At 37.6% G+C, this 57,671-nt stretch carries 47 protein-coding genes and 1 pseudogene (1 of these 48 cut by a window edge); 7 read left to right on the top strand and 41 right to left on the bottom strand.

The genetic code is table 11. The features are described 5' to 3' along the window. The 10 genes from CIB29_RS17335 to CIB29_RS17290 form a co-directional block, all read right to left on the bottom strand. On the bottom strand, positions 1–200 hold the 5' portion of the coding sequence (locus CIB29_RS17335) for a TM1266 family iron-only hydrogenase system putative regulator (RefSeq protein ID WP_094551826.1). The gene continues 46 nt to the left of window position 1, outside the view; the window shows 200 of its 246 coding nt (coding positions 1–200); its start codon is at positions 198–200; its stop codon lies off the left edge, out of view. 295 nt (positions 201–495) lie between these two features. Further along, positions 496–972: a 2-amino-4-hydroxy-6-hydroxymethyldihydropteridine diphosphokinase gene (folK, locus tag CIB29_RS17330; protein WP_094551824.1), complete on the bottom strand. Its 477-nt coding sequence runs from the start codon at positions 970–972 to the stop codon at positions 496–498. 17 nt (positions 973–989) lie between these two features. Then, a complete protein-coding gene (folB, locus tag CIB29_RS17325) occupies positions 990–1,355 on the bottom strand; it encodes a dihydroneopterin aldolase (protein WP_094551822.1) in 366 nt (121 codons plus the stop codon). Positions 1,356–1,357: 2 nt separating this feature from the next. Beyond that, the gene (gene folP / locus CIB29_RS17320; RefSeq protein WP_094551820.1) at positions 1,358–2,173 is read right to left on the bottom strand and encodes a dihydropteroate synthase; all 816 of its coding nucleotides are present in this window, start codon (positions 2,171–2,173) and stop codon (positions 1,358–1,360) included. A gap of 241 nt (positions 2,174–2,414) precedes the next feature. After that, a complete protein-coding gene (locus tag CIB29_RS17315; RefSeq protein WP_094551818.1) occupies positions 2,415–2,894 on the bottom strand; it encodes an HD domain-containing protein in 480 nt (159 codons plus the stop codon). An 11-nt stretch (positions 2,895–2,905) separates the two neighbouring features. After that, on the bottom strand, positions 2,906–3,466 hold the full coding sequence (gene folE, locus CIB29_RS17310; protein ID WP_094551816.1) for a GTP cyclohydrolase I FolE: 561 nt from the start codon (positions 3,464–3,466) through the stop codon (positions 2,906–2,908). Between the two features lie 55 nt (positions 3,467–3,521). Continuing rightward, complete coding sequence (locus CIB29_RS17305) at positions 3,522–4,268, bottom strand: 7-carboxy-7-deazaguanine synthase QueE (RefSeq protein ID WP_094551814.1); 747 nt, start codon at positions 4,266–4,268, stop codon at positions 3,522–3,524. Next, the gene (locus CIB29_RS17300) at positions 4,249–4,737 is read right to left on the bottom strand and encodes a 6-carboxytetrahydropterin synthase (RefSeq protein ID WP_094551812.1); all 489 of its coding nucleotides are present in this window, start codon (positions 4,735–4,737) and stop codon (positions 4,249–4,251) included. The genes CIB29_RS17305 and CIB29_RS17300 overlap by 20 nt, the downstream gene beginning before the upstream one ends. Continuing rightward, positions 4,715–5,416, bottom strand: coding sequence for a 7-cyano-7-deazaguanine synthase QueC (gene queC, locus CIB29_RS17295; RefSeq protein WP_094551810.1), 702 nt, complete (start codon positions 5,414–5,416; stop codon positions 4,715–4,717). Before queC ends, CIB29_RS17300 begins: the two co-directional genes overlap by 23 nt. A 244-nt stretch (positions 5,417–5,660) precedes the next feature. Next, the gene (locus CIB29_RS17290; RefSeq protein WP_094551808.1) at positions 5,661–5,960 is read right to left on the bottom strand and encodes a hypothetical protein; all 300 of its coding nucleotides are present in this window, start codon (positions 5,958–5,960) and stop codon (positions 5,661–5,663) included. Between the two features lie 249 nt (positions 5,961–6,209). On the opposite strand from CIB29_RS17290, the gene CIB29_RS18740 reads away from it, so the two are divergent. Then, positions 6,210–6,368 carry a hypothetical protein gene (locus CIB29_RS18740; protein WP_157910355.1) on the top strand — a complete coding sequence of 53 codons (159 nt, stop codon included), beginning with the start codon at positions 6,210–6,212 and terminating at the stop codon, positions 6,366–6,368. 110 nt (positions 6,369–6,478) lie between these two features. Here CIB29_RS18740 and CIB29_RS17285 read toward each other — a convergent pair whose 3' ends face one another. From CIB29_RS17285 to CIB29_RS17265, 5 genes are all read right to left on the bottom strand, one after another. After that, complete coding sequence (locus tag CIB29_RS17285; RefSeq protein ID WP_242965324.1) at positions 6,479–7,327, bottom strand: carbohydrate ABC transporter permease; 849 nt, start codon at positions 7,325–7,327, stop codon at positions 6,479–6,481. After that, complete coding sequence (locus tag CIB29_RS17280; RefSeq protein WP_094551806.1) at positions 7,327–8,211, bottom strand: carbohydrate ABC transporter permease; 885 nt, start codon at positions 8,209–8,211, stop codon at positions 7,327–7,329. Before CIB29_RS17280 ends, CIB29_RS17285 begins: the two co-directional genes overlap by 1 nt. A 107-nt stretch (positions 8,212–8,318) precedes the next feature. After that, positions 8,319–9,641, bottom strand: coding sequence for an ABC transporter substrate-binding protein (locus CIB29_RS17275; protein WP_094551804.1), 1,323 nt, complete (start codon positions 9,639–9,641; stop codon positions 8,319–8,321). Positions 9,642–9,945: 304 nt separating this feature from the next. Next, positions 9,946–11,400 (bottom strand): sucrose phosphorylase, encoded by a 1,455-nt coding sequence (gene gtfA / locus CIB29_RS17270; RefSeq protein WP_094551802.1) that lies wholly within the window; start codon positions 11,398–11,400, stop codon positions 9,946–9,948. Positions 11,401–11,561: 161 nt separating this feature from the next. Continuing rightward, positions 11,562–12,539 (bottom strand): LacI family DNA-binding transcriptional regulator, encoded by a 978-nt coding sequence (locus tag CIB29_RS17265; RefSeq protein WP_094551800.1) that lies wholly within the window; start codon positions 12,537–12,539, stop codon positions 11,562–11,564. A 157-nt stretch (positions 12,540–12,696) separates the two neighbouring features. On the opposite strand from CIB29_RS17265, the gene CIB29_RS17260 reads away from it, so the two are divergent. After that, positions 12,697–13,890 (top strand): IS4 family transposase, encoded by a 1,194-nt coding sequence (locus CIB29_RS17260; protein ID WP_094545964.1) that lies wholly within the window; start codon positions 12,697–12,699, stop codon positions 13,888–13,890. Positions 13,891–14,802: 912 nt separating this feature from the next. On the opposite strand, the gene bioA is transcribed toward CIB29_RS17260, so the two are convergent. The 17 genes from bioA to pabB form a co-directional block, all read right to left on the bottom strand. Then, positions 14,803–16,149, bottom strand: a complete 1,347-nt coding sequence (bioA, locus tag CIB29_RS17255) for an adenosylmethionine--8-amino-7-oxononanoate transaminase (RefSeq protein WP_094551798.1) — start codon at positions 16,147–16,149, stop codon at positions 14,803–14,805. Positions 16,150–16,180: 31 nt separating this feature from the next. Continuing rightward, positions 16,181–17,008, bottom strand: a complete 828-nt coding sequence (gene bioC / locus CIB29_RS17250) for a malonyl-ACP O-methyltransferase BioC (RefSeq protein ID WP_094551796.1) — start codon at positions 17,006–17,008, stop codon at positions 16,181–16,183. Next, on the bottom strand, positions 17,001–17,756 hold the full coding sequence (locus CIB29_RS17245; protein ID WP_094551794.1) for an alpha/beta fold hydrolase: 756 nt from the start codon (positions 17,754–17,756) through the stop codon (positions 17,001–17,003). The genes bioC and CIB29_RS17245 overlap by 8 nt, the downstream gene beginning before the upstream one ends. An 18-nt stretch (positions 17,757–17,774) precedes the next feature. Further along, the gene (gene bioF, locus CIB29_RS17240) at positions 17,775–18,938 is read right to left on the bottom strand and encodes an 8-amino-7-oxononanoate synthase (protein WP_094551792.1); all 1,164 of its coding nucleotides are present in this window, start codon (positions 18,936–18,938) and stop codon (positions 17,775–17,777) included. Between the two features lie 41 nt (positions 18,939–18,979). Beyond that, positions 18,980–19,705 (bottom strand): dethiobiotin synthase, encoded by a 726-nt coding sequence (gene bioD, locus CIB29_RS17235; RefSeq protein WP_094551791.1) that lies wholly within the window; start codon positions 19,703–19,705, stop codon positions 18,980–18,982. Between the two features lie 508 nt (positions 19,706–20,213). After that, complete coding sequence (locus CIB29_RS17230) at positions 20,214–26,210, bottom strand: alpha-amylase family glycosyl hydrolase (protein ID WP_094551789.1); 5,997 nt, start codon at positions 26,208–26,210, stop codon at positions 20,214–20,216. Positions 26,211–26,590: 380 nt separating this feature from the next. Beyond that, positions 26,591–29,062 carry a glycoside hydrolase family 31 protein gene (locus CIB29_RS17225; RefSeq protein ID WP_094551787.1) on the bottom strand — a complete coding sequence of 824 codons (2,472 nt, stop codon included), beginning with the start codon at positions 29,060–29,062 and terminating at the stop codon, positions 26,591–26,593. A 46-nt stretch (positions 29,063–29,108) separates the two neighbouring features. Then, the gene (locus CIB29_RS17220; RefSeq protein ID WP_094551785.1) at positions 29,109–29,624 is read right to left on the bottom strand and encodes an alpha-amylase family glycosyl hydrolase; all 516 of its coding nucleotides are present in this window, start codon (positions 29,622–29,624) and stop codon (positions 29,109–29,111) included. Positions 29,625–29,810: 186 nt separating this feature from the next. After that, a complete protein-coding gene (locus CIB29_RS17215) occupies positions 29,811–32,123 on the bottom strand; it encodes a family 65 glycosyl hydrolase domain-containing protein (RefSeq protein ID WP_157910354.1) in 2,313 nt (770 codons plus the stop codon). Between the two features lie 38 nt (positions 32,124–32,161). Beyond that, complete coding sequence (locus CIB29_RS17210) at positions 32,162–33,910, bottom strand: alpha-glycosidase (RefSeq protein WP_094551783.1); 1,749 nt, start codon at positions 33,908–33,910, stop codon at positions 32,162–32,164. A 72-nt stretch (positions 33,911–33,982) separates the two neighbouring features. Beyond that, a complete protein-coding gene (locus tag CIB29_RS17205) occupies positions 33,983–34,822 on the bottom strand; it encodes a sugar ABC transporter permease (protein ID WP_094551781.1) in 840 nt (279 codons plus the stop codon). Beyond that, a complete protein-coding gene (locus CIB29_RS17200; protein WP_242965322.1) occupies positions 34,819–36,120 on the bottom strand; it encodes a carbohydrate ABC transporter permease in 1,302 nt (433 codons plus the stop codon). Before CIB29_RS17200 ends, CIB29_RS17205 begins: the two co-directional genes overlap by 4 nt. 217 nt (positions 36,121–36,337) lie before the next feature. Next, a complete protein-coding gene (ltrA, locus tag CIB29_RS17195) occupies positions 36,338–37,744 on the bottom strand; it encodes a group II intron reverse transcriptase/maturase (protein WP_094546069.1) in 1,407 nt (468 codons plus the stop codon). 473 nt (positions 37,745–38,217) lie between these two features. Next, on the bottom strand, positions 38,218–39,540 hold the full coding sequence (locus CIB29_RS17185; protein ID WP_094551777.1) for a sugar ABC transporter substrate-binding protein: 1,323 nt from the start codon (positions 39,538–39,540) through the stop codon (positions 38,218–38,220). A 614-nt stretch (positions 39,541–40,154) separates the two neighbouring features. Beyond that, positions 40,155–41,174 carry a LacI family DNA-binding transcriptional regulator gene (locus CIB29_RS17180; protein WP_094551775.1) on the bottom strand — a complete coding sequence of 340 codons (1,020 nt, stop codon included), beginning with the start codon at positions 41,172–41,174 and terminating at the stop codon, positions 40,155–40,157. A gap of 410 nt (positions 41,175–41,584) precedes the next feature. Further along, positions 41,585–42,469 carry an aminotransferase class IV gene (locus tag CIB29_RS17175; protein WP_094551773.1) on the bottom strand — a complete coding sequence of 295 codons (885 nt, stop codon included), beginning with the start codon at positions 42,467–42,469 and terminating at the stop codon, positions 41,585–41,587. A 9-nt stretch (positions 42,470–42,478) separates the two neighbouring features. After that, complete coding sequence (gene pabB, locus CIB29_RS17170; protein ID WP_094551771.1) at positions 42,479–43,876, bottom strand: aminodeoxychorismate synthase component I; 1,398 nt, start codon at positions 43,874–43,876, stop codon at positions 42,479–42,481. A 350-nt stretch (positions 43,877–44,226) separates the two neighbouring features. Here pabB and panB point away from each other — a divergent pair, with 350 nt between their 5' ends. The 5 genes and pseudogenes from panB to CIB29_RS17145 all read left to right on the top strand — a co-directional run. Further along, a complete protein-coding gene (gene panB, locus CIB29_RS17165; RefSeq protein ID WP_094551769.1) occupies positions 44,227–45,072 on the top strand; it encodes a 3-methyl-2-oxobutanoate hydroxymethyltransferase in 846 nt (281 codons plus the stop codon). After that, complete coding sequence (gene panC / locus CIB29_RS17160; protein ID WP_094551767.1) at positions 45,072–45,917, top strand: pantoate--beta-alanine ligase; 846 nt, start codon at positions 45,072–45,074, stop codon at positions 45,915–45,917. Before panB ends, panC begins: the two co-directional genes overlap by 1 nt. A gap of 2 nt (positions 45,918–45,919) precedes the next feature. Beyond that, on the top strand, positions 45,920–46,267 hold the full coding sequence (panD, locus tag CIB29_RS17155; RefSeq protein ID WP_094551765.1) for an aspartate 1-decarboxylase: 348 nt from the start codon (positions 45,920–45,922) through the stop codon (positions 46,265–46,267). Positions 46,268–46,351: 84 nt separating this feature from the next. Beyond that, the gene (locus CIB29_RS17150; RefSeq protein ID WP_094551763.1) at positions 46,352–46,939 is read left to right on the top strand and encodes a spore germination protein; all 588 of its coding nucleotides are present in this window, start codon (positions 46,352–46,354) and stop codon (positions 46,937–46,939) included. Between the two features lie 6 nt (positions 46,940–46,945). Next, positions 46,946–47,938, top strand: a pseudogene (locus CIB29_RS17145) (Ger(x)C family spore germination protein); the annotation flags it as partial. Here CIB29_RS17145 and CIB29_RS19705 read toward each other — a convergent pair. The 9 genes from CIB29_RS19705 to CIB29_RS19065 all read right to left on the bottom strand — a co-directional run bounded on the left by CIB29_RS19705 (position 47,861) and on the right by CIB29_RS19065 (position 57,660). Further along, on the bottom strand, positions 47,861–48,355 hold the full coding sequence (locus CIB29_RS19705; RefSeq protein WP_423241316.1) for a GerAB/ArcD/ProY family transporter: 495 nt from the start codon (positions 48,353–48,355) through the stop codon (positions 47,861–47,863). The pseudogene CIB29_RS17145 and the gene CIB29_RS19705 overlap by 78 nt on opposite strands. Before the next feature lie 124 nt (positions 48,356–48,479). Beyond that, positions 48,480–49,712, bottom strand: coding sequence for a [FeFe] hydrogenase H-cluster maturation GTPase HydF (gene hydF, locus CIB29_RS17135; RefSeq protein ID WP_198543964.1), 1,233 nt, complete (start codon positions 49,710–49,712; stop codon positions 48,480–48,482). Positions 49,713–49,751: 39 nt separating this feature from the next. Then, a complete protein-coding gene (locus CIB29_RS17130) occupies positions 49,752–51,152 on the bottom strand; it encodes an aspartate ammonia-lyase (protein WP_094551757.1) in 1,401 nt (466 codons plus the stop codon). A gap of 29 nt (positions 51,153–51,181) precedes the next feature. After that, positions 51,182–52,546, bottom strand: a complete 1,365-nt coding sequence (gene hydG / locus CIB29_RS17125) for a [FeFe] hydrogenase H-cluster radical SAM maturase HydG (RefSeq protein WP_094551755.1) — start codon at positions 52,544–52,546, stop codon at positions 51,182–51,184. 391 nt (positions 52,547–52,937) lie between these two features. Further along, positions 52,938–53,720, bottom strand: a complete 783-nt coding sequence (locus CIB29_RS17120; RefSeq protein ID WP_094551753.1) for a hypothetical protein — start codon at positions 53,718–53,720, stop codon at positions 52,938–52,940. Next, positions 53,720–54,682 carry a hypothetical protein gene (locus CIB29_RS17115; RefSeq protein ID WP_198543963.1) on the bottom strand — a complete coding sequence of 321 codons (963 nt, stop codon included), beginning with the start codon at positions 54,680–54,682 and terminating at the stop codon, positions 53,720–53,722. Before CIB29_RS17115 ends, CIB29_RS17120 begins: the two co-directional genes overlap by 1 nt. A 183-nt stretch (positions 54,683–54,865) precedes the next feature. Further along, positions 54,866–56,167 carry a hypothetical protein gene (locus CIB29_RS17110; protein WP_094551749.1) on the bottom strand — a complete coding sequence of 434 codons (1,302 nt, stop codon included), beginning with the start codon at positions 56,165–56,167 and terminating at the stop codon, positions 54,866–54,868. A 242-nt stretch (positions 56,168–56,409) separates the two neighbouring features. After that, complete coding sequence (locus CIB29_RS17105) at positions 56,410–57,093, bottom strand: hypothetical protein (protein ID WP_094551747.1); 684 nt, start codon at positions 57,091–57,093, stop codon at positions 56,410–56,412. Positions 57,094–57,495: 402 nt separating this feature from the next. Beyond that, entirely contained in the window at positions 57,496–57,660 is a 165-nt protein-coding gene (locus CIB29_RS19065; RefSeq protein ID WP_198543962.1) for a hypothetical protein, read from the bottom strand. Between the last annotated feature and the right edge of the window lie 11 nt (positions 57,661–57,671).

The following is a 57,671-nucleotide window of genomic DNA, read 5'->3' as shown; positions in this document are numbered from 1 at the left end:
AGTTTTCCGGTCAGTGCTCCGATGTCATCGGTAGTCCCATCTACAATTAGAGAAATAACCGAAACGCCTCTATCTTTATAGGGTATGCCCATCCGTCCTACAACAAGATGGCCGTAACTCGATAATATGTCATTTACTTTTTTTGCTTCTTCTTCTCTGTTGCTCACTACAATTCCCACAACAGCTATTCTTGTGTCCATCTTTTTCACCTCTATTCTAACTAACCGGCACAAAAATGATGAAAGTATACTTAATTGGTCAAGGCTTCGACATGTAAACGAAACGGTTCAAAATCACTGAAAAAGTCCGGTTCAGCAGGAAGAAGGGCTGCGACTTGGGGACGGTTCGTCTGTCGAATGCGCTTTTCATGCGACTGAGGAACTGTCCCCATGTCGAAGCCCTGAGCACTCAAGCACTTTTTCAGCAGTTTCGGACGGTTCCTCACGGCTGAGTACCATCATATATCCCATGTCTTGCCGTCGGCTTATACCGGATTTATTTAGATTTCAAACGTTCATACAGCTTGCATACCGTCATTTTAAAAACCGGGTGGATGACTTCTGGAGCTATATCATTAAGCGGCTGTAATACAAATTCCCTTTGGTGCATATGCGGATGGGGAATAATAAGATTTTCATCCTGTATAATTAATTCATCATACAGCAGTATATCTATATCTATAGTACGGGGTCCCCATCGTATGGTACGCACCCGTTTTAATTTGTCCTCTATTGTTTGACATATTTTTAGAAGCTCATGTGGGGTAAGAATGGTTTCTATCTCGACAACTCCGTTTAGAAAGTCGGGTTGAGCTGTATATCCTACTGGAGCCGTATTATAAAATGAAGAAACATTCCTTATTTCTATGCCCCTGGTATGCCGCAGCATACCGACAGCTGCGTCCAGATTGGACTGCCTGTCTCCTATGTTAGACCCTATGCCTAAATAAGCTTTTATTTTATCTTTATACATATTTACCTCTCTTCTTATTAACTGCCACGCCGGCGCTCCATTTCCACTGCAACATATTTCAAGTGGCGCCCTAGAGGGGCCCACGGCTTCTTTAGTAAGACTTTAACAGACATCACAGCCGGATAGTTATCAAGTATCCGCTCAATCACCGCCATAGCAGCGGCCTCTATTAGTTCATACTTGCGGGATGTCAGCACTTTCTCTATATCAGCACATAAATTGCCATAGTTGATGGTATATGACAGTTCATCAGCACAGGCTGCCGCTTTAAGGTCAGCAGTTACTTCCACCGATATAATAAACATCTGCCCCAGGGCTTTTTCTTCGGGTGCCACGCCATGATAAGCATATACCTCCAATTCTTCAATAATTATTTTATCCATATCTATCTCACCATCTCATCAGTCATAATAGCTGCACGTTTATTCTGCAGTACGTCATGTACACGCACTATATCTACACCTTTCATAATACCTGCCACCGTAGTAGCTATGGTTCCTTCCAACCGTTCTTCCACCGGGAGGTCAAGCACCTTGCCTATAAACGATTTGCGGGATGTCCCCAAAAGCACAGGATAACCCAACCGTTTAAATTGTTCCAGATTTCGCATAACTTGTAAGTTATGCTCCCAAGTCTTTCCAAATCCTATGCCGGGATCTATGATAATATTCTCATCCTTCACGCCGGCCTTTAGTGCTATCTCAATGCTTTCGGATAACTCCCTAATCATATCCTCTATAATATTGTCGTATTCAGCATTAACTTTATTGTGCATGATGCATACTGGTACTTGGTATTGGGCTGCAACACTCCCCATTTCAAGGTCGGCCTTTAGACCCCATATATCATTAAGCATGTGTGCACCGGCCTGTATAGCCGCCTCAGCCGTCCTGGCTTTGTATGTATCCACAGATATAGGTATATCCATATCCCGGGCCAACTTCTCTATCACAGGCACAATCCTTTCCATCTCCTGCTCAGCCGATACCGGCTCAAAACCCGGCCGTGTGGACTCTCCTCCTACATCTATGATATCAGCTCCCTGGTCTACCATCTGCCGGGCACGCTCTATAGCAGCATCATGGCCAAAAAAACGGCCGCCGTCCGAAAAAGAATCGGGTGTAACATTCAATATACCCATGATATATGTACGCTGGCCCCAGCACCATGTTTTGTTACCTATGTGTAATTGCCTAGTCATACAGTTTTATCCTCCTTTGTAATATGAAAATAGTGGGGAGTGAACAGTGGGGAGTGGGGAGTAAAACCGAAACCACAGAAAAAGTCCGGTTTAGCAGGGGATGCGACTTGGGGACGGTTCGTCTGTCGAATGCGCTTTTCATGCGACTGAGGAACCGTCCCCATGTCGAAGCCTGCCGGGTGCGCCCGGCATGGACGTTAATATAAAAATAGCTAGGAACTTGGAGAAGTCCACTCTGTTATCAATAATATAACTCCGGCTGTCTTCCATCCGAAAAGCGTTTACACTGTTCTCTTGCAAGGCATTCATTGCACAGTCGAGACATTTTGTCGCTTTTATACAGTACCGAACTAAAAAATGTACTTTGATTGCCATCCTTACGGTGATCCCGTATGGCCCTCAATATAAAATCTCTTTCCTCACTGTTAAACCCGCTATCTATCAATATATCCACCGCCAGTTGGGCACTTACTTCTGCATGGTCAAGCCCTTGGGCATACTCTTTCCACCGCCCTATGTCATGCAGTAAAGCTGCAGCATAGATTATATCTTTTTTTATCATAAGCCTATTTTCCAATACCATTATATAGGCTACTCTTGCGACGTCAACCGCATGACAAAGGTCATGATGACAAAACACCCTGTCCTTTTCAGCCTCGGCATTCCGATTTAAATAATCAATATATTGAGGATTCTCAAGTATTTTGGCAATCCTTTTCACTAAAACCTCTCCTACCCCTTTATTAATGCAAAAGCCTCTGCCCGTGTTTTGGCATTACTCCTAAAGATACCTCGGACTGCCGATGTAACAGTCTTAGAGCCGGGCTTTTTTATACCTCTCATACTCATGCACAAATGCTCTGCCTCTATCACAACTGCTACACCTTGCGGTTCCAGACACTCCATCAATACATCGGCAATCTCACCCGTCAAACGTTCCTGCAACTGCGGCCTCTTGGCAATACTATCCACCACTCGGGCCAGCTTGCTCAGGCCGGTTATTTTACCTTTTGCCGGTATATATGCAACATGGGCCTTACCTATAAACGGAAGAAAATGATGCTCACACATAGAATAAAATGGAATATCTTTGACCAGTACCATTTCTTCATGGTCTTCACTGAAGCACACCTGAAGATATTCCTTTGGGTCTTCCCATAATCCGCTAAATATTTCTGCATACATTCGGGCCACGCGGTCGGGCGTATCTTTAAGTCCTTCTCTATCAGGGTCTTCTCCTATAGCTTCTATCATCATCCGCATGGCTTTTCGAATCTTTTCTTGATCTATCATTGAATCTTTCTCCTTTTAAATTTTTATATCTCTATAAATTCTTTACTTGTCCAACTTATACGCCTTTTGTATCTGCCGGCCATATGATTTTATGAATCTGCAAACTTAGCCTTACCTGCAATGAATAATTTGAAAAATATTGATGTTTTTCTTTTAGCACTTCCACCAGTTCTCTAGGCTCTATCCGGCCAAATACCGGAGAGAAATTAATGATTACTTTATTTAAGGCTAAAATATCTTTATACTTTTCTATTATTTTCACGGCGTAGTCTATATCTTGCCGATGGCTTACCACAAACTTAAGCTCATCACCTTCATATAGTTTCTCCAGATTCTGCTCAAAGAGATTATATTTAGACATCCCAGAACCGGGACACTTGATATCTAAGGCGTAATATAGTACCGGCAAACGCTCCCCTCTCAAAAAACACTCCAGCTCTTCACTGCTATACACCGGACAACTGCCGTTGGTTTCTATTCTCACTCTAAATCCTTTAGAAGCCAAATAAAGTGGTAAATATCTCTTAGGCTTTTGAAGTTCTAATGGTTCTCCTCCGGTACATATGATATCTTTACATCCTAAAGCTGCTACTCTGTCAACAATCTCATCAGGAGTCATCATTTGATTGTCTTCATTATACTCGTCATAACTGTAAGTAGTGTCACAATAACTACATCTTAGGTTGCACCCTGCCACTCTAACAAAGGTTGCAATACTCCCTGCAGAGATTCCTTCTCCAGACACACTGTTAAATATTTCAACTACCGGTATGATAGCATTTTTAAATTTGTTCACTGTCATATTTTCCCTCCTGCCTTGCCGTTGCAAAGCTTGTGGGTGTCTCCCAAACCTTAACACTTTGTATTATTATATCATGTTTATCAAATTCCCGGCTTAAGATTTTCAGGAAATTTCTTGCCATCTCTTCAGCCGTAGGCTTATATGTCACTACAGCAATTTTCCTGCCATGTTTTTTTAATAATTCTGCTATTTCATGTTCCAAAGAATCGGGGGATTGGCACCAATACATAAAAGCATGATCGAGAGGGTCGATGATCTTGTCTTTGACTATGTTTTTTAAATGATTAAAATCTATAACCATGCCCTCTTGTGAATTTCCCGGAGTAGTTATTAAATCCCCTGTCTTTCTTGTTACTTCAACTTGCATCTTATAAGTATGGCCATGTATATTTTTACACAATCCTTCATGACCTGCCAGCATATGTGCCATATCCCATGTAAATTCTTTAGTGATTGATACGTTTACCATTGCCATTCCCCTTATATTTTATAGGATCACCATATCCTGCCTCATGGAAAGCCTTTAATCTTAATACACAACTGTCACACACGCCACATGCCAAATCTTCCCCCCTGTAACACGACCAGGTAAAGCTGTAATCTACTCCAAGCTTCATCCCAAGCTGTATTTCTTCCGACTTTTTCATATGAATAAAAGGTGCGTGTATCTTTATCTTTTTTCCATGCTCCACTGCACATACCGTTCCCATATTAATAGCATGTTCCATTGCATTAATAAATTCCTGTCTGCAGTCAACATAACCTGAGTAATCAACCTGGCTTACCCCAATAAAGATATCCTGTGAACCGATTGTCTCGGCGTAAGATGCTGCATAGGAAAGGAATATCATGTTTCTTGCCGGGACATATGTTACGGGTATATCCTTTCTATTTTCATCTCCTTTGGGAATATCTATACTTCTATCTGTTAACGCAGACCCTCCCCAGGCCTCCATGTTTGTTTTAATAGTAATATGCTGTTTTACTCCCGCTTTTTCTGCCAGCTTTGCCGCACATAAAAGCTCTTTATTATGCCTTTGCCCATAATCAAAGGATATGGCGTAAACCTCATAACCCTCTGCTTTCGCTAAATATAAAGCTGTTGCTGAATCTAAACCGCCTGATAATAGGACTACAGCCTTTTTCAAATTTCACTCACCCTTTCTCCAGAATAACACCACCCTGCTACTCCATTAAACTGCGGATTCTCCAGGTAAATTACCTCATCCATTTATTATACCTGTCATCGAATTTTTGCAACAAAAAAGGGACAAACCTGTCCCTATGCATACAAATTTACTACCTTTGCCGGTAGTTGTCCCGTAGTTTTGTTTATAGACAGGATGGTTTCGAACTGTCTTATTCAGTTATTTTGTTCAGTATAGCATAAAATCATACAACTTCTACTTTTGATACATCCTTTCTCAGACTTTTTACGTCACCGCTTATCCCTGATATTTCCAGTATCATCTTGTCATGTTCTGCCTTATTCACATCAGCTTTATGCTCCAGTGCTCTCAATATTAGAGTATTTTCTTCCTGCTGTGTTTTGATTGCAACAACTTCTGTCTTGATTTCTCCGATTTCCTCTTCGACTTTTTCAAATCTTGCGTCCATTCTGTCAAGTCTTGCGTCCATTTTGTCAAACCTTGCATCCATTTTTTTTAATATTTCCAGTATTTTTTCTTCCACCGTTTACACCCCCGATGACTGAATCATATATTTATTATACCTTTAGCAATAATATAATACAACTAATTTTTCAGTTACTGAAATAATATTCTCAAATTAAATGCACCTTCTTATCCAATTTTGATTGCAACACGATCACATTTATGATATCTTTAGCCTATAGGTAAATAACCTGATGATTCCTTCTTGACTTATGTCCGGAAGATATTTTTGTTTTTGGAGGTATAGATTAGATGAAGGTTGGATTCATTGGAGATAGAGAAGCATATTATAAAACTTCAAGAATACTATAAACCATGGTTAGAAGTCTATAAAGCGATGGGTATTCAGACCGTGGAGCTGGCAAGACGAGAAAGAAGAATCAATGAGATATCTGCAACAAAAATCAAAGAGATATTAAAAGTATAATTTTCAGCCTCACCACTACAGGACATTGTGGTGAGGCTTGATGAAATGCCTTTGCATAAATAGTTGCTTTATTTATTCTGCTAATTATAATCAATCATACCCTTCAATCATTATTTGATAGAACCCTGCATTACGCCTTTTATAATGTGCTTCTGTAAGAACAGATACACCACGATTACCGGAATCATTGTCATCATCAAACCAGCCATCAATAAACCATAATCTACAGTATAGGTACCGAAAAAGTAGAAGGTTGACAAAGGCAGCGTCCTATTAATCGGATTAATTAATACAAGACTAGGCAAAAGGAAATCGTTCCATATCCATAACATATCCAGGATAACAATTGTCATTGTTGTAGGTTTTAGCAATGGAAATACTATTTTGAAAAATATCTGTAGTTTACTGCATCCGTCTATCATTGCCGCTTCTTCCAGTTCTAAAGGGATGCTTTTAAGGAATCCATGGTATATGAACACTGCTAGAGGAGCTCCAAAACCAATGTACATATAAATCAATGCCCATTTGTTGTTTAACATTCCGATAGAACCGTATATCTTTACAAGAGGAATCATAATGGCCTGAAACGGAATAATCATGGAAGCCACCATGATGAAAAACATATACGTATTTATCTTCCATTTTTTTCTAACAAATACATGCGCTGTCATGGCAGAACAAATTGCTATCAAAGCTACACTTAGGACCGTAATAATGAGTGAATTGACAAAGGCATAGGTATAGCGCATTTTTTCAAAAGCAGTAATATAGTTAGAAAATTCCAGTTTTAATGGAATTGCAATCGGGTTGGTTAGAAACTCTTTGGTCGATTTAAAAGAATTAACAACTACAAACATGAACGGAAAAAAATATAATAAAAACAAAACACTAAGCAACCCGATTTGAGCCGCACTGACTAATTTATTCTTTTTCCCCATTAATACATTAGCAGTCCGCATTATGCTTCCACCTCCAGCTTTTTGCTAAAATATACCTGTGTAATTGTTACAGCAGCCACCATCAAGAACAGGAAAAACGCTTCAGCTTGGCCGATGCCGTACTGTTGGGACAGGAATGCCTTCTCATAGACATGCATGGATACCAACTGAGTACTTTTAAACGGTCCTCCCTGTGTTAATGAAAGGTTGATATCATATACCATAAACCCTCTTTGCAGCGTTAGGAATACACATACTATAAAAGACGGGACCATTAAGGGAAGTATAATTGTTTTCAGCCTTACAAAACCATTTGCACCATCAATACTGCAGGCCTCCAAAAGTTCCTTGGGTATATTCATAAATCCTGATATATAGATTACCATCATATAGCCGGAATACTGCCACACAGTACCAATTACCAAAGCCCAGAAGGCTTTATTCGGGTTTCCCAACCAGGAAGCTTCAAAAATCTGGATGCCGTACTTTTTCCCAATATACACAAGTGCATTTGAGAATATAAATCTCCACATAAGTCCTAATACTATGCCCCCGATCAGATTAGGTACAAAAAAACCTGCTCTAAAGAAGTTTTGACCTCTAACCCCGCTGGTTAAAATGAATGCTAAAAGGAAAGCGATTACATTGATAAAAATCACAGTAAAAAAGACATATTTTAACGTCAGTAAGAATGATGTCCAGAAAACTTTATCGGCAAAAACTACCGCATAATTTTTCAAGCCTATAAAGTTAAGGGTCTTTGATACTCCATCCCAGTTGGTAAATGTCAAGTAAATACCAAACAAAAACGGAAGTATCATAACGGTAAAGAATATAAAAGTCGTTGGCCCCGCAAAAACCAAGTAGGTTTTAATATTATCTAGAATACGATTTTTTTTATTCATGACCATGCTCCTTAGATTAACATAATCCTTACAATAAATAACGGATAGGTTTAATTACGCATATCCGTTATTTATTGTCATTTATTATTATTGAGTTTTAAATTTTCTTATTTTGCTTGTTTCCAGTACTCTTCTATTTCTTTTGCCAAAGTTTCTACGTCACTTTGTCCTGCAAGATATTTCTGCATGCTGGCACCTACTTGTTTCCAGTGGTCTGCCGGCATTGCAAAATAAGTGTCAATACTATTCATTGCTTTATTTTGGGTCATATAATCCTTGATGGATTTACCCAAAGGATCCTGGATTTCCAATGTAATATTTTTGAAAGCAGGAATGAAATTTGCTTTGTTTACCAAGAAATCCTGACCGCTCTTTTCATATACTATCCAGTTTAGGAATTTCTTAGCTGCTGCCTGTTGCTCCGGTGAGTTCTGTTCTTTATCTACACCTATAAACTTAGATGTCCCTTTTATAATCTGTGAGTTACCGTAGTCATCTGCATTATCGCTGATTGGCACCGGTACAAATCCGTATTGTCCATCCGCAGTGTCAAAACTCTTGATCTGCGGCCAAGCCCAGTTGCCCATGAACCAGAATCCTACAGTGCCTTTTCCTAATAATTCGGGACCTCTTTCATAAGTGCCTGCTAATGGATCATTTTTGTCAATATTGTATTTCTTCAAAACATCAAAAGTTTCCATTAAGCCGGTAAATATCTTGTTGTTTTTCAAATCAGCTTTGCCTTCTTTTAAAGACTGCATGAATTTCTTGAGTGAATCACCGTCTTTAGCCTGATCTACGTAAGCAATTGAAAGAAAATGTGCACCCAAGGACCAATCCATAGGTGAAATGACGACAGGAGCTACACCTGAAGCCTCCACCTTTTTGAATGCGTCCTCTAGACTCTTTCTTGTCTTGATGGAAGCAGGATCAACGCCAGCCTTATCCAATACCTTCTTATTGTATATTAATGCAAAACCTTCAATTGTAGACGGAAAACCGTACAATTTACCATCGATGGTAGCTGCGTCAGCAACACCCGGAATAGTATCTTCAACCCACTTTTCAGAAGTAAAATCTACAAACTTATCTTTAAATTTAACAATATCGCCCGGGTCTAGCATAGCAAGAGACGGCGCATTCCCTGAAGCATACATGGATGTAACCTTTTCAAAAGGAGAACCTCCTGCAGGACAAGGGATAACTTCCAACACTATGCCAGGATTTTCATTGGAAAATACCTTTGCAGCTTCTTCTAATTGGGCCTGAACTTCACCTTTTGAGTTAAGTAAAGTTATTTTAACTTCTTTTCCTGCTGGTTCTGCAGATTGGTTTGTAGATTGGTTTTTATTAGCAGTTCCACAGCCAGCTAACATAGAAATTACCAGCATAAACGAAATCATTAAGGATAACAGTTTAATCTTTGACATATTTATTTATCCTCCTAACAATTTTTAGAATTCAGGTGTTGAATTTTATAAATTACACTTGATACGCTACATTAGGGTAAGGAGCATCATGTAATGTATTTAGTGTTATTTATATAGTTTGACGGCCGTCTTTTCAAACCACTATATGGTCTAACTTTATTATACAACTAATCTACATCATATGTCAACCGTTTGACATATGTTTTGTAATATTTTTTTTACTTAACAAACAATTAAATCAATATATTGCATTAATTATTTTGTACATAAATACCAAAAAATATATATTGCATATTAAATTTCATTAGCAGTCAGTTAAATTTCTATAAGTTCTATCTTGAGGATCAAAGTAGCTTATTGTATACTTGTGAGTCTTTAGATCAGCTTTCAGTATTGCCTCAAACTCGTCTTTTTTCCATGAAATCTCCAATGACTGCTCATCGTTTGTATCGAGAATCTTGTAGTCACCATTGAAAGCGGGGTAAGAGTTGCGGAACCTCATCAGGTTGAACAGCCTTTTTATAACTGGCCTCTTGAGATTTTCCTCAACCTCCTCCTTAGTATAGTAGTGACGGTTTATGTTTCTCCCCACCTTGGTCTTTTCAAGAAGCTCAATGTCATTTTCTCCGGCCAGCAGCCCAACATAATACACCTGGGGAATTCCAGGCGCAAAAAACTGGATTGCCCTTGCCAAAAGGTATGCGTCATCATTATTTCCCAAAGCTGAATAATAAGTGCAGTTAATCTGGTAGATATCAAGATTATTATAAGCTGTTGTATTGTATATCCTTTTTACGTTTGCGCCCCTTGAAAACAGGTATTCTTTTGTTTGCTCAATTTCATCATCGCTTAAAAGGTCTCTTACGTCCACCACTCCTATTCCATCATGTGTATCAAGGGTGGTAAACTGCTTCCTTGGACACTGCTTGAGCCAGTTTACAAGCCTCTTGTTAGAGCCACTGTAAAGGGTGTAAAGCAACAGCATGGGCAGAGCAAAATCGTATACCCAGTATCCTTTTTCAGCAAGCTTTAACTGTATTGAGTAATGCTCATGTATCTCGGGCAGTATTTCAACGCCATAAGGTTCTAATATTGATTTTGCATAGTCAAGCAGTTCCCAAACATCAGGTTCTATGAAGAAACAATTTGTCCCAATCTTTTTGGTCGCATATGCGAAAGCATCAAGTCTAATAATGGATGCACCTTTTTTAGCCAGATGTACCAAAGAGTCCCTTACAAACTTCCTGGTGACTTCGGCAGATAGATTCAGGTCAACCTGCTCACTATCGAAGGTACACCATATTTTTTCAGTTGTCCCATCTTCAAATTCTACTTCAATATATGGAGCCCTGGGTTTTCTCTTGTAAATAATGTCAATGTCTTCCTGAGTTGGCTCTCCATTGGGCCAGAAGTCCTTATACCGGATAAAAAAGTCGGCATAAGGTGAATTATCCTTGTTTTTTACGAAATCCTTATAGTATTTTGAACTTCGGGATATATGATTGATCATGAAATCAAACATCAAATAGAAATCTTTGCTCAAGTCTTCAATATCATGCCATGTCCCGAAACTTTCATCCACTTCTTCATACGTAAGCGGTGCAAAACCCCTGTCAGCAGATGACGGAAAAAAGGGGAGAATGTGAACACCGCTGACAACATCCTTAAAATGTGTTTTTAAAAGGCTTCCAAGTTCATTTAAATTTTTTCCCATGCTGTCAGCATAAGTAATAAGCATTATTTCATTTTTAATTGACATGTTTATTTACTCCTTTCTTTTGACGGCCGCTTTTAGAAATCATCTATTGAACTTATTTAATTATATACCCTATACATAATATATGTCAACCGATTAACATTTTAAAAAATATATCAACCGGTTAAAAAAAATATATTAACCGGTTGATATTAAGTGAAAATCTATGCTGTATACCTTTCCACCAAGGTAACAGGAAAAATATTTTCCATCAAAACTTTTTCGTCATTTATTTGCTTGATAATTAATTCTATAGCTAATTTGCCCATCTCTTCTATTGGCTGCCTTATTGTTGTGATTTGCGGAATAACTAAAGATGCTATTTTAACGTCGTCATAACCTACAATCTTTATATCGTCAGGTATATTTTTATTGAATTGGGAACAGACTTTAATGGCATATGCGGCCATTATATCACTACTTGCAAATATTCCATCTATATCCGGATGGTCTTTAAATAAATTATAAATCAGTTTTTCGTATTGATTAATATCAAATACTTTTATATCTGTTTGAACGGTTATGTGCTCTATGTTTCTGTCAACAGCCATATCAATAAAAGCTTTATATCTTTTGTTTGCTAACAGGTTTAATTTTAAATTACCGCAAATATGTGCTATTTTTTTACATCCCTTATCTATTAACAGGTTTGTTGCTAATTTACCCCCTTGATAGTTATCTGATGAAATATAAGGGATGTTGTCTGAAATACATCTATCAAATGTTACTATAGGCAAATTTAAGTTTATATACTCATCTACTTCTAAAGTATGGCTCCCCATTATTATGCCATCAACTTGATGTCTTTTCAGCATATCTATATATTCTCTTTCTTTTGTCCTGTCAAGCTGGGAATTGCATAATAATATTTTATAACCGTAATTATAGGCATAGTATTCTATATAATTAGATAATTCTCCAAAAAACGGATGTGAGACAGTAGGTATAATAAGTCCAATGATGTTGGATTTTCTTCTGTATAACGAACGGGCGATTTCATTTGGTTGATAGTCTAACTCTTCCATTGCCTTATATACCTTTTGTCTCGTAGCGTCACTTATATAACCTCTATTATTTAAAACGCGAGAAACAGTTGTTACGGTTACCCCCGCCTTTTGTGCTACATCTTTTATTGTGGCCATATCATCCCTCTTTTGTAATATTTTTCAGTATTGTTGCATAAAATTTTTTAGCAAAAATCAACGGTAATAAATACCTGTTGGTAAAATGAAAACTCCTTGTTAATATTAGTGGTAGTACCCAACCAACCACATTCTATTAACGAAGGAGTTAACAAACATGAATGATTGTACTACAGTTTTTGAAACTTTAAAAGGCTTTTTACCAATGAACTTACTGGAAAAAGCCGTTGACGAAACCGATGCAGACCACGGAACCAAGAAATTTACTGTTCTTCGGCAACTGAATACTATGATGTATGCACACTTGGTCCAGAAAGACAGCCTTAGGGATATTGTTACAGGTATTATGGCTGACCAGAAACTCCAGAAATATACTGGCACAATAAGTTTTTCACAGCTATCCCGCAAAAACAGCGACCGTGATCCGGATGTTTTTAGAAGGATATTTGAAGCTGTTCTTGCTAAACTTAAAAAGCATCACGGTATACGTATCATACCTGGTAGCTGGGGCACGCTAAAGATACTGGACGCTACTATAATAAGGCTTTGTATCTCTCTCTTTCCCTGGGCTGACTATCGGGAAACTAAAGCTGCAGTCAAGGTGCATACCCTGTACGATGTTCTTTTAGGTTACCCGGATCAGATTATAGTGACAGAGGGTATTATACATGACAAAGAGAAGATGGATTCCCTTATTACCAAACCCAACATCACATATATATTTGACCGCGGCTATTTAGACTACAAAGAGTTTGACAGGTACTGCAAGGAGGATATATTCTTTATCACAAGGCTTAAAAAGAATGCTGTAATGGAGTTAGTTAGTATAAACTCAATATCCCAGGGAGGCCCTGTACTATCTGATAAAGAAGTAATTCTCGGTGGCTTTTATACAAAGATGCAGCACTCCTTGAGAGTTGTGGAAGTAATCGACTCTTCTACAGGTGAGCCCTTTTATATAGCCACAAACCGCTTTGACCTTACAGGTGAGGAAATAGCTGAAATCTACCGTCTAAGATGGCAGATAGAGCTATTCTTTAAGTGGATAAAGCAGCATCTTAAAATCAAGAAGTTTTATGGTACCAGTTTTAATGCAGTCTTAAACCAGATTTACACGGCATTGATTCTGTTTTGCTTGTTAAAACTCATGCATATTCTGGTGGGTACCAATCATAACTTCTTGGAGATGGTAAGACTCATTGCAGGCGGACTGTGGAATACCATTGCCTACCTTAAAAAGTCTCTATCCACTGTAAAACCTCCAGGTCGCAAACGAAAGCGGTTTAATTGGAAGAGAGAGTACGTTGATTTCTACATCCAGTGTATGTTTGGTAAGGTTTCGTCATATTAAGTTTTTAAATTTAATATTGTTAGGCTTAGGTGGTCACTCCCCTTTTCTCTAACGTTAACCATAATTTTCTTATGGGTGCAGGTTATACCTGTAAATTATTACTATTGATTTTTGCTAAACTTTTATTTGCAACAATACTGAATATTTTTAATAATTAACTATAAATGAGCAAATTAGAAACCATAAAATTCCATATAGAATAATGAGCATACGTACTTTATTCTTTCTATACATATATTTACAATAGCGCTTTAATCTGGTCAAACATATATGAAGCCCGCAGGGTTCAGCATCAATTGCACCCTTTGTCACCAGTTCATGGATTAGCAAAAATGAATGCATCCTTAATAATTTTATATAAAGATATTCTACATCTTTAATTGTAATAGATGTAGAACTATTTTTCAAGTATAGCCCCAAAAACGGTTGTGTGTAAAAAATATCTGATACATATTTTACTTATTTTACTATTTGTTTTATGAAAGCTTTAGGTACGTCACTCACCTTTTTTATCCTCTGATTTACCCTCTTATGTCCCTCTGGATCACATATATTGGTGTTGAAATAATAAAAAAGACAATTATCAATCAAATTTAAAATTTTGTTGACAATTGTCTTTAATACAAATCAAAACGTCGAAGCACTGACCAGTTATATAAAATATTTAGAGTGTTTCTATATACCTTTTTATTATTACTTTTTTATCTCTGGGTAAATCTAATTTTATATCCCACATATCCCAAAAAAATAAAAAAATAAAAAAATTTCTTTGTATAGCAGTCAGTCATATACTTTGTGGCTATTTCACTTATTAATAATACTTAAATATATTAACAGGCTCCAAGCCTTTCCACTATATTCTTTCCGTATAGGTGAACTAGCACAACAGATTAAATATATAATTTTTTAGAACTATCTGCCAAAATATTGATTAATAGATTCAAAAGCTATACTCACCATGAACTCTATATCTTTCTCTTCTACAATATAAGGAGGCATGAAATAAATTACATTTCCCAAAGGGCGAAGCAATACACCTTTCTCCAGTGCTATTTTATATATATTATATCCAATTCTTTTAGTCCAATCGAACGCTTTCTTTGTTTTTTTATCTTCAACCAGCTCTAATGCTCCTACCATTCCCAATTGACGAAACTCACCTACATAAGGGTGCTTTTCTGCAAATTTTACTGCCATGTCGCCAATCAATTTAGATTTTTGTTTATTTTTTTCCAATACATTATCTTCTTCAAAAATATTAAGGGATTCACAGGCAATAGCGCAAGCTATAGGGTTTCCCGTATAGCTGTGGCTATGCATGAAAGCCTTTAACTCAGTGTATTCACAGTAAAAAGCTTTATATATTTCATCAGTAACAAGGGTAAGAGATAATGGCATATATCCGGCAGTTAATCCTTTGGATAAACACATAATATCAGGACTAATGCCCGCATATTCACAGGCAAACATTTTACCCGTCCTTCCAAACCCCACTGCAATTTCATCGGCAATAAAATGGACATGGTATTGGCTGCACATCTCTTTTAACTTTTTCAAATAAATAGGTGGATATATTTTCATACCCGCCGCCCCTTGGATAAGAGGCTCGATAATCACAGCACAGATTTCTTTGTGTTTTTGGCTTATTAATTTTTCCATGTGCTCAAAGCATTCTGCGTTGCAGTCCTGCCTGCATTTGCCATAGGGACAGCGGTAACAATCGGGCCCCGCTGCCTTATAAGTGTTGAGCATGATAGGTTTAAATATTTTACTATACAAGTCCAAGTCTCCTACCGAAAGTGCACCCAACGTTTCCCCATGATAGGCATCAGAAATGGCTGCAAATTTTGTCTTTTGGGTTTTCCCTGTTTGTTGATGGTACTGAAAACTGAGCTTGAGTGCCACTTCTATCGCCGAAGAACCATTATCTGCAAAGAAAACTTTATTAAGCCCCGCCGGAGTGATGTTTACAATCCTTTCTGCAAGTCCTATGGCCGGCTGGTGTGAAAAATTTGCAAATATTACGTGTTCTAAATTTTCCACTTGCTTTTGAACCGCCTTGTTAATCCTTTTATTACTATGCCCGAACAGGTTCACCCACCAGGAAGATACGGCATCCAGATACGCCTTTCCATTTATATCATACAGGTATGCCCCTTCTCCTCTTTCAATGATAATAGGCGGAAAGTCTTCATAGTCTTTCATCTGGGAACATGGATGCCAGATATACTGCAAATCTTTTTTTTGTAAATGATTCATACTTCATCACCTGCTAATCCTAATAATATCTTTAGTTCAAAATCTCTATACTAAAAAACAAGCAATGATATGTTGCTTTGATTTTATTTTTTTCTCGAAAGTCGGTATCATATATTCTTATCATCTCTTTTAAAAGGGATAAGCTCTTGTCATGACGCTCCTGATTGCTATTGTTGGCTCCGACTTTTTTAACCGATTCTAAAAATGCTTTTACAGAAATAAAATATTCATATTCAAAACATTCTTTTCCTGTTATCAAAAACGGTGGAAATTCTTGAGAATTCAAAGTACATTGACATAAATTGTATAGATGGTCAAAACTGTAAAACGACTGTCCCGGTAGAATATCTGTATCAAGTCCAAGATACTGTTTAGCTTTCTGATATGATTGGTGCAGCTCAGTAAAAGTCTGATTGCCAAAAGTCGAAAAGCAGATAATACCTTTTCCATTTAGCATTCCATAAAGCTTTTGGATGGTTTTATCAAGATGGTTAAACCATTGAAAAGTAGCATTAGAGACAATCAAGTCATATTTCTCACCTATTTCCATCTCCTCGATATCCCCACATAAAAATGTTACATTTTTTTGCTTAAAATTTTCTCTGGCCAGTTCTATCATTCCGGGTGCTATATCAACTGCTGTAATATGTGCCAGTGGAAAAAGGTCGGTTAATTGCTTTGTCAAGTAACCGGTCCCGCAGCCAATATCAAGAATACGGATATTTTTAGAAAATTTGCTTCTTTTGGGTTTTATAAAATCCACCAATTCATGAGCCATTTTTTTCTGGACAGCGGCGTATTTATCATAATTTACAGCATTTCTACTGAAATGTTTTCGTAATAACTGTTTGTTAATCATATAAACTCCCATCCTTTATAAATTGTTTTATGTAAACCATGCATTGGTCCGGATTTGTAAAAAAAGGCAGGTGGCCAACGTCCGGCAATACCTTCAGCGTCACGTCTGACGATGCTTTGCTTGCAATAAGTTCTGAAGCAGTCACGGGACAGATTTGATCCTTTTCTCCATGGATAAGGAGGAGTGGAGTTTTAATAAATTTAAGTTTCTCCCTGAAATCCGTTTGAATAAGATAATCCAGTCCTGTTAATAAAGACAAGGTCTCACTGTTACAAAAATTTTTATTGATGAGTTGAAGAAACCGTCCATTATCTCCTCGTTTTTTTTCGATTGACGAAAACATTGAATCATAGAAAGTCAATAATGTTTGTTCTTTATCTTTTTGAAGCTGGCACTTCATTCTTTCTACGATATACCGTGGCCACCCTGCATGATAGTCATCACTTTTATGATTGGTAAAACGACTGGTCCCTCCTATCAAAATGACATCTCTAATTTGTGCCTGATATTCACTCGCAATATCTAAAGCAACTAAAGATCCTAATGACCATCCTAATAAAGAGAAAGATAGTATTTGTTTTGTCGTAATAAGCTGTAGCACTTTCTCTTTAAAGCCGTCAATAGAATGGACTCCATCCCATTCGACAAATAATAATTGAAAATGCTTAGCCAATTCTTCCCGTATAGGCATCCAGACACAGGATGCCATCCCCCAGCCTGGAAGCATAATTAAATGTGGTTTTTCCATAAAATATCACCTGATTTTCTATATGATATCCAATTTTTGTCCTACTTCTTTTATCTTTTCCAATGAATAGCTCAAATCTTCTCTGGTATGTGTCGCCATTAAACTGACTCTTAAACGGCTGGTGCCTTCAGGTACGGTAGGCGGACGGATAGCCGGAATATATATACCTTCCTCCAACAATCTTCTGCTAAATTGGACTGCAGCATCAGCTTCGCCTATTATAATAGGTATAATTGGTGTCTTAGTTTCTCTGATTTTAAATCCTGCTAAGATAAGTTGTTCCTGAAACCACTTTGCATTTTCCAATAGTACTTTTCTTAATTCAGGTTGTTCTTTTACTATCTCCAAGGCCTTTAAGGAAACTGCAATAGTCTGCGGGGCTAATGCAGTAGAGTAAATAAAACTTTTGGCACGGTGTCTCAGGTAGTCAATAAGGCACTGTTTCCCTGCTACGTAACCACCTTCACTGGCTAAGGCTTTACTCAATGTCCCCATTTGAATATCAATCCTGTCTTTTAAGCCAAAATAATCTGCCGTCCCGGCCCCGTTAGGTCCCAAAACACCTGTGGCATGGGCGTCATCAACCATTGTAATAAGTTGGTATCTTTCAGCTATTTCCACAATATCTTCTAGTGGTGCAATATCGCCGTCCATGCTAAATACACCGTCTGTTACTATCAAACCCGGAATGCCTTGATATTTTTTTACCTTCTTAAGCAAATCTTCCATGTCACAGTGTTTATAAACAATTAATTTTGCACCGCTCAACCTGCAGCCGTCAATAATACTGGCATGATTCAATCTATCACAAAAAACAACCCAGTTTCTATCTGCTAAAGCAGCTATAGTCCCCAAATTTGCCATATATCCTGTATTAAAAACCAAACTGGCTTCGGTCTGCTTAAATTGTGCCAGTCTCTCTTCTAATTCTTTGTGTAATTTATAACTGCCTGTAGTCAGTCTGGAACCACCCGAACCAACACCATAATTTTCGATAGCACTGATAGCCGCCTTTTTTAACCGCTCATCATTACAAAGCCCCAAATAATTATTAGAAGACAATAGCAGGACACTTTTACCTTCAATAACAGTACGTGGCCCTTGGGCAGCATCCAGATATGTCAGTTCTCTGTATAATCCCCGTTCTTTGATTTTTTGCAAATCTGCCATGATGTGCTTCATATCTAATTCTCCTATTGTTGTTATTCTCTTCTATTATTTAGTTAAATTTCATCCATCAATTCTATTAGGTCTTGTGTCTTGATTCTTTTTTCAAATTCTTCTTTTAAATTGCCAAATTGTAACTTTTCTACATCTACACCATCTAACCTCGGTATAACACCAATTATAGGAACTTTGGTTAGCTTTTTTACTGTTTCAATATTATCATCCGCACATAAGCTTGATTGAGTGTAGCCGTTTATAATAATACCTTTCACTTCTATACCAATACTTTGAGCATACCTGACGGTAAGAACAGTATGATTAATTGTACCTAAGCCCGCCCGGGCTACTACTATAACAGTCATGCCCAGTTCTTGAACAAGGTGGTACAGCATATATCCTTCATCATTCAAAGGGACGCAGAGTCCTCCACTGCCTTCCGCTATTATATATTTGTATTTATTTTTTATGTATTTAAACTTTTCTTTAATGACATTGATATCAATAGGTTTTTTTTCAATTCTGGACGCCAGATGGGGTGATACGGGAGTTTTAAAGCTATAAGGTGTAATATGGCGGTATTCTTCTTCCAATCCCGATATTCCCTTGATAAATCGGGTATCTCCCGGGACAAGCTGTTCCTTTTCAACCATCGCTCCACTCAACACCGGTTTAAAATAACAGGCATTGTATCCTCCCGACCGCAATAAGTACATAAGTCCTCCGGTTATAACCGTTTTACCTACATCAGTATCTGTACCAACAATAAATATACCTTTTGCCACTTATTTACACCTCCAAATTTTCTTTAATTGATATGTATTGCATATCATTTCTTTTATAGATATAGATTACATGATAAGAAAACAATTGTCAACCAAATTTTAATTTTGGTTAACAATTGTTTTCTTATTTAATTAATCTCTTTCGCTTTTTCTTCATCATAAACTATATAAGTATTACTAAGTACTTTACATTGTCTATTTTAGTTCACAATTCACGGTTCACAGGATTTTCTTGGCTAATTTCTGTGAACTGAGAACTGTGAACCGTGAACAAAATAACAATAATGTAACATACTTAGTGTTATTTATATAAAAAATGAGAATGAGATAATCTTGATATATGGTTTGTGATTTTAACATGTTTATCTCTTGATAATCATGCCCCGATATCTAATGGGCGTGTATTAGGTTGGCTTCAGCAATTCATAATTTACTTAACATAAAAATGAGGCTGGTAAAGATGTATGCTCTTTGCCAGCCTTTAGCAACTTTACAGTTCCTCTAATATTTAAAATCGGTTTGTTTTCTCCAGCAATTCTATAATCATTTTAGCAACTGCTGCACGCTCAGCTGACCCTGACGGATTGAATTTATTTCCTCCAACCCCATTTGCCAACCCTAGTGCTTTAGCTGCTTTCAAGCTATTTACTGCATAGCCGGATACTTCATTTATATCTGCAAAAGTTGCACTACTGTAACCTTTTACAGAAGTTAAGTCTTCTCCGGTTACATATGCATAAGCTCTCATAATCATTGTAACCATTTGCTCTCTTGTTATCTCAGCATCCGGTCTGAATGTTCCATCTTCATAACCGTTGATTAATCCGGCTTTTTTCATAGTAAGCACATAGCCTGTATAGTATGCATCTCTTGATACATCAGAGAATGTGTTATTGTAGGCTGCCTCTTCAAGGCCTAAGGCTCTTCCCAGGAAAGTTGCAAATTGGGCTCTGGTTACTTTTCCTGAAGGATTAAAGTTGATTCCATCTATTCCTTTAGTTATATGTCTTGCTGCCAATACTTCGATGTAATCTTTGGCCCAGTGTGCTTGAATATCCTGGAATGTTTTATTGTATTCCATTACTACATAACTGCTAAAATGGTCGGTCTCAAATTCAACTCCCGTATCGCTGAACTTACCGCCTTTGAATTCTATGCTACCATCTTCTGCTACATAGTAAGCGCCAGCTTTTCTCTTATCTTTGATGGAAGCCAAATCGTTACTGTCCATTTTGATTTCTACTTTTGCCTTAGCATTGAACCTGTCAACTTTTTTGTCCATTCCTTTGCTGTCTATTACAGATACTTCAAAGTTATATACTGCTCCTATAGGCTTCAATGCGCTATCTTTTGCTGTTGCATTGTCTTTAATTTCTTTTGCAGCTTCAGGTTTAACCAATTCTTTTTTAATTCTAACTTCTTTCGCGCCATTCATAAATTCTGCACTAATGGCTGCTGCAGGAAGTTTCACTACTCCATCACTTGCTGCAACCTGAATACCAATGCCTTTTCCTCGAAGCTTCTTTATAAATTCTGCTGATACAAATACTTCTAAAGCTTCGTTTGAAACAGCATCCTTTACTGAAATAGTGACAGCAGCATTTTCTTTTACTTTTGCAACTGCGTTCTCATTACCTTTTGCCTTTATATTTTCTATTACATTATTAATTGCTTTTTCAAATTTTTCCAATGCTGTTTCCAGGTCTTTTTCTTCTACTTTTACTACTTTCTTACCATCTTTTGTCTCTGCTTTTACACTATCTATCTGTCCAACTTTGTTAAGAACTTTTGCAATAGCTTGAGCTGCCTTATCATTTACATCTTCTAATTTTTCAAGAACCTTAGTCAATGCTTTTTCAGCCATTTCTGAAGAAATATCCTTATCTCCGATTTGATCCAATATATCTGATGCATCATCGGAATTTAATGTGTCATCCAAATTATCTATCATTTGGTTTACATCATTATCATCTGGAGCATTGCTAAAAATATTTCCTGATGAACCACTTGATGAACTACCACCGGAACTAGATGGTAATTTACCTGCGGTTGTGGTCACAACAATTGTATAGTCTTTTGTAGCTTTTCCAATCGCTCCACTATCACCCTTAAAGATGTTTGATTTGCTCTGTTCATTCGGCTCAACATGTATGTTGATTGTATTTTTACCATAGTTCAATTTTACTTCATGACTAAACTCGTATTGTTTATTGTTTGCATTATATTCAATATTGGTTACTTGCTCACCGTTAATAATCAATACAGGATCCTTGATAACACTGCCTCTCAACATGATTGTATCTGTATTAACTATCGTCCCGTCAGGATTGTTATAAATTACTACCGGCATATCAATCCAACGGACAACTTCATCTTCAACAACCATTTTATTTCCGCCCTGGTTCTGAACAATTATATGAAGATCTGTACCCGGTGCTCCATAACCATAATAGCTGACATCTTCTGTTTCTCCTCTATGCAAAGCCAATCCTTCTCTATCCCATGAATTGTTGCGCACATATTTATAATATACCTCTGTACCGGCTTTTAGCTTTATGGTAAAGGTGTAATCAGGCGTTACAGCACCACCGCGGGTCATTTCATGAGAATTGGTATTCCATTGTGTATCCGGAAAACTCCCCGGTATGGTAATAGTATCTCCCAAAGGCGTATAATCCGGTGCATGTAATTTAAACGTTACATCAATCATTACTAAATCCGGTGTTACCGTCACCGTATTTCCTTCTGCCCTGTTAAAGGAGTCATCAAAGCTTACAACCGTATACGTGTAAGTTGTACCATTTTCAACATCGTAGTCTGTATATGTCCTTACTTCCGAATCCCATATTCTATCAAGTAACTTTCCATCTCTATAAATTTCGAAACCATATACATCCTCTACATCAACATGATATACAGCATCCTGAACGGTATAAACATCATCTGCTACAGTCCAGTTTAACGTCACTCTAGACGATTCCTGTTCCGGTTGTGCTAAAACGGCCGGTGGAGGTGGTATTAGGTCACTGGACGGTTTCACTGAAATCTGCTTTTCTTCAGTACTACGCCAGTTAGTTCCCAGGTCACTGGAAAATTCTATCTTATATGTAAATACTCCCGTCAGCATTGGAATAAAGCTTGCACCATATACATCATTGTTGCCGCGGTCACCTTTATATTCTGCTTCATACCATGTCCAATCAGCATCATTTTCATGTTTTACACATAATCGGGCAATAATGCCTTCTCCTGCACCCGTTCCGTCCGTTATACCTTCAACCCAGATTTCAGCAGTCACATCATCCAATTGATAAACTGCTCCTATAACTGTTTCATCCGGAATTAAATTATCAACATCAAGATTTCCAACCCATCCAATCTCTTTATAGGGAATAACTTGGCCTGTTTCTACTTTTTCAGATTCATTGCCGGCATCGTCTACTGCTGCTACTGCATAATAATAAATAGTTGCATTATTGGCAGTAGTATCGGTATAAGTTGCTGCAGTAATTGGGTGGTCATTCAACAATACATAATCTCCACCGCTAAAAGTCGTCCTGTATATATTGTATTTAGTACCTGGTACTGCATTCCACTCAATGGATACTGTTTTATCTCCAACATTTTTTACTGTTAAACCGGTTATCTTTTCAGGAGGTGTAAGGTCCTGCCCCTCTTTCGTAATTAAAATCCTACCTGACATTTTAGGTACAGTAATATTTACTACTCCATCCGAAGAAGTATATTCTGTTGGTTCACCGCTTAATACATCAATAAATGTTACACCATCTCTTAAGTATCCTGCAACGTTTGCATCAATGTTTTCATCTGTATCTCCACGGTTGACAACAACAATCGCTGCACTATCGCCCAATTTCCTTGCAATTGCCATTACATTACCTTTTGCATAAACAGGTATTACATCACCCGATTGTAGTACTTTATTATTTTCTCTGATTTTCCCCACTTTTTTATAGTGTGCCAACAAGTCTGCATTTTCACTTCCCCATGGATACGGTCTGCGGCAGTCAGGGTCTTTTGAACCGGTTAAACCTGCCTCATCGCCATAATAAATCGTAGGTGCACCCGGGTAACCCATCTGGAAAACAGCAGCCAACTTTAATCTCTGAATTGCCATTTCAGACGGCGAATTAGCAGTTTCTGCCGGTGCATCTCCCCCCAATATGAATAAAGCTCTTTCAGTATCGTGAGAACCAACTAAATTCATCAATGCATAAAACGCCTCTTGCGGATAATCTTCTCTTATTGCCTCCAGTTCATTCATATATTGTTCTGCATTTCCATTTTTTAAGAAATTTAATACAGCACCTCTAAAGCGATAGTTCATGACCGAGTCATACTGGTCTCCCAGAAAATATTTGGACGCATCATCCCAGATTTCTCCTAAAATTACCGGGTCAGTACCTATTTCACTTACAAAACCTGAATCTTTGAGTTCTTTTCTAAATTCTCTCCAAAATTCCGTATCTACTTCATTTGCAACATCCAATCTCCAACCAGAGGCTCCTCTCTTGAGCCAGGTCTTTGATACAGAATCATCAGCATACATAATATAATCTGCCAGTGCTTTATTGTTTAATTCACTTGCATAGTTTACTTTTGCTTCCTGCCAGCCGATTTTCTCCTCCGGCATTAATGATTTGAATTCCGGTAAGCTGTCAAATCCCCACCACGCCTGATACTTATAATATTCCTGGGATGGCACTTTATTGTTTTCGATATTAAACCAATTATGCCAACCTTCTGCACTAAATTTCTGACCTTCAGCAATCAGTTCTTGCTCTACCTGTGCCTTGGCTTGTTCCTCGGTAAGGCTTGAATGGGCATTCATTTTATCATATACTCTTGACCAATACTCGTAGGCCCCCACTGTTGGATATTTACCGTATCGGTCAAAATAAACCGAATCATCGCCAACATGGTTGAATACTCCATCAATAATGAGGTGCATACCCCGTTCTTTCAATTCCTGTGTAAATGCCTGGAATTCTTCCAGTGTGCCGAACATGGGATCTAATTCTTTATAATCGGTTGCATCATATTTATGATTGGAGGCAGCTTTTGCAATGGGATTTAAATAGATTGTATTCACTCCCATTTCTTGCAAATAATCTAATTTTTGTCTGATACCTTCAATATCTCCACCAAAAAAATCGTTACTCCAAATACCATCTCCATCATATCCGGGTTGATCATTTTTACGCGGATTATCGGGAATTTCGTTCCATTGTTTGTGTTCAATTGGTTCATATCCTCGAGCATATTGTTTTGCATTATCGTTATTCAAATTCCCGTTAAAAAATCTATCCGGGAAAATTTGATAAACAATTGCTGCCTTCATCCAATCCGGTGTTTTATAATTCGGGTCATAGACAGTTAACTGGAATTCCTTTGCCCCCTCATCAAAAGATGTACCTGTCCCGTTTAATCCGTCATCATCACCATACTCTGCACTTGCAGGACCGTCACCTGCAACAAATTTGTATCCGTAAACTCCCTTTGTTTCGGGTATAAATTTTGCTTCCCAGATATCATACTTTCCATCCTCAGTATATCCTGCCTTTTGCATTGTATAGGTTTTTAAGCTTCCTGTCGTATTGTTTGTTACATATAATTTCGCCCTGCTTAAATCACCATATTTTGTACGTAATCTTAATGCAACTTCTGTACCTGCCGTGATGGCACCAAAAGGGCTGCGATACAATGAATCCCTTGAATTATGGTATAAAGCGGATTTATCTACCAAACCATCTGTACCAATCGGATTATAATCGGTATAAATTTCATGAGTTTCACTATTATAAAAGAATGTAATTTCGGTATCGTATTTTACATTTAAAGGTATATTCGCTCCGTCTCTTTGTCCGTTTAGACCATAATTTTCTTCCCAAGTTGAGCCTAAAGTGATTTTATATTCATAATTCCCCTTGGGTATTGAAACTGTAACAGAATATACTCCATCAAAGTTATCATCATACATTATTGCATTGGCTTTGTCCGGTGCCCAATTGCTCACATCACCGATTACTTGTTGTAAATTTCCTACCACCCGCGGAAGTCTAGAGGTTTCTATGGGAGTATACCAGGTGGAATCTGCAATCTTATGAGTATTATGGTTGTAATAGAAGGTAACTTCTGTTTCTGCTTCTAGTGCCAATCCTATATTAGCGCCGTCACGCACCCCTCCTGCACCGTAATTTTCTGCCCAACTGCCCAGTGCAATCTTATATTCATAATTACCTGCCGGCAATGTACCTGTAAAACTGTAAAATCCATTGCCTAAATTCGTCATTGCGGTTGTCTCTGCAGCAGGGTCCCACTCACTTGAATGACCCAGTTCATCCTGCAAATTTCCAACAAGGACAACTTTTAATTGTGTGTCTTGGGCATAAACTGCTGTATTTTGCAGCATTCCACTAAACATACTAAATACCACTGCCAACATCAGCAGCCACGAAATTACTTTTTTGTTCTTGATGACCATACATTGTTCCTCCTTTTTAATATAATTTTATGGAAACCTTAGTTTCCTATATAATTGAATTTTGGAGACAAGTTTCATTATATTTCTCCAAAAAACACTTCAATGTTTGGAAATATTCTAAAATAAAGGAGCTTTAATCTAAATCCTAATGGCAAAAAAACTGTTACTTCAGCATTTTCATACTTTTTAGCAAGCACTAAAATTTTTTCTTTTAATTTATTTATACTAAACTATAATCTTGATAAAATTAGTTTTGAAATTTATGCAAACGAATGCGCAAATATGTAAAAAATTATACTATGGTAGATTCTCTTGAAACTTTTGCGGCATTTATCGCCTTTTTTACCCCTATACTGAAGTTATTTACCATTAATTATCATTCAATAGGCACAGGTATCATTAACTATAATAGTATCTGCTTCTGGCTTGCTATCTTTAATGATTACATAAAGCACCCTTTCTTTGCCATTAAAATACCAATAGTTCTTACCATTTAGCATCTGATTTTCTTCTACTTCCTCTAGCATTTTCTCATTGCACTTTACTTCTTCAGGTTTTTTCTCCATATCATTGAATTTTAATATATATCTTTCTCGGCCCGTATCAAAATCCGTCTTTTGGGAAGAAATTTTAAAAATAATTTGCTTTTCATTGTTTTTACATTCAAAGTAGGTTAGTGAATATTTCCCTTCTTCATATTCAAAGGTTTCTCCATCATCTTCGTATAAAGTATATCTACTTTCAGTATCTGCATAAATCTCAAAAGTTAATTCTTTTATTTCTTTTTCTCCCATGTAATTCAAAGCTGGTGCCATAGGAATAATTGCTCCACGTTTAATAAAAATCGGCAATCTATCTAGTGGTGCATATATCATAATATATTTTCCGCCGACATATTTTTCTTTTGTCCAATAATCATACCAGATTCCTTTTGGTAGATATACCACTCTAAATTTTGTATCCGGTTTACATATCGGTGCTACTAAAATAGAGTCACCAACCAGAAATTCATCATTCAGATTATATACCTCCGGGTCATCCTGATACTCTAATACCAATGGTCTCATCACCGGAATACCTGTTATAGAGGCCTCATAAAAAATACTGTACAGGTGTGGCATTAATTTATATCTTAATCTGATATATTCTTTAATAATTTTTTCATATTTTTCTCCAAAAGCCCATGGTTCCTGAGATAGTTGATTAATAGAATTATGATTTCTGAAAAAAGGTGTAAATACGCCCAACTGTATCCATCTGGTCAGCAGTTCGCCATTGCTGTTTCCCATAAAACCGCCTGCATCAGGGCCTGCAAATGGTATCCCTGAAAGCCCCATATTCATTACCATTGGCATAGTCATTGAAAGATGCTCCCAAAAGCTTCTATTATCCCCTGTCCATACGGCTGCGTACCTCTGTATACCAGAATATCCTGCACGGGTTAAAACAAACGGTCTTTTTCCCTTAAGCAGTCCTTTTAATCCTTCGTAAGTAGATCTGCTCACAAGCATCCCATAAAGATTATGAAGCTCTCTATGGGTAGCAGGTTTCCCATCATTATCATGAATTACATCCAAATCCATTGTTTTATCTTCCAGCCCACCATTTTGTTCATCTCTGAAAACAGCTGGTTCATTCATGTCATTCCATATTCCTTCTATGCCTATATCGGTAAATGCTTTGTGGTTTTTCCCCCACCATTTTCGGGTTTCTTGTTTTGTAAAATCAGGAAACGCACTTTCTCCCGGCCAAACCCTTCCTATATAAGCACTTCCATCAATCTTTTTACAGAAATAATTATTCAGCATACCTTCCACATAATATTTGTACTCTGGGTCTTTTTTTACTCCTGGATTCACAATATTTACAATATGAAAGCCCATTTCTTTTAAATCTTGAATCATTTTTTCAGGATCGGGAAAACGGTGCAAATTCCATGTAAAAACCCTGTATTCATCCATATAGTGAATATCTAAATGAATAACATCACATGGTATCTCTTTTTTTCTAAAATTATTTGCTAACTCTTTCACTTCCTCTTCCGTACTATAGCTATATTTTGACTGATGATATCCTAATGCCCATTTTGGCGGCAAAGGCATTTTTCCTGTAATATCAGTATAGCGTGAAACTACTCGTTTCATTTCCGGTCCATAGATAAAATAATAATCTAATTTCCCTGCTTCTGCTTCAAAACTATAATATTTATCCTGGCCTTCCCCCATATTAAAGTGGGTCCTTGAAGGATTATCCAGGAAAATACCATAGCTTTTTCCCTTTGCCAATCCAATAAAGAATGGTATGGATACATATAGTTCCTTTGTATGTGGATTATGCGGATCAAAAATGTCGGTATTCCACATGCTTAAACTTTCTCCTCTTTTATCTAATGTACCGGCCTTTTCACCAAATCCATAGAAACGTTCTTCTTCTCTAATCTCGCTAAAGCAGGCAATATTTTTTCCTTTCCATCCTAAAAAACATTTGTCATAACTTTTATAAATGAGGTCACCTTCATAGTCGTAAATCTCCACTCCAAAAGGAATTTTATTCACCTGCATTTTCAGCTTATTAGTATTGATGATTACTTTATCCTCAAATTCAGTTGCGTTAATTTCAACTTCTTTGTTATCCTTAAAAATAACTCCCTGTGTTGTATCCAGCGAAGGAACTTCATTTGGTTTCATTAAAATTCTAATGATATCTTCAGCTAATACTTTTATCAAAACTTCTGTTTTTCCACAACGAAATCGAAAAAGATTTTCATTTTGCACGTACTCTGCTACATTCCCTAAATAGATATAATCATTTTCAATAGCTCTGCCTCTATCCATAATAACTTCGCTGTTCATTACTTCTTCTCCCTATCTTTTCATTTATCTTTGTTATTATTCGTTACTATTTTGATAAATTTTTTGACACTGCCAGTTTTGCCTTGTTTATGTCCCTACTCAATCTATCCATAACTCGATTCTGGTCATGGTTGGTCAAAAACGGAGCATCCAGGAAATTCGGTTCAACCTTCGCAAAAATCTTGTATACCTCTTCGAGCCTTGAAGCAAATCCATTGCTGCTCACTGTAATATCTGTCCCTTGATTTACAATTCTTATGATGCCTTCACCCACATCAAAGTTAAACAAAGTATCCAGGCCCTTGTAAAATGGTGCAATAACAGATGATTTTTCCCATACTTCACCTACAAGGTATGCATTGGGATTAACTTCTTCAACCGCAGCCCCAAACTCCTTCCACCACTGCTGGTTTTTCTCTCCCAGATTTGTCCCCAACGGATTTTCAAAGGCACCGTAAATATGCAGGGCAGCATCTAGCCTGAAGCCGTCAACTCCTTTATTCAGCCAGAATTTTGCAATCTTTTTAATCTCTTCTCTTACCTTCGGATTATCATAGTTCAGGTCCGGTTTTGTACATTACATCCTGTCAAAAGCCCTGCAATCACAACCAGGCACAGCACTCTTTTAATCCATGCATACATATGTTTTACCTCCTATTGGCTATTCAACAATATTTGTGTCAAATAGCAATATGACAGTAATTAATACTTCTTCCACTTGTAATCCCATTTCACTTCTTCCTTTTAGTTATATTTTCACCGATATATCATTACCTGTTTGAGACAGATATTCTTTATCAAATACATTTATTGACACAGGCTCTCCTGAGAGTTGTTCAACTATAACTTGTTTTTTGTGAACATATATTTTTAGCTTTCTTCCTCGGAAAGTTATTTTAAAAGAGTAAGACTCCCACTGCTCCGGTACATACGGATTTAAGCAAAGTTTTCCATTTATTACATTCACTCCGGCAAACCCTTGTACAATAGCAGCCCAGGTCCCTGCCATACTGGTAAGATGGACACCATCATCGGTATCGTCATTATAGTTGTCAAGGTCCAGCCTCGCTGTTCTCAAATACAGTTCATATGCTTTTTCTTCATACCCGATTCGGCTTGCAACAATGGAATAAATACTTGGTGAAAGGGATGATTCGTGTACCGTCCTTGGTTCATAAAAATCAAAATTTCTTTTTGTACATTCTACATCAAACCGTTCCGGTAAAAAATAAATTCCCTGGATGACATCGGCCTGCTTAATAAAGCATGAGCGCAATATTCTATCCCATGACCAGTGCTTGTTAAGAGGAAGCACCTCCGGTGGTAAATCTTTTACAAGCATTTGTTCCTTATCCATATATAAATCATTCTGCTCAAATATCCCGAGTTCTTCTACATAGGGATAGTACATCTTTTCAATAATATCCTGCCACTTCGATAATTCATCTTGCTTCAACTGTAATTTTGTCATTAATTCATGATATCTCTTTTCATCATTCTTTTTTATTTCATCCAGAGATGCCAATGTATATTCAAGGTTCCATGCTGCCATGGTGTTGGTATACCAGTTGTTATTGACATTATTCTCATATTCGTTTGGACCGGTTACTCCTAAAATCATGTATTTATCTTTACGAGGATTATAATTTACTCTGTCGGCCCAGAACCTGCTGGTTTCAACCAAGACTTCTATTCCATACTGGAAGAGATATGACCTGTCTCCGGTATAATTGGTATAATTGTAAATTGCATAAGCAATGGCTGCATTTCTGTGTATCTCTTCAAATGTAATTTCCCATTCATTATGGCATTCCTGTCCATCCATAGTCACCATTGGATAGAGTGCACCCTTAAACCCTAACTTTCTTGCATTTTCCTTTGCCCTCTCTAAATGCAAATATCTATAGTACAGAAGGTTTCTTGCAACATTTTCATTGGTATACAAGTAAAACGGGAAACAAAATGCTTCGGTATCCCAGTAGGTACTTCCACCATATTTCTCGCCTGTAAAACCCTTAGGACCGATATTGAGTCTTGGGTCTTTTCCCGTATAGGTCTGATTGAGTTGAAAAATATTATATCGAATCCCCTGCTGTGCTTTGACATCCCCTTCTATTACTACATCGCTATCTTCCCATTTTCTTTCCATTACCTCGCAGTGTTCTTTGAATAGTTCTTCATACCCCTTTTGAGTGGCTGATCTAAGTTTATCCAGTGTTATTTTTTCCAAAATATCTTCCTCATAGTCCCTAGATGTACATACAGAGACAAATTTTTGAATTTCAATCCTGCAACCTTGTTCAACCGGAATTTCCAACTTATAACCTACATATTTTTCTTTTGAGGCTAATTTTTCCGACATTAATTTTTTTTCTACAGTTATCTCTTCTGGATCCAGTATCAATTTTGTATCCATAGCTGTTGAAAGTATAAACCCGGTTTTTTTAGTCTTCATGGTTAATAATGCTTCATTGCTATTTACATTTCGGTTTACTTCTTCCCAGAATTTTTCCCCATAATTGGAATCTTCATTGGATACGTCACCATCAAGGTAAGGAGTAAAAGAGAATGTCCCGCTGTAATTTAATGGTGTGGCAGCAATTGAGATACAAGCAATATTGTTTTCTGCCATACTTAAAAATCGTTTAATTACAAAAGAAGTTTCTTTACCTTCATCACCTATCCAGGTAAATGTACGGGTTAACGTCCCTTCTTTCATATCCAATACTCTTTTAAAGTCTTTTACATTACAATGGGCCAAATCAAGCTTATTTCCATCAATTTCAACATCTATTCCAATCCAATTGGTTGAATTAATGACCTTGGCAAAAAATTCCGGATACCCAATTTTCCACCAGCCTACTCTTGTCTTGTCAGGATAATAAATTCCTGCTACATAGGTTCCCTGCAGGCTATCTCCGGAATAGCCTTCTTCAAAGTTTCCTCTTAAACCCATATGTTCATTGCCAAGACTGAATATACTTTCGGAAAATCTATTTGTCTTTGGATCAAATCCTTCTTCTATAATCTTCCATTCGTCAGCTATAAATTTATCAATCAAAACAATTCCCTCCATTAAAAAATTTATAATGAACATTCTTACGCCAATATCACGGCTCCATACGCAGGTAATACAAGCGACAACTTTTTCCCCTTTATCGGATAACTCTCTCCACTAAGTTGGTCCTTCAAGTTAACTACGTTTTCAGGCAGCCAATCTACGTCTACTTCCACAGTCCTCTCTTTCAATCCATTATTTATAAGAATTGCCACAGTTTCATCTTCATGTTTACGTAAATATCCATATACATTGGTTAAAGGGTCTTTCACCCAGGTATAGAACTCCCCTTTACGGAGAGCTGTGAACTTGTTTCGAATTTGCAACAGTTTCTTATAAAACTGTAATAGTTCCTTGTTTTGCTTTTTCTCATCCCAGATCATAGTACGTCGGCAGTCAGGGTCATTTTCACCTACCATTCCTATTTCATCCCCATAGTAAATCATTGGCATTCCAATATAGGTCATCTGAAAAAGGACTGCAAGGCGAAGTTGTTCTTCTTTTTCTTCACATGTAGTAAGAAAACGTTCTGTGTCATGACTGTCAAGTAAATTAAACATTGCATAAGTTGCCTGGTCCGGGTATATCATTCGTGTTTTGGCTAAACGTGCATCAAAGGTACTAATGCCAATTGACTTTTTAGCAAAGAAATCTATTACTGCATCCCGGAATAGGTAATTCATCACTGAATCATATTCATCTCCACGAAGCCATGGACCAGCATCATGCCAGATCTCTCCTATGATTAGTGCTTCAGGGTTAGCCTGTTTCACCACCTTACGAAATGCCCTCCAGAAGTCATGGTCTATCTCATTAGATACATCAAGCCTCCAGCCGTCTATTCCGACTTCTTCTATCCAGTACCTTGCCACACCCAGCAAATATTCCCTGACTTCAGGATTCCGTGTCATTAATTTCGGCATGCTCCAGACATCTTTGGCAAAGGTTTCGTAATTGGGTTTAGGGCTCTTCTTCACCGGAAAACTATAAACATTGAACCAATCTACATATTTTGATTTTTTCCCGTTTTTAATCACATCCTGAAAAGCAAAGAAATCATATCCACAGTGATTAAAAACAGCATCCAAAATTACACGAATTCCTATTTTATGGCATTCGTTTACTAATTCCTTACATGTTTCAATATCTCCAAAATGGGGATCAATCATATAATAATCGGTAGTATCATATTTGTGGGTAGATGGAGACTGAAAAACAGGTGTCAGGTATATTGTATTGATTCCAAGCTCACTTAAATAAGGTAACTTTTCAATAATGCCTTTTAAGTCCCCCCCAAAAAAGGTATCGGCCTTTGGAGGTTCACCCCACTTATGGACTTTCTCAGGGTCGTTCTTTTTATCCCCATTATAAAAGCGTTCGGGAAATATCTGGTATACAACAGCATCTGTGACCCAATCGGGAATTGTGTAAATATCCTTATCGCAAATGTAAGGGAATTGGAAAACTCCTGCATCCTTTGCTTCAGAAGCAAACCCCTTTTCTCCATACCAGACATCAAACCCCTCTTTATCTCTTAGATAAAATTGATACCGAGGACGCCTTGTAGATATCTCAATAATTGCTTCAAAATAATCAAACAGCTCATCTGAAGCTACCTTGCGCATAGGTATCATCTCTTCAGTTCCTGCAGGCTCATAACGGTCATCATAAAGTATAAAACATTGTACTAGATCGTTAATTTTTGCTCTTATTCGTACCTTAAGCTGATTGGGACCTACCGCAAAGGCATAAGGTATGTCAGATCTATGGAAAATTGCTTCTTTTATCATTAAAATACACTCCTTAAAATAATCTACTGTTATATATCGCATTTAATACATTATATTGGGGGGTGAGCTGCATCAACTTTTTGACGCACCTTCGGTAAGACCCTGGATAATGTACTTCTGCAGGAACATAAACAGTATAGTTATCGGTATTGCAACCATAACCGCACCTGCGGCAAACATTGTAAACTCTGTATTCATCCTGCCCGTAACCATTTCATAAAGTCCGATAGCAAGCGTCTTCTTATCAGCAGAACGCAGCACAAGACGTGCCAGTATAAAATCCATCCAGGGAGCTATGAAATTCGATAATGCAATAAAGGTAAGGATAGGCATAGACAATGGCATCATCACTTTCAGAAATATGGTCATATTGCCGGCACCGTCAATCTTAGCCGCTTCGGGCAGCGAACGGGGGATACCGTCAAAATATCCCTTTACCAGCCAGGCACCTCCTGGTATGGCACCTCCTGAATAGACAAGAATCAATCCTAAATGAGTATCAAGCAAATTGAGCTGAAGAAGCAGCAGGTAAACTGCAATCATTGTCATAAATCCCGGAAATGCTTGGAGTACAAGCATGGTCATAAGTCCAAAACGGCGTCCTTTAAACCTGAACTGTGACAACGCATAAGCAGTTGCAACAACCAGAATAACAGATAAAAGCATGGTAAAAAAGGCAATTTTCAAAGTGTTCATATACCATAATCCAAACTGCTTCTTGACAAAAAGCTCGGTATAATGGGCAAGAGTGAATTTCTTGGGTATAAGTGTTGTAGAATACAATGCCGTACCAGGATTAAAGGATGACATAATAATCCAGATAATGGGATAAATAGATGTTATAGCTGTCAAAGTCAGCAGAATATAAATAAACACTCTTACAAACCTGCCTTTAAATCCTTTAGCACTCATTGTATCATATCCTCCTCTTTGAAAGACCTTGTATTTCTAAAGTTTATGACTGAGATAATTGCTATTACTATAAAGATTAAAATTGAAACTACTGATGCCATATGGAATTGGTTCTGTTCAAGAGTCAGCTTGTATAGCCATGACAAAAGTATATCAGTATGTCCGGCAAAATTATAGGTAGCATTTGTGGGATTTCCACTTGTTAACAGATAAATAAGTGTAAAGTTGTTAAAATTATATGCGAAACCCATAATAAGCAAAGGAGCTGTAGCAAACAGAACCATAGGCAAGGTTATTTTCCAGAACTGCTGCCTAGCACTGGCACCTTCGATTGATGCTGCTTCATAAAGGTCCTTTGATATGCCTGTTATAACCCCGGACATTAATGCCATATAATAGGGAAAGCCAAACCATAAATTTACCAATATACAGGTAATTTTAGCCCATGTAGGGTCTGCAAACCAGGGAATAGGATTAATACCTATTGCCTGCAGGTATTTGTTTATGGGACCGAACTGTCCATTAAACATGTTACGCATGATGAGAATAGATATAAATCCCGGTACAGCCCAGGGAAGTATATATATGGTACGCCAGAATTTTTTTAAGACTATGCCATTTGAGTTAATAAGTACAGCAAAGAACAATCCCACAAAAAATGTTGTTACCGTTGCGAGTACTGCCCATGTAACTGTCCACAATGCCACACCAAAAAAAGTACGGCTAAGAGATGGCAATTTGAATAAATTAATAAAATTTTCAAAACCTACCCAATCAACAAGAGACCTTGGCGGAAGATGATTGGGGCTAGAATAATTTGTAAAAGCTATCATTATTCCGAATATTAAAGGCAATACCGTTAAAAAGAGGGTAAAGATAGCTGCAGGTGTTAGTAAAAGATAAGGAAACCCTCTATCATATAAAACATGCAGGGAATCCCTGATATTATTCGGCTTTTTGCCCTCATCCCTTAACATGCCCACTCTGAACGCGTCTTTTACATTAATGACATAGATTACTGCAAATATAAAAAGGACCAGTAAAGAAATTATACCAAAAACCATTAAAAAAATAGAATGGTCACCTTGTATGATTTTACCATTTACCATTTTTTGAGGTGTATCTCCCAGGGTAATAAGCCCTCTTAAACTTTTTACTGTAAATGGTAACATCAATATAATGAAGAATATCTCTATCAGTGCAAAGAAAAACCCCTTAAAATACTGCTTATTATATAACTGTCCCAACCCCATGAACAGGATGGACAAGACTCCTGCTTTTTCTGAATGATTGTTCACGCTTATTCACACCCTTCTAAAAGTAGCGTTTTAATTTAATTTCTGCATATCTAATTTTTGTATTGTTAAATATTTATTCATATATACTTTTGATTAAGATAGAAGATGTATAGTTCTGTATCAGTCATATAATCGAGTAGAAGCTGAATAATTATTTTATTCAGCGTCCTCTCACACCACCGTACGTACCGTTCGGTATACGGCGGTTCATTAAGATTTAATGTACAATTAGATACCTCTTTGATAAACTCTTGTAACCTATGTCTTCGAAGTATTTATTTGTAAGAGTCATATTGAGTATTTGGCTATTGGATATTCTCCAGTAGCCTTTTCTCGTATTAGCGTATATCCAGGCTTTCTGTTTTTCTAATCCTAATTTTACTAGATTATCGTATTTTGTTTTTATCTTCTTCCATTGTTTCCATATACATGCTCTTAGTCTACGCCTTATCCATTCGTCAAGGGCTTTCATTATTCTTTTCGCATCTGCTAATCCAAAGTAGTTAACCCATCCTGTCGTTATCTGATTCAATCTACGTATTCTATATTCCATACTTATTCCCTTGTTTCGATTGGTTATTTCTCTTACTTTTTCCTTAAGCCTTTTGATGGATTTTTCATGGATTCTTATTCTTACTTCGTTTTCTTTTGTGTAAAACGAGAATCCTAAGAACTTTCTTTTCCATGGTCTATCTACAGCACTTTTTGCTTCATTGACTTTTAGTTTTAATTTGGTTTCTATGAATTTCTTTATGCTTTTCATTACTCTGTTTCCTGCTGACCTGCTTTTTACGTATATGTTGCAATCATCTGCATACCGACAGAATTTATGCCCTCTTCTTTCTAGTTCTTTGTCTAGTTCATCTAACATTATGTTTGCTAATAGCGGACTTAATGGCCCTCCTTGTGGTGTCCCTTCTTCTGTTGCTACTTTGATTCCATTTATCATTACTCCTGATTCTAAGTATCTTCGTATCAGCTTCAGTACTCTTTTGTCTCCTATCCGCTTTTCTAATTTAGTCATCAGTATGTCGTGGTTTACTCTGTCAAAGAACTTTTCTAAGTCTATATCTACTACCCATGTGCATCCTTCGTTTATATATACTTCTGCGGCTGTTACTGCATCTTTTGCACTGCGTCCTGGTCTGAATCCATAGCTATTTTCCGAGAATGTATGGTCGTATATTCCACTTAGTATTTGGGCTATTGCTTGTTGTATTAGTCTGTCTAGTACTGTAGGTATTCCTAGTAGTCTTGTTCCTCCATCTGGTTTTGGTATTTCTACTCTCAGCACTGGTTGTGGTTTATACTTTCCTTCCAGTAATTGTTGCTTTATGGTCGGCCAGTTTTCTTTGAGATACGGTAGAAGTTCATCTACTTCCATCCCATCGACTCCATGGCTTCCTTTATTTGCAACTACTCGCTTGTATGCTTCTTTCATGTTTTCTCGGTCTAGTATCATTTCAAGCAGATTACTGGTGTATCTTTGTACATTGTTTCTTCTATCTTTTGACGCCGATGATATACTATGCACTTCCGCTGTCTCTTGAAATTCCATTTCTTGATTGAGCGGATAGCCTCTTTGTTGAGTTGTCTGCAGTCTTTGCATATCTTTCGAGTTCATAAGATTTCCAAAACCTCCTAATGTTCGGTCCTTCCTTATCTATTCATGACTAGATAAGTACTATGACCTCTGCTGACTTCTCAAGGTTCAGCCATACATCACTGTATGGGTTGTCATTTCGGAGTTCACTTTAATGACTCGTCCTTGAGACCTCCCCGGGTAAGAACGATAACCTTCATCTCGTCTATCTGCCAGATTTACTGTATGGAGTTCGGGTAGTGTTGGACTTCGTTTTGTTTAGCAAACTCGTCCGCCCCAATTCAGCCTCTTATCTGGTTTTTGTTCATCAGACCGAGATTTTGCCTACCACTTCCTTCAGATTCCACCTCGCGATGGACACCCTTGCGGTTCAGCTAGTGGTTCCCACTACCAAGCCCACAGCGGACTTTCACCGCCTAGTTATCGCCCATGCCGGGCGCACTAATATAGACAATGGCGGGTCTGCCATTGTCTATATCCAAGTTGTAAAAGATTTACTTGCTTTGAGTAGCTAAGGCATCTTTTATTGATTTGACTGCATTGTCTAATATAGGTTTTGGGTCTCCGCCCTTGTTCCAGTTTTCTTCAAGTGCTGTACCCATTGGTCCCCATACTGAAGCCATTTCGGGCACGTTAGGCATTGCCTGTGCATATTGAGCCTGCTCCAGGAAGGCAGCAGCTATTGGGTCGCTTGTTATAGCTGTATCGCTCAACAAATCTTTACGAGGTGGTATTTGACCTGTTGATTTAAACCTGTCTGTAAGCATTTCCTTTGACGAAAGGAACTGAGCAAGTAATTTTGCAGCATTCGGATAATTAGTATAAGAGTTTACATAGAATGCACGGATACCTGAGAATGATGCCGGATGTTTACCATTAGGTAATAATGGCAGCGGAGCAACGCCAAAGTTAACACCTGCATCTTTGTGTCCTTTGACTGCCCACGGACCGTCAATGTTGAATGCAAGCTTACCTTCGTTAAATAATCCCTTCTTGATATCGTAGTTAATATCGGCTGTATTCAACGGCAGTATCTCTTTCAGTTTCTGGTGGAATTTAGCCCCTTCAACAGCACCTGCACTGTTTAGTCCAATATCATTTACGTCGGTACCGTTTTTACCGAATACATATCCATCATAGCCAGCTAAGAATGAATATACAAAGTAGAAATTTCCTACTTCCATCATGAAACCATACTTGCTATTTTTAACGTCGTTGAACTGTTTTGAAAATGCTATTAACTCGTCAAAAGTCTTTGGTGGTTCCTTTACAAGGTCTTTATTGTAGAAAAGTGCATATGTTTCAATTGCCATAGGATAGCCGTACCATTTGCCTTGATAGGAAGTACCCTGTACAGCAGCGTCCATATAATCTTCTGCTTTTAATACATCGTTAGGATAGATTAATCCGGATGCAACAAGCTTACCAACATGGTCATGTGGAGCTGAGAAAACATCCGCACCCAGTTTTGCAGGACCATCGGTCTGTAACTTGCCGGTAGAATCTGTGTGTCCGACAGGTTCATATGTAACTTCAACACCATATTGTTCTGTGAACTTTTTAATGGCTTCTTGCAGCCATTCACCTTCAGGACCTTCTGAATCCCATACTTTTAGTTTTGCACCAGGTTCCGGTTTAAGACCTGTTTCTTCACCAGCAGTTTTTTCTGCTGTTGCCGCAGCTTGAGTTTGTTCCGCTCTTTCCTTTGGAGCCTCAACCTCTGCCTTCTTCCCGCACCCTGTCATACCAAATGTCATTACTGTAGTTAGCACAACAACTAACATGATTGTCAATACTTTTTTCGACCTCTTGCTCATTGAGATTCCTCCTCTAATTTTTATTTATAAAAAGACTTATGCACAAGTCTTTCTATCTAAATTAAAGTGTGCATACGTTTGTCATAAAAGCTAAAATTTTTATATTATTTAGAATAAAATCAAATAATCTCTTCATACGATAATTAGCAATACTAAGAGTCTATATAAAGTCCATTTAATCTTTGTATTTGGATAATTATATAGTTCACAGTTCACAGTTCACGGTTCACGGTTCATAGTAGCAAACAATTTAATAGCTTTTACTGTGAACCGTGAACTTATTTACTTTATCTGCCATGTAAAATCATTATCAGTAAATATATAGTATCATGTATACGATATATTTAGGGTTTTATATATATTATAGAAATAATTCATTCATAAATTAAATTACAATAAATCTATGTGAAATTGCCTTGATTTGTCGAAAAACATCAAATAGGGATTGCGCAATCGCTTGCTCAAATATGCAAAAAATAAAACATTTTATTTAGGAAAACTGCGCAATCGCTTGCTCTTAATTTATTATATACCACAATTTTGTGATTTGTCAAGTACCGATTTTTTGTTATTTTTGTCTAAAAACTATCTATATAAAAATCCTTTGAATATAATTATATATGGACGGATGTAGACTCCCGTATTATTAATTTTGCGGGTATTATTGCCCTATTAATGCTCTTAAAATCACTTTTTATACTTTCAAATAATAATTCAAACGCTTTCACACCCAGTTGAAAAGCATTGATTTCCACAGAAGTTAATGGCGGAACAGAATGTTCTGACAGCGCCACATTGTTGATACCTGCTACAGCTACGTCTTCGGGTACCTTAAACCCATGTTCATTTAAAAATTTAATAATTCCAAATGCAAGAAAATCGTCACATGCTATTATACCAGTAGGTTTTTTTTGAGAAAAATCAATTTTTTGTACCAGATCATATCCATTGTCATCCAAATAATTGCTTTCTATTATCAAACTATTATCAACAGGCAGATTACTATCCTGTAATGCTTTCTTATATCCCTCAAGGCGGTCAAGTGTGGCAACCAGATCTTGTGATACACCAATAAAAGCTATCTTTTTATGCCCTTGCTTTATAAAATGCTGTGTTAACTCATACCCGATTGCAAAATTATTATTGTCAACCCAGTTTATCCCATCATCATTTACCGGCCTTCCCACTACAACAAAAGGGAATTCCGTTTTGACAAGTTCGGCAATGGACGGGTCCTTAACCTTGGAAGTCATTAAAACAACTCCCTCAACCACACCACCTTTTACAAGTTCATTAATCATCTGTTTTTCATCTCTTACATTCGTTACACTTGAAATAAGAATATTATATTTATATTTATGTGCAACTGAAGCAATCCCCCTCAGTATTTCAGGAAAAAAAGGATGCTGAAATGCCTTTTCGGTATTACCCGGGACCACTAGACCAATTATCCTTGTTGACCTGTTTACTAGCGAACGGGCTATCAAATTAGGATGATAGTTCATTTCTTTCATGATTTGAAATATTTTTTGACGGGTTTTTTTACTAATTCTGGGATTGTTTGCAATTGCTCTTGAGACTGTAGATGGAGAAACATTTGCTGCTTTTGCAATATCATTTATGGTTACCCTCATAATTCACACCTCTATATTGTTTTCTACAATGCTTTTTTATTTCTCTATTTCATCAAAACTAATATGCCTGTAATAAAAACTCTCCTTCGCTGCATTCAATTCGTCAATATCGAAATTTTTTTCAACAATTTCTTTTCTATATAGTTCACGGTTCACAGTTCACGGTTCACGGTTTACGGTTCACGGTTTACGGTTCACGGTAAAAGCTATTAAATCGTTTACTACTGTGAACTGAAAACTGTTAACTGTGAACTATATAATTGTTTTATTTCTATATTGTTCTTTACTCTAGTATCCATTCTATACCATCTTCCCTCCACAAATTATCTTATGATTTTTTATTGTATATTTAATTATACTATATCCCATTCATTTTTAAAAACATAAGGTAATAATAGGGTGTATATTTTTTAGTTGAACAAAAATCCCATTTCTACATAATCGTCATAGGCACGCATCACCGCTAACGTTACCGATCCCGGCATACCGTTTCCTATATTTACACCATTTACCGCTACCAGCGGCATAATCTGCATCACAGAATTGGTAATAAATGCCTCGTCAGCTTCAAAAAGCTGCATCTCACCGTATTCATCCTGCAGTACTTCCATGTTCATAAAGGGAGCAATTTTTTCTATAACCAACTGCCTGATGATACCCGGTAAAAGACCGCATTTTACAGCGGGAGTATGGATTCGGCCATTTTTTACAAAAAATATATTACTCATGCTGCCTTCACACAGCTTGCCTTGGGTATTTAACAGCAACGCTTCATCAAATCCCGAAAGATTGGCCTCCTGTTTAGCCAGCATATTATCCATATAGTTCAGCGTTTTCATAAAAACCAATGGTGATGTGGCATTACGCCTTATGGATGCAATTTTTGCCGTAAAACCTCTTTTATAATCTTGGGCAGTATACACTATGGGACGATGCGTAAAAATAATATTGGAAATATTATTCACCCCCTTGGTAAGCGTTATCCTTAACACACTATTTTCTATTTCTGCTGCTTTTATAAACTGACCAACCTGCCCGACAATCTCTTCTTTATTCATAGGCATTGATATATTTAAAGTTTTAGCCGAAAATATCATACGTGTAATGTGCTCATCCAGCATATGGGCCATCCCGTTATAGATGCGAAGGGTTTCAAATAATCCCCATCCAAACAACAGTCCTTGGTCGGCTGCCGGTATTCCGGCCTGCTCAAGCGATATAATCTTCTTGTTTACATATACAAGATTTTTTTTTGATAGATATTGGTCACCGTTAATATAATTATTCTCTGACATCTAAATATCCTACCTTTCCAAAAGAGCCCGTCTTAAGGCTAATCCTTTATCCAGCGTTTCTTGGTATTCCTTTTCAGGAACCGAATCCCATACAATTCCTCCCCCCACCTGATAATACGCACGATTGCCTTTTACCAGCATAGTACGGATGACAATATTTAAATCCATATCCCCATTAAAACCTATGTATCCTATACAACCGGTATATATATGCCTGCATGTTGGTTCCAGTTCATCAATAATTTCCATGGCACGTATCTTAGGCGCCCCCGTAATTGATCCTCCCGGAAAAGCAGCTGCAATACAGTCTACCGCATCATATTCCGGATTCAACCGGCCTTTTACTGTAGATACTAAATGGTGTACAGTAGCATATGTTTCCACACAAAATAATTCGGGCACCTGCACACTGCCAAAACTGCATACCCGTCCAATATCATTACGCATTAAATCTACTATCATTACATTCTCCGCCCTGTCTTTTATACTGTTTTGTAATATTTCTTTATTCAAAATATCCTCTTTTTCATTCTTACTTCTTGAAATAGTCCCCTTTATAGGCCGTGTTTCCAACATGTTTCCTCTCTTTTGAATAAAACGTTCGGGAGAACTGCTCACTATTTTCATATCGCCGTAATCCATATATGCTGCAAAAGGGGCAGGATTGATAGTTCTGAGATAACTATAGATATTAAGCGGATGCCTATTGATATATGTAGTAAAACGCTGGGTCATATTCACTTGAAAAATATCGCCGCAGCGTATATATTCACGGGCACGCTCTATGGCTTTGCAGTAATCCTCTTTTGTAAAGTTGGAAACCAATTCCACATGGTTTTGGGTATAGCTTTGGTCTAAATGTTCAATGTTTATTATTGTACCTTGTTCTATGCGCCGTCTTATATCCTTCACTCTCTGCCAAGCCATATTCCTGTCCTGTTGGGGTAACCCTGCAGAAACGGCATAGATTTTATTCTTTAGATGATCAATGACTACAATACCATCATAAAAGCCTAAAATCATATCCGGCAGCTGAAGGTCATCCACCGCAGTCCGTGGCAGTTTTTCTATATGATGGCATAAGTCATAGGCCAGAAAACCTACAGCCCCTCCCACAAAAGGCAACTCTGTGTTGTTTTCTATATGATATCTGCCAAGCAATTCTTTGAGCTTTAAAAAAGGATTTCCTGTATAAATTTCTCGGGTATTTTCTTCCCATACAGTAATGCTGCTGTTTTTGGCTTCTATACGTAAAAATGGGTTTGCACCGATAAAGGAGTATCGCCCCAATCTATTAGGGTCCATACCGCTATCCAGAAAAAAGCTATACTCTTTATTGGAAAACAGCTTATAGATGTCAAAGGCAGATAAAGATGTATGAATCTCTTCTATATAAACCTCACTCATATGGATGTCATCTCCTCCAATATATCATTGTATAGATATTTTGACCAGTATAATAATTGATATCAATTATAATTTTTATGCTTACAAACGTCAAGTGAAGCTAAATCTCTGCATTTTTATGCTAAAAATTGCAATATCATTGCTTTTATGATATTTTAAATACATAAGATGGTATCGAAAGAGCCATACTTGTATTATATTTTCATGTGAATAATTTTCTGCTTTGAGCCCATGGGGACAGGGACAGAATCAAGAATGTGCGGACGATGCATGAAATCTATAGCGAATACTATAATTATGCCTTCTTGACTTATGTCCGGAAGGTATTTTTGTTTTTGGAGGTATTTTATATGCATAAAAGAGTCACTACAGCAGCATTTAGAAAGATGAAGCAGGATAAACAAAAGATATCCATGTTGACAGCTTATGACTATCCTACTGGAAAAATCCTGGACGCCAGCGGGGTAGACGGGATTCTGGTTGGAGATTCCTTAGGTATGGTAGTATTAGGTTATGAGGATACCACCCGGGTAACCATGGAGGATATGGTCCATCATATTAAAGCAGTAAGCCGTGGCGTAGAAAGAGCTCTGGTGGTAGGAGATATGCCCTTTTTATCCTATCATATGGGAATAGAGCAAAGTGTCCGCAATGCAGGACGTATTATCCAGGAAGGACGTGCCCAGGCAGTAAAGCTGGAAGGAGGACAGGAAATTTTAGATGATATCAGAGCCATTATCAAAGCAGGGATTCCGGTCATGGGTCACCTTGGATTAACCCCACAGTCTATTCATAACATAGGAGGCTATTTTATCCAGGGTAAAACGGTTGAACAGGCCCAAAAGCTTATTCAGGACGCTAAAGCCCTGGAAGATGCCGGTGTGTTTGCACTGGTGCTGGAATGTATCCCGGCAGAGCTGGCCGACCTTATTTCCTCTCAACTTTCCATTCCCACCATCGGTATTGGGGCCGGAAAAGGCTGTGACGGACAGATTCTGGTCACTCATGACCTGCTGGGTATCTATCAAGGGAAAAGTCCCAGTTTTGTCAAGCGGTATGCTGAAATAGGAATAACGATGGAAAAAGCAGTATCTCAATATATACAGGAAGTAAAACAGGGATTTTTCCCCGGTGAAAACCAAAGTTTTCATATGGATGCTGAAATTGTAGAAAAATTATATGGAGGCGGAAATTAATGCAGATATTTAACCATATTGCTGAAATAAAAAACTATTTAAGAAAGGAGCAGAAAAATGGAAAAATCATCGGTTTTGTCCCCACAATGGGATATCTTCATGAGGGCCATCTGTCCTTGATTCGAAGAGCTGCAAACGAAAATGATATGGCTATAGTTAGTATATTTGTAAATCCTACTCAGTTTGGTCCTGCTGAGGATTTTGAACGGTATCCCAGAGACTTGCAAAGAGATGTTAATCTTGCACAGCAAGCCGGAGCTAATGTAATATTCACACCCGATGTTGCCGAGATGTACCCCCAAGGATATAAAACTTATGTGGAGGTACAAGAAATAACCAATACCCTCTGTGGTGCTTCAAGGCCCGGCCATTTTCGTGGAGTTACCACCATAGTTACTAAATTATTTAGTATTGTACGTCCTGACAGGGCTTATTTTGGTCAAAAGGATGCACAGCAAGCAATTGTAATTCAACAAATGACCAAAGATTTGGATATGGATGTAGAAATTATGGTATGCCCCATTGTGAGAGAAAAAGACGGATTGGCCATGAGCTCGCGAAATGTCTATCTCAATCCCCAAGAACGAGAGCAGGCTGTGGTCCTTTCCGAATCTCTGGCCTTGGCAAAAAAACTTATCATCCAAGGCGAAAGAGATGCTTTTAAGATAAAGGCTGCCATAGTAGATAAGATTACTCAAAAACCATTGGCCAAAATTGATTATGTTTCCATTGTAGATGCCCAAACATTAAAAGATATCCATCACATTACAAATAGAGTTTTAATTGCACTAGCTGTCAAATTTGGATCCACCCGATTAATCGATAATATTATTGTGGAGGTATGAAAATGTTTGTTGAAATGATGACTGGAAAAATTCACCGTGCTACCGTTACCGACGCCAATCTCAATTATGTGGGCAGTATCACCATTGACCCCGTACTGTTGGAAGCTGCAGGAATTTTCCCCAATCAAAAGGTTCAGGTGGTAAATAATAACAACGGGGCAAGGTTTGAAACCTACGTGATTCCCGGAGAACGGGATAGCGGCATTATCTGCCTGAATGGAGCTGCTGCCCGCCTGGTACAACCAGGCGATGTGGTGATCATTATCGCCTATGGGTGGATGGATGAAAAAGAAGCGGCCAACCATGTACCTAAAGTGGTCTTTGTAGATGAGAATAACCGTATAGTATGAAATTTGTGCTGCAAAATAAAAATCATAAAAAGCTCCCAAAATACTAATACTATAACCAAAACAAAAGTCAAAAGGTGAAAATTTATGTTTAAGAAAATAATAAAACGCATAAAATACTTGAATCACCTGCAAGCAGAACAAAAATCTGCAAACAGAAAAGAAAGGTATTTTGGAGAGCAATATATTATCCATAAAAAAATAGAAAACAATTTAACAAATCTGAGAAGTGTCCTGGGAAGAAGTAATGATGTTGTTTTTAGGGAATTTAAAATTGGCACCAAAAAGCAAATAAAAGCATTTATATGTTGTATAGATGGACTGATTGATAAAGATAAAGTTAATCAGCATATTATAAGAACTTTAATGGTTGATATCTATATTACAGATTATGATGAAAAATCATTGTCTCAGGATATTCAGACCATACTAAAGGATAATTTATTGAGCGCGATTGAAGTGAGAGAAGTAAAATCCTTTGATGAAGTTTTAATTGAAATTTTAGCCGGAGGGGTTGCTTTATTTATAGACGGCTATGATACCGTGTTTGTAATAGGCATGAGGGGCTGGGCCGAAAGAAATATCGATGAACCGGATACCGAAGCAGTTGTCCGGGGGTCCCGTGAGGGATTTACCGAAACACTCCGGACCAATACAGCATTAAAAGGAAGGTGAAGATAATTGAAAATAAAACTTCTTACCTTTATATTTTGTATCCTGTTTCTAACAGGTTGTTGGGACAGGAAAGAGCTAAATGAGCTTGGGCTGGTGCTTGCAACCGGTTTGGATAAGGATAACAATACAGGAAAGATTTCTATAACTGCCCAGGTAGTAAGACCGGGAGCATTAAAAAAGCAAGGCGGAAGTGAAGAGCCTCCCATTGAACTTGTTACAGCCAAAGGTGATACGGTATTTGAAGCAATTAGAAATATTACAAAACAGTTTGATAGAAGAGGCTACTATGCCCATAATAAAGTACTTGTTATTGATGAACAGCTTGCCAAAAGCGGACTTGACCCGTTTCTCGATTTTTTTGAAAGGTCTCAGGAAATGCGGCGCCTGGTTTGGGTGATGGTGGCAAAAAATACAACTGCAAAACAAATTTTGGGTGTAAAACACGGCATAGAAAATGTACAGGCAACTTACCTGGACAATATCATTAAGAGAAGAATAACAAATTCTGAGGTAACTGCTGTTAATTTATTGGAATTTTTGAAAAAAGTATCGGGCAGCGGTATCAATCCTATCACCGGGGTAATGGAAATTGTAGAACAAACCAATCTTCCAGCAGAAGAAAAAAAGGGTAATGCCACTAAAGGGGTTAGACTTTCAGGTACAGCTGTATTCAAAAAAGATAAACTGGTGGGATACCTCGATGATACCGAAACAAGAGGCCTTAACTGGGTAACCGGAAAGGTTAAGAGTGGGATTATTAATGTCCCTGCTCTTACTGAAAAAGATAAATTGATTGCTATTGAGATAAAAAGGGCAAACAGCAAAATAAAGCCCACAATTGATGATAATGGGAAAATTTCTTTTGCCATCGAGGTAAAAGAGGAAGGAAATATAGCTGAACAGCAAGACAAGACAGATGTTTCAAAGGTCGAAATGTTTGAGAAAATACAAAAAGAACAAATAAAAGTTATAGAGAGAGAAATAAATCATTATGTATGTACCTATAATAAAAAACAAAATAGTAGGCAGCATAATTTCACTTGTACGTCCCATGGTTTCCAAACCTAGAAAAAGAATGTATAGTACAACCAGCATAAAAATGATGAGTATAAATATTTGCGGCGTTTCCACAAGGAACGTGCTGACAAGTAGTTCACCAAAATCACGAAAATTCCGGGTGGATATATAAATAAAATATAGTCCATAAAAAAAAACAAGGGGCATACCTATAACTTTTCCAAGTAAAGCAATAATAATTTGGGCAAAATTTTTCTCTGGAAAATATTTTTGCAACCCGGTATAGAGCCATAACAATACAAACCCAATAAGCATGGCCACTAAAATAGCAATCCAAGCGTCCTGCTTTGCGTCTATTCCCAGTGCAAACAGAGTGGTACTCCCTATTTCAAAAAGCATAATCAGACAAAACAGTTGATGTTTACTAATACGCAGCATTTTAATAAACTCATCCTTTTTATGTTTTCCTTAATTATATTTTGCCCATATCTTTTATATTTTAAATCACTCTTTTAAAAATAATTCAGTCTTCCAATATCATTCTGGCAGCCGGAAAAGGTTCCAGTGCTCTAGGTAATATTCCGTGAACGCAGGCAATCAGTACTCCATAATTTACAATAGGTATATTCTGCTCCTTTGCCAGTGCCAGACGGTGCATCATCTCCCTGCGGTTAATCATACATGCACCACAGTGCACAATGAGTTTAAAGTCCTGAAGATTGTTAGGAAATCCCGTCCCGCTAAACCATTCAAATTGCAGTTCCCCTCCTATCATCTGCCGCAGCCACCTGGGAATTTTTACAGTACCGATATCGTCGGATTGGCGGTGATGGGTACATGCTTCTGCAATAAGCACTTTATCACCTGGAGATAACGATTGTATAGCTTTAGCCCCCTTGGTCAGTTCAATCAAATCGCCCTTGTGACGTGCCATTAATATTGAAAAAGAAGTCAGAGGTATATCCCGGGGCGTATCAGCTGCAACTTTAAGGAATGCCTGGGAGTCGGTAATTACTATCGCTGGCTTTTTACCCAGGTATTCAAGGGTTTCCCTCAGTTCATACTCCTTGGTAACGATGGCTATGGCATCATGTTCAAGAGTCTCCCGGATGACCTGCTGTTGGGGCAATATCAATCTTCCTTTAGGTGCTGCCTTATCGATGGGTACCACCATCACCACAAAGTCACCCGGGTTGATTAATCCGCTCAGCAGTGACATTTCCCGCTCGTCAGAGGGAGCAGCCTGTATAATTGCTTTTTTTAATGCCTCAATACCGTTACCCGTCCTGGCAGAAACTTTTATTAGATTTAAATTCAGCTTTTTCTCCCATTCCTGCTGCTGTACCCCTGTAACTTCATATATATCACTCTTATTGATCACACCTATTACTGCTATATTCTTTTCCCTGATACGCTGCATAATATCCAGCTCAAAATCGGTAACACCTGTCTGTCCATCGATAACTAACACTGCCAGTTCGGTACGATTGAGCACCTCATAAGTTTTTTCCACCCGCATCTTACCCAGAGTGCCTTCATCATCAATTCCTGCAGTATCTATAATAACTACCGGACCTAAAGGCAGAAGCTCCATCGCCTTGGATACGGGGTCAGTGGTAGTCCCCGGCACATCTGAAACCAAAGCAATAGGTTGATTGGTCAGCGCATTGATAAGACTTGATTTCCCCGCATTGCGCCGGCCAAATATGGCTATATGCAGCCGGGATGATGTCGGGGTTGTATTCATATTGCTCATGATTATTGCCCTCCTAACAAGACATTTAAAAGCTTTAATTTAACGTCGTCCAGGAATTCCTGGTTTGGTAAGCTGATACGGATCTAGTATCCTGTCTAAATCGCTCTCTGTGAAAAGTCCTGTTTCTAACGCTACCTGCCGTACCGTCTTTCCCTCACTGCGTGCCTGCTGTGCAACGGCAGTAGCCTTATCATAACCGATATGAGGACTTAAAGCAGTTGCATATACGAAACTTTCTTCTACCATTTGTTTACATCGTTCTTTGTTTACGGTTATTCCATTGATACATCTTTCAATAAAAATTGCAGCCCCTCTGTAAAGCAAATCCAGAGATTCAAAAAGATTATCTGCTATAAATGGAAGCATGGCATTAAGTTCTAATTCTCCCCCCTGAGCTCCCATGGCTATAGCATGGTCATTTACCATTACCTGGTAGGCTGCTTGCCGCACTGCTTCAGGGATTACCGGATTGACTTTGCCCGGCATGATGCTTGACCCTGCCTGCATTTCCGGCAGTCTGATCTCTCCAAAACCGGCAGTAGGTCCTGAAGAAAGGAGACGTAAATCATTGGCTATTTTAGCCAGATTCACTGCTGCTGCTTTTAGCATACCGGATACTTCTACAAATACATCGTTATTCTGCGTAGGGTCCATCATATATTCTGCACGGGCCAATCCTAAACCTGTTACATCCACCAGTTTTTCGATCACCAGATATATATATCGCTTTTCTGCATTAAGCCCTGTACCCACGGCCGTTCCACCCATATTGACCTGCCGGAGGCGCTCTTCTGCTTTATATATTCGCCAGCGGTCCCTCGAAATGGCCTGGGCATATGCACCGAACTCCTGCCCCATCATGACCGGCAGGGCATCCTGCAGCTCTGTACGTCCCATTTTAATGATGCCGGAAAATTCTTCTTCTTTTCTCTGCAGGGCAGTTTGAAGCTCGGCAAACTTCTCACTTACCGGTTTAAGTAATTTAAGCGCAGCTATGCGTACAGCTGTCGGAAATACATCATTGGTAGACTGGCTCATATTCACATGATTTAAGGGATGCACCATGGAGTAATCTCCTTTTTGACCACCTAATAACTCAATAGCACGGTTGGCAATAACCTCATTTGCATTCATATTTGCAGATGTTCCGGCTCCACCTTGTAGTGCATCTACTACAAATTGATCATGTAATTGTCCTTCCATGATCTCCTCACAGGCATGGACAATAGCTTTCCCGATATGCTTATCCAACTGCCCCGTCTCTATATTAGCCATTGCCGCTGCTTTTTTTACAACTGCCAGAGCTTTAATTAATTCCTTATGAATACCCCTTCCGGTTAAGTAAAAATTTTCAAAGGCACGCAGGCTGTGTATACCGTAATAGGCATCAGCCGGTACTTGTTTCTCTCCAAGCAAATCATGTTCTATCCTGTAATCCATTCTCTCCCTCCACCAATCAAATGCAGAATTCAAAAATACAAATCCCTCTGTCCCTCTTCAATTAATTTGAGCTTTTCAACGGTAGCCTGTTTCAGTTCTACATCCTCAATCTCTTCCAATGCCTTTTGGATAATCTCCTCTCCTATTGCTCTATCTTCCGGTGTCCCATAGTCGATTAAATTTTCTTTGAATGTTAAAACAGCATTAGGCTGGCAGAAGGTATGTATTTCTCCTTCTCTTGCTAATTCCATAAAATGTTCTCCGGTACGGCACCTTCTATAACAAGCTGTACAGAAGCTGGGAATATATCCGGAACTGCAAATGGCCTTCACCATCTGATTAAGTGACCTGTGGTCAGTAGTATAGAACTGATCGGACTTTTCTTCTTCATGCCCATATCCTCCGGGACTGGTTTTCGATCCGGCACTTATCTGAGATACCCCAAGACTGAGTAATTCATCCCTTAATGCAGCACTTTCACGAGTGGATAGGATAATTCCTGTATAAGGCACCGCTAGTCTTAATACGGCCACCAGCTTTTTAAAATCCCTATCATTCATCGGATAAGGAGCTTCTTTTAAAACTGAACCAAGCGCAGGACGTAAGCGGGGTACAGATATTGTGTGAGGACCGACACCATATTTATTTAATAAATAATCAGAATGTTCGAGCATTGCCAGTACTTCAAATTTATAATCATATAAACCTAACAAGGCTCCAATTCCCAAATCATCGATACCTGCTTCCAGCGCTCTCTCCATTGCAGTCAACCGCCATTCATAATCAGCTTTTTTCCCTGCAGGATGCATTTTCTTATAGGTATCCCGGTGATAGGTTTCCTGGAAAAGCTGATAGGTGCCTATTCCGGCTTTTTTGAGTTTTCCGAATTCTTCTACCGTCATGGGGGCGGCATTTACATTGATTCTCCTTATATCACAACTTGCATAAATGGCTGCCAATGCGTCGGTAATATGGTCGATATGTGTTTTATTTTTATCTTCTCCACACACCATCAATATTCTCTTATGGCCTTGTTTTTCAATCTCTTTAGCTTCATTGACAATTTCATCAACTGTAAGCGTTTTTCTGTGAAGTTCTTTATTTGCAGCTCTAAAGCCGCAGTATAAGCAGTTATTGTTACATTCATTACTTGTATATAGAGGTGCAAACAATACGATTCTCTTTCCATATATTTTTTCCTTCACATATTTTGCAGCCTTAAACAAGTCTTCGAGTAAACTGTCTTCTTCTATATTCAGCAGCTTCGCTGTTTCCTCTAAAGTAAGCCCCTTACATTCTCTTGCTTTTAAAATCAACTCGCTTATTTCTTCTTTACTTGTGACACTATTTTCAGATAATAATTTACTGATTTTACCTTCATTAATAAGTTCCATAATTATCTCCTTTCATTGCCAGTCTGTAATTCTCCATTCTGCATTCTCGATTAAAAACAAAGCGCTCCCCCTGACGACGCAGAAAGAGCGCATAATATCCCTAATACAATATTACCTCCTTCCCCTCCGAATAAGACTTATTCCCATACGTCAGGTTATAACGGCAAAACTCCCTCCGGGACAGAATATTCTAACCCGTCAGGATAGTATGAAATTGACAAACAATTAACAATTATATTATATGACTTTTCCTTTATAAATGCAATATTTTTATATGGGAAGGGCGTATATTTTTTAGTTGAAGAATATTATTAACAGGCTCTAAGCCTTTTCGCAACGTTCTTTCCATAATATTCATCAACTAAATTAAATGCACGTTTTTTATATTCTTTTATATTCTCACTTCGTGTCTCTTACGCTTATACACCAGTAAAGTTACCAGCTTAAAATATGCCAATATTACTCCGCTGATAAACCATCCTCCGATCATAGACACCAAAGGACCGAATGCAGCTACGAGATACTGACTGATCATTAACGCCGCAAGGGTAAGAACGAATAGTCCCCAAAAATACTTTTTTCCTAATTTCACGCTGGTTCCTATTGCTTCCAGTGGTCCCATATCATCCACCACTACTGCGATGGTCCATGCATTAAAGTATACTCCAGCCAGGACCCCGATAAAAATCAACCCCCATCCGGCTGTGAGAATCCCTACAGTAAAGGTATATAATATGAGCAGCACCAGTATAGGAATTGATAAAACAAAAAGAATTATATGAAAAAGCAGTGTACCAACAAAAACCCTAAAGAAGTACCTTTTAATTCCGTTAAAAAAATATGATGCCCTTGGTTTAATTCCTTCTGCTGCAATCTTATAGAGGTTAACACTACCTACCTCTATCATCACACCTACTATTGTAAAAAATAGATATATCGCTATCCCGCCTATAATAATAGGCAATATAATTACCAGAAAATTATTTGTATTATTGAACACATTTTCTAAATCTCTGCCATGTCTTATGAAAAAAATTACTGTTATAACAAACAAACATATAAAGAATAATATATTAATTCCGGCATTAACAAGTATGGGTATAAATACACCTTTATTTTTACTTGCAATTTCCAATCCTTTTTTACAATCATCCATTATTTCATCAAACCACATTATGGAAGCACCTCCCCTTCTGCCAACTGCTGCAATTGATTAAACCCATCATTATATGCTATAAAAATAACCAGCGAGAAAAATATTTCAAAAATCATCTTGATTAAAGCGCCTATCGCAGCAGCAACAGCAATAACAGGAGTAAGAACCGCTATAACGATTCTAACAACTTTTATGACATTCTCCAGAACTTCCTGCTGATTAGGAATAAAACCAGAATCAAAGGATGGTGGGACATTATCTGGTCCAAAAGGGGGTGAAATTTTATCGGCACGTTGTGTCCAACGGGACGTATTGCCTATATTCCCTCCAAAGCCTCCACCCGCTTTTATAAAGGACCAGTGAATCAACTGTAGGACTGTAAGCGGGAAAAAATGCTTTTTTGCAAATTTAAAGCTATCACCGATGGCAGTAAATAGTGTCGAATCATTCATTACCAGAGAAACTTTCCACATGGTGAGAAATATATTTATTATTATGGGTATTACTGCAAACCCTACGGTTAATGTAAGCATTCCTGCAATAAAGTAAAAAGGTAAAAATACAATCCAGGCAGCGAATATTAAAAGGTCACCAAACAGGAAGTTAAAAAAGTATTTTCTCACGCCTTCCCAAAAATCCTCTTGCACACTACTGCCAACCGTTACACATTGTTTGTACATGTTATATAGGCCTGCTTCAACAATATGTGAAAGAATAATATATATTGCAATTACAGCAATAAGTCCCGCTCCAACAGAAAATACAACCGGAAATATTCGTGTAAGTTTGATATCTCCTCTTATTAACCTATAGAAATCATCTCTACCAAGCCATATAAATAATTCTACGCCTATACCGATAATCATTAATAATTTTATAATGATAAGTATAATCTGCGGCTTATAGAGATCTTTATTATGTCTATTGATATGAAAAGCTTTCTTAAAGTAGTCAAAAATTTGATATGTCCCCTTCATCATTTCCCACCTCTAACTTTTAAAAAACCTTTGTACAACTTACATGTTAATTAATTATACGCATATTATTTTATTTTGTCTTAATATAAAAGATATTTTTTATATACTTTCTTCTTGGACAATAAAAAAAATGAGACTGATACTAAAGTGAATCCTTATCACTTAAGTTCAATCTCAATCATAATCTTAATCTTTTACAGATACTATCTCGCCACTTTTAACATCTATACTTATAACCCAATATCCCTGTGCCCCTATAGCAGATTTTTCCCCTTTTTTAGGAATCCAGTAGGCATAAGCTTGTGCATAAAGTAAGGGATGGGGTTCAACACCGTATCTTGAAGGTATAGCATAAGAAATGTACTGTACACAACGCTCCTTATCTTCCTTTACGCCGAAAAGATAGTGACCATATCTGTGAACTGTATTCATTACATAGGGATTGTAAAGGAAAAAAGCTGTATTATAATTTGAATAAATATTATTGAGAATAAAAGAACAATCGTTTAATATCCACCATCTATACCCCATATCTCCATTTGCAAAAGGCTCTTCCTGCTTCATATATCTGGATAGCTGCTTGATGATACCGCTGAGTTCCCTATGAGCTGCATTATCCACCCTATTTTCTTGATTGCAAACATTGTAATTTTCGTTGAAAGCCTGGAGAGTTTTTTCTATATATTGCTGTTCAGCCTCCCATCCGGCATCTTTCTGGCTATTGTCTGCATGCTCCGTATCAATTTCAGAATTACCCGTCTCTAGCTTCATATCTTCATTCTTTGACTGTACCTCATCCACAGATGTTTCCGCTGGATTATTTTGTCCTAAATCGTTACCAGCTTCCCGATGCGAATCTAGACCTATGCCTTCCACTACAGCTGCGTCTTTATCTTTATCTGTATCCACACGTGTATCCTGATCTGAATCTAAATCTGAGTCTTGTCCAGTGTTCCATACAAATCCTATAGGAAACTTCTTTCGTTCTTCTTTCTGTAAAGGAGGTTCATCCGCTGCCTCACCCTTCTCATGCATTTCTTCATCCTGTTGTCCAGGCTGTTTCATAAATAGGCCTTTCCAGTTCCAACTCTGGGTTTTGAATCCTGCCAGTGGGAAGGTTTGCAATCCATTTTCCATTATAGTATCCTTACAGATAACCACAACCGTATCAAGTTGCGCCGGATCCACCCCTATCTTTTGCAAGTCATTCTTACTGAATTCATGAGTAAGATCTCCATTGCCGCCTTTAAGTTCTATAGTTCCCAAATATAAAGGTTCTGCTTTCGGCTGCAAACTGGAAAGCAAATAAGCTTTTAAGACTTTGCTTTCTTCGATTAGTCCAATATTCTGAACATGTACCAGAGCCTTACCTTTGTTATCTTTTATCTCCAGCTTTAAATATCCTGTCGGTTTTCCAGACTTTCCAAATCCTTTATCCTCTTCCCGCATCATAATAAATAATCTATTGTAATTCGAGTTTTTGATCAAAAAAATCCCTCCTCATAAATTCCGATCTTTTCTATTCTTCTATAGTATATATATGAGGAAGGATATAAAAGTTGAATTATTTTTTAACTATAAAAGGTAGAATATTTTAAATATCCTACCTTTTGTTTTTTAATCCATCTAATATCCACACTACGAATACTACTAATGCTATAAAACATGCCGCTGAAATTATCTGCGCAACGGTTCTACTAGTATCAAACATATCAAACATAGTATTAAGATTACCGATAAGTTACTACGCCAGCAGAATCAATATTCATTCTAATACTCATCCATTCAGACCATGCAATTCCGCCAACTAATGCATACTGCCCATGTACTTCACATTTTGCAGCAGCTGCATCATTTTCAATAATGGATGATCCGAGGGCTGATAAACTACCAGTAGACCATGCGTCATGCCAGCAAGAATTAATATGTACTTTATATCTACTCACATAAGTAACGTCTGCATAACAATATAACTTCGCCACTGTTACTCCAAGATATCTATATGTTTTAGAAACACTTTCAGTACGTCTTGAACTGTTTGTCGTTATTGCTACAGATTTTTCATCATTCAGAGAAATAATTGATTCATATTTATACTCTATTTCGCTACCATCACCAAATTTAATTACAACTACAGGATTTTTACTTGAAAGCTCTAGATTATTTGATGTAATTTTTTCTTCCACTTTATTTTTATCAAAAATTTCAAGATTCTTGATAATTTCAATTGACTTTTTATCACCTTTTTTTGCTTTTTCAATGATTGAGGCAGCTTTTCTAATATCATCTTTATCATCTTTATCATCTTTATCCTTTTTATCAATATTTACACTAGCAAAAGCAACTGAATTTAGAAATATAAAAGACATTGTAGCCAGTGATAAAAATTTTATTATTTTAAAACTAAATTTCATAAATTGTATCATCCTTTCATCAGTTATTTTTTATACTAGCACCATTGCCTACTTGCTGTAGTAGTTCTCCCTAAATTTACTTTTTTAAATCGTAATAACGTCATACTAATAAGCCAATGGCATTTCCCCCCGTCATATTTTAGTTAGTGTCAAAAGTATTAGTATACTTTTAACCTCTAACCTTTGATTTTATTGGTTTTTTTTAAATTTAACTTATTACACCCCAAAGCGCAGGATAATCCTAGTACTTCCTTGTAATTAAGTTCTAAATACCAAACTAGTTTAGTACTCTGCTTATTATATCACACCACTCCCATTTTTCAATAATTTTGTAACGAAATGGGAGTAAAATGTAATGAAAATTTTTATGTACCATTTCATTACATTTTGCACCCATTTCCATTACTCATCACCGCCTTCATCAACTCTTGTTAAGACGCTCTCATCCAGCCAGGGCCTCTTGTTGAGGTATATGACTATTACAAATATACCTATGGCTACCGACCGTCCAAAGGCAATCAGGGCACTTTGAGGATAGCCTGCATATGGAGCTTTGAATTCTTCCATGATGTTTTGTA

It is taken from the genome of Petroclostridium xylanilyticum (genome assembly GCF_002252565.1).
Taxonomy (GTDB): domain Bacteria; phylum Bacillota; class Clostridia; order SK-Y3; family SK-Y3; genus Petroclostridium; species Petroclostridium xylanilyticum.
Note: the sequence above shows the minus strand (reverse complement) of the source record. Positions and strands in the feature narration are given on the sequence as shown.

Coding starts and splice junctions, on each gene's coding strand:
- CIB29_RS17230 (WP_094551789.1), bottom strand. CDS start 26,210: ATGGTCATCAAGAACAAAAAAGTAATTTCGTGGCTGCTGATGTTGGCA.
- CIB29_RS17285 (WP_242965324.1), bottom strand. CDS start 7,327: ATGCGGACTGCTAATGTATTAATGGGGAAAAAGAATAAATTAGTCAGT.
- folP (WP_094551820.1), bottom strand. CDS start 2,173: ATGACTAGGCAATTACACATAGGTAACAAAACATGGTGCTGGGGCCAG.
- CIB29_RS17300 (WP_094551812.1), bottom strand. CDS start 4,737: ATGGTAAACGTATCAATCACTAAAGAATTTACATGGGATATGGCACAT.
- gtfA (WP_094551802.1), bottom strand. CDS start 11,400: ATGTCAATTAAAAATGAAATAATGCTTATTACTTATGCTGACAGCATG.
- CIB29_RS17130 (WP_094551757.1), bottom strand. CDS start 51,152: ATGGATTACAGGATAGAACATGATTTGCTTGGAGAGAAACAAGTACCG.
- CIB29_RS17265 (WP_094551800.1), bottom strand. CDS start 12,539: ATGGCCACAATAAAAGATGTAGCACAAAAGGCGGGGGTAACCGTAACA.
- CIB29_RS19705 (WP_423241316.1), bottom strand. CDS start 48,355: ATGCTTTTTGAAATAGGGAGTACCACTCTGTTTGCACTGGGAATAGAC.
- CIB29_RS17205 (WP_094551781.1), bottom strand. CDS start 34,822: ATGAGTGCTAAAGGATTTAAAGGCAGGTTTGTAAGAGTGTTTATTTAT.
- pabB (WP_094551771.1), bottom strand. CDS start 43,876: ATGAGTGAGGTTTATATAGAAGAGATTCATACATCTTTATCTGCCTTT.
- panD (WP_094551765.1), top strand. CDS start 45,920: ATGTTTGTTGAAATGATGACTGGAAAAATTCACCGTGCTACCGTTACC.
- CIB29_RS17210 (WP_094551783.1), bottom strand. CDS start 33,910: ATGATAAAAGAAGCAATTTTCCATAGATCTGACATACCTTATGCCTTT.
- folK (WP_094551824.1), bottom strand. CDS start 972: ATGTATAAAGATAAAATAAAAGCTTATTTAGGCATAGGGTCTAACATA.
- CIB29_RS17225 (WP_094551787.1), bottom strand. CDS start 29,062: ATGAACAGCGAAGTTATTATGGATAGAGGCAGAGCTATTGAAAATGAT.
- CIB29_RS17260 (WP_094545964.1), top strand. CDS start 12,697: ATGAATGATTGTACTACAGTTTTTGAAACTTTAAAAGGCTTTTTACCA.
- panC (WP_094551767.1), top strand. CDS start 45,072: ATGCAGATATTTAACCATATTGCTGAAATAAAAAACTATTTAAGAAAG.
- CIB29_RS17280 (WP_094551806.1), bottom strand. CDS start 8,211: ATGAATAAAAAAAATCGTATTCTAGATAATATTAAAACCTACTTGGTT.
- CIB29_RS17120 (WP_094551753.1), bottom strand. CDS start 53,720: ATGTGGTTTGATGAAATAATGGATGATTGTAAAAAAGGATTGGAAATT.
- folE (WP_094551816.1), bottom strand. CDS start 3,466: ATGATAGATCAAGAAAAGATTCGAAAAGCCATGCGGATGATGATAGAA.
- CIB29_RS19065 (WP_198543962.1), bottom strand. CDS start 57,660: ATGGAAGAATTCAAAGCTCCATATGCAGGCTATCCTCAAAGTGCCCTG.
- CIB29_RS17105 (WP_094551747.1), bottom strand. CDS start 57,093: ATGAAATTTAGTTTTAAAATAATAAAATTTTTATCACTGGCTACAATG.
- ltrA (WP_094546069.1), bottom strand. CDS start 37,744: ATGAACTCGAAAGATATGCAAAGACTGCAGACAACTCAACAAAGAGGC.
- bioF (WP_094551792.1), bottom strand. CDS start 18,938: ATGAAGCACATCATGGCAGATTTGCAAAAAATCAAAGAACGGGGATTA.
- CIB29_RS17275 (WP_094551804.1), bottom strand. CDS start 9,641: ATGTCAAAGATTAAACTGTTATCCTTAATGATTTCGTTTATGCTGGTA.
- hydF (WP_198543964.1), bottom strand. CDS start 49,712: ATGAGCAATATGAATACAACCCCGACATCATCCCGGCTGCATATAGCC.
- CIB29_RS17245 (WP_094551794.1), bottom strand. CDS start 17,756: ATGGAAAAACCACATTTAATTATGCTTCCAGGCTGGGGGATGGCATCC.
- CIB29_RS17115 (WP_198543963.1), bottom strand. CDS start 54,682: ATGATGAAGGGGACATATCAAATTTTTGACTACTTTAAGAAAGCTTTT.
- CIB29_RS17175 (WP_094551773.1), bottom strand. CDS start 42,469: ATGTCAGAGAATAATTATATTAACGGTGACCAATATCTATCAAAAAAA.
- CIB29_RS17185 (WP_094551777.1), bottom strand. CDS start 39,540: ATGAGCAAGAGGTCGAAAAAAGTATTGACAATCATGTTAGTTGTTGTG.
- CIB29_RS17150 (WP_094551763.1), top strand. CDS start 46,352: ATGTTTAAGAAAATAATAAAACGCATAAAATACTTGAATCACCTGCAA.
- panB (WP_094551769.1), top strand. CDS start 44,227: ATGCATAAAAGAGTCACTACAGCAGCATTTAGAAAGATGAAGCAGGAT.
- CIB29_RS17180 (WP_094551775.1), bottom strand. CDS start 41,174: ATGAGGGTAACCATAAATGATATTGCAAAAGCAGCAAATGTTTCTCCA.
- bioC (WP_094551796.1), bottom strand. CDS start 17,008: ATGATTAACAAACAGTTATTACGAAAACATTTCAGTAGAAATGCTGTA.
- hydG (WP_094551755.1), bottom strand. CDS start 52,546: ATGGAACTTATTAATGAAGGTAAAATCAGTAAATTATTATCTGAAAAT.
- CIB29_RS17305 (WP_094551814.1), bottom strand. CDS start 4,268: ATGACAGTGAACAAATTTAAAAATGCTATCATACCGGTAGTTGAAATA.
- folB (WP_094551822.1), bottom strand. CDS start 1,355: ATGGATAAAATAATTATTGAAGAATTGGAGGTATATGCTTATCATGGC.
- bioA (WP_094551798.1), bottom strand. CDS start 16,149: ATGAATCATTTACAAAAAAAAGATTTGCAGTATATCTGGCATCCATGT.